This window comes from Candidatus Symbiopectobacterium sp. 'North America', assembly GCF_015762685.1.
Lineage (GTDB): Bacteria > Pseudomonadota > Gammaproteobacteria > Enterobacterales > Enterobacteriaceae > Symbiopectobacterium.
The window spans coordinates 1-49,387 of sequence record NZ_PEHF01000014.1; the positions used below are offsets into that span (position 1 = coordinate 1).

A 49,387-nucleotide genomic window follows, 5' to 3' on the forward strand; every position below is an offset into this window, starting at 1 on the left:
TTAAGCAAGCCCAACATCAATCGAAAATCAGTGTTGCAAAAACGGGGGTGACCATAGATTTTTTATGCCTCACTTCATCCGCTGTACTTGGCAAGGCACATAGCCGATTTGTGAAAGCTAGTTATGGTTATACATATATCATGCTTTTACTCGATTCAATTTCTCTCATGCCGTTGTAAAAATAAAGAAGAATAAATGTGAAGTAGTAAGTGGATGACCTTTAACGGGCATTGGCGTTTACAGCTTCTCACTTTTGCCTATGCAATACGAAGCGTGATGGATATATATTATTTAACAAAGGACTTAACATGACCTTCACCGAACTGTTGCAGGCAATTTCTGCCGATATGCGTGTAGATATTAATAAAGCCGTTGATAGCGGAGGCTGTGCTATTCGCTTTGAGAATAATGTTGAACTGAATATTGAGTATCATAATGACGAGGCCTATCTTTTTTCACCCGTAATGCGTACGGCAGATATTCTCTCCGATGATTTTTTCGCATCACTGTTACAAATCCATTTGTTTAGGGTCGCAACCGAACGTTGCTGGTTTGGTTTTGATGCCAGCGGTAATCAGGTCATTCTGTTTCATCTGCTCACGTTGGATAATATGGATGCCGAGACCGCGATAAAACGTATCGACACACTCATTACACCAGTTCAGTACTGGCAAGAGCATCTGCCCAAGATTGACAATCGGGCTTCACGACCTTCAATTGCGCAAACCAATATCAGCAGAAACAGGTATCAACGCACACGATGAAGATTTCCGATGGCATGAAACTGGCTGCCCGTACGCTAATTTATAAAGCGATGGACAGCAGCAAAGTCGTTAATACGCTGGTTAACCGCATCACTTTTGGCTCGGTCACCCGCGATACATTGGCGAAGAATATCCTGTCCGGTACGGTTAACCTTGCACAGCAATACGCGTGTGAACAAAAATTGCTGAGTGAGCGAAGCGCTGAAATTGTCAGCCTTGGCAGAAGCGTATTGTTTGATAATACGATGGCGCAGGTAAAAGAGGGGGCTGGCCCCTTGGTCTCTTTGCTGATGGAATACAATGGCAATAATTCGTGTTCCACCTTCCTGGCGAGTAAAATTGCCGGGCGTTTCCTGCCTGATATGTTACAAGACCATGCGCTGGAGCGCATATTGTGCGTCTGGTCAAAGCAGGAATCAGGATCACAGGTGATTAAACTGGCAATAGAAAATGCTCTCACCGGTGTTTATGGCGGAAAGATGATTGCCGCGACATTTATGTCGGTATTAAAGCGCACGATCCTGGATAAAGCAGAATATCAAAGTAATACGGCATTGCACAGTATTGCGGCAAAAGAGTTACAGCGGCATTATACGCAAAGCAAAGAAGTCGTCCCGGAAATTTCATTGTGTTCAGTGATTTCATCCGTAACCGCAGAAACCTACAGCCATGTTTCATCCCTGTGCTTGCAATCAGAAGTGATGCGAAATGTTTTGCAATTGCCCGCCAAAATAAAAGAAGTATTCAATGAATTCAGCACATGGCTACCAACAGGGGCAGCCAATGGAGACAAAAAAACAGTCTCCGATCTTATTGAACTTGCCATCCTTGCTCATAAAACACAACAGTCTGAACAGGTTGATGAGATGTTCGAGATGATTGCTGAACTGCCTAAAGAGGTTAGTAGTGAATTCCAAAATAAATATGAGCAACTAAAACCATTATTAGAAAAGATGCCGTGGTCTACCATTTCTATTGGTCAAAACTGGCTTAATGAACTTGAATCCGTCTCCTTCGAACATCATGGTAAATATGCTGTTTCCCCCGAACTGATGGATTTTATGAAAAACGGCTTCTCTTTGCCAGTGAAACACCCTGAGGAAGCTGGGGCTTATTTCACTGGCGGTTCGTTTATCAATGAATTGCAGCAGGGAATGGCTCTCTATGTCGATAATAACCATAAAAGCTATGGTCAAAGAGCTGTTGATGTGAGGGGCAATCTGTTTTCCATTATCAAAGACATGTTCGCGTTACCTGAGGATCTGTCTGAAGGGCAAAAGCGTCAAGTCGGACAGCTTTCTGACATGGTCAATCACCATCCTATGAGCCTGCTGGCGTTGACGCACCATATAGCGCCCAAAAATGTTCTGAATAACTTAGGTAATAAGGTACTTAATGAGCTCAATCACCAGTCTGGCAATGTGATTTTTACCGATAATCGATGGATGAAATTGGGGCCACCTCAGACAAAGGTTACCGTGAGCAAGAGCAACGGCGTTGATGTTGCAACCCAGATAATCTGGCCGGTGGAGCAACTGGGCTCGTCGCGGGATGCCATGCAGCCCTTATCGGGTGGTTCAAGCACGGTTTCCATCACGGTTAACAGTCATCTGATGTTCAATGAGCACGGCTTGAAAAACAAGAACGTGACCATTTCAGACATCAATGTCGATTTGGCTGAAAAATTAACCTTTAGCCAGCCGCTGGAAACCTATACCGCTAGCGCGTCGAAATGGCTGAATAGTGATCCGCAGCGTGGCTGCTTGTTTCCTCTGCTTGGCGGTGCTTCGAGCTGCTAGTTAAAAAAAGGCCCAATAGTGGGCCTTAACAGTGAAATAGTCTCGATATTAAGGGATGGTGAAACGGCGATGAATCTCTTCCAACTCAGCCAGCACTTCGGCATTCAATTGCACCTCCAGGCTGGCAAGATTGGTATCGAGTTGTTCAAGCGTAGTTGCTCCCAGGATGGTACTGGCGACAAACGGCTGCTGACGAACAAACGCTAACGCCATTTGTGTCGGATCCAGCCCGTGACGTTAAGCCAGTGCTACGTACTCGGCAATGGCTTGCTGGGTGTGCGGCGCGCTGTAACGCACAAAGCGGCTGAACAGCGTATTGCGCGCTCCGGCAGGCTGCGCGCCATTCAGATATTTCCCGGTTAACGTACCAAAGGCGAGGGGCGAATAGGCCAACAGCTCCACCCCTTCGTGCTGGCTGATTTCAGCCAAACCCACTTCGAAGCTGCGATTGAGCAGGCTATACGGGTTCTGGATGGAAACGATACGCGGCAAGTTATGTTTTTCGGCCAGTTGCAGATAGCGCATTACGCCCCAGGGGGTTTCATTCGATACCCCGATATAGCGGATTTTTCCGGCGCGCACCTGCTCTTCAAGAGCTTCCAGCGTTTCCAGCAGCGCCACCGTTGCTTTGTCATCGGTGTATTGATAGTTCAATTTGCCAAAGCAGTTGGTCTGTCTCTGCGGCCAGTGCACTTGATAAAGGTCGAGGTAGTCAGTGTTGAGGCGCGTGAGGCTGGCGTCCAGCGCGGCACGGATATTTTTACGATCCAATACCTGTTGTGGACGAATACCAACGTCGCTGCCACGGCTTGGCCCAGCGACTTTACTTGCCAAAATCAATTTTTCTCTGCCGCCACGCGAGGCTAGCCATGAGCCAATATAGAGTTCCGTGAGCCCCTGTGTTTCCGGTCGCGGTGGCACAGGATACATTTCTGAGGTGTCAATAAGGTTAACTCCAGCTGCCACTACGCGATCGAGCTGCGCGTGCGCCTCCGCTTTACTGTTTTGTTCACCAAACGTCATGGTGCCCAGACTGAGCACGCTGACTTCTAAAGCACTATGGGGAATACGGTGATAGAGCATTGCCAGCTTCCTTAATGTCTGAAAATCCCGGCGTCCTCATCTCTTACGTAAAGGGAAAAACCAGCGCCTGTTTCTGACTATAACCAAGCAATGCTATGGGGGGAAGCACCATTAATGGCATCATGGTGTGAAAAAAAAGCAAAAAAGCCAGGCAGGACCTGCCGTTAACGCTGAACAATCTGGGAGACAACTTCATTATTGATCTGTCGCCACTGCCCATCTTCATCAAGATAACTGAGTAGGCCAGTATCTTTATCCAACGCGGGCTTGTTTTTTGTCAGCAACATCTGACCTTCTTTGGTGGCAATCACATAGTTGCTGCTACACCCACTTAGAAGCATGGCAAAAAAGCATAACGCGATGGCTTTGTGTCGAATCGTCATCAGGTAATCCACTCGAATAGTAAAACAACGGACTATGGCTCTCTTTAGAACCTAATCTCTATCAAAAAACATGAATATACAAGATGAGTCTAGCAAAGCGTGAAAAGAAAGGAAGAATGTAGGAATAATGGAAATAATCAGTGACTCACCCGTAAAGGGGAGCGCGGGCAGCCAATGCCCCCCGCTGGGGGACTACTCTGCGTTTGTCGCTTTTTTACTGCGCATCAGATTCAGCGCTTCAACCGACATTGAGAAGAACATAGCGAAATAGATATAGCCTTTGGGAACGTGGACATCGACGCTTTCCAGAATCAGGAAAGAGAGTGCCAGCATTTTCACCGATGGGTGGCGATCGACAAACTCACCGATGGCGCGGACTGAAAACATCATCACCCCTACGGCAATCACCACGGCGGTCATCATGATAAACAGATGGTCGGAAAGGCCGACGGCGGTAATGACCGAGTCGAGGCTGAAGATGATGTACAACAACATGATCTGCACAATCGCCCCGAAAAAGGAATGCACCTGGCTGGCATGTGCCTCTGAACCGCTTTCGATAGTCTCATGAACTTCGCGACTGGATTTCCAGATCAGGAACAAGCCGCCGAAAAACAGGATCAGATCGCGCACGGATATTTCATTATCCATCAGCGTAAACAGCGGGTTGGTCAGGCGAATCACCCAGGCGATAGAGGCGAGCAGGCCAAGGCGCATCAACATGGCACCCAGAAGGCCGATACGGCGCGCTTTGTTTTGCTGGGCTTTGGTTAACTTGGCGACAACCAGAGAAAGGAAGATGATGTTGTCGATACCTAGTACGATCTCCAAAATGGTCAGCGTGCCGAGCGCCAGCCATGCATTCGGATCAACAATCCAATCAAATATTATATCAATCACACCTAAACAAAAATGTAAACGTAGATTATACGCTTCGCTTTCGGCTTTCTGGCAAGAAAAAACGATACGCATTATCTGTACCGTTTAAAAATGGAAGCGACGGGCTAGCAGCGGGCCGGTAAAGGTTTTCTTTAAATAGAAACCGCGAGGTAGCGTCATGATGGGCTGACCAAACTCGCCGATCGCTTGTGTCAGCGCCTTGCTGTTGGCCCCTTTGGGGCGTAATTGTAATACCTCGCCGTGACGCGCGGTGATGCTCTCCACTTTGCCGAGCACAATCAGGTCCATCAGCTCTTCCCAATCCCGACGCAGCAGATCTTCTTCCTCGGGAGAAGGGCTCCAGATAAGCGGCGTGCCAATGTGCCGTTCGCCAAGCGGAATTTCACGCGACCCTTCTACCGGGATCCACAGCACCCGAGCCAACTTATGCCGCACATGGCTGCTTTCCCATGTCACACCGCTGTTGCCGGTCAGCGGAGCCACCGACACGAAGGTGGTTTCAAGCGGCCTGCCCCGGTCATCAATCGGAATGGTTTTTAGCTCCACGCCAATATCCGGAAAATCCTGTTCTGGTTTACTGCCCGCACTGGCACCGAGAAAGTGCTCAAGTAATACACCGATCCACCCTTTGTCGCGTTTAAGGTTGGCTGGCAGCGGTAGATTGGCTTGTACAGCAAGTTCTGCCAGCGTATAGCCGGCAAGCGCTTGTGCGCGCTCAAGTAGCGCATGTTCATCGGCAGGTGGTGTTGTAATCGGGTTGGGCATATTCACCTATGAAACAGATCGTCAGGCTGACTAAAAAAAATACAGCATCCATCAGGTTTTTCAACAGGGCGCTACCGTGCCGAAAGGAAAACAATAATAGCATGATTCATAGCGTGTTTTTTTGTTTATCCCGCCAATGTATCACGTCGGTTTTATCGTTGTTCAGGGATAGACACCGACAATAAACAGGATCTTACACCAGGTTATCCACAGATTTTTGGGATAACCGGGATAAGTCATCACTACTGGTTTGATTTACAGCCTTGACGTCACGAATTTTTGCGATTCTTGCACTGCGTCTGTGGATAAAACCGTCGTGGAACAATCTTTCACCACTCTGCCGGACAGCAATTTTCTGTGTGGTGTATTTGCAGTGAATATGCCGTGGGTTAAATCTGTATTTATTTTGAAAATAAAGGAATAATTTTTAGGTTGCGCGCTGCGGTTTTAACGACAGAGAAAATGTTTTCCGCATGCTTTCATTTGGTTCTGCACAGTGATATCCACAAAAATAGTGAATAAAAGCGCTATGCTTGACGCATTCTGTTTATAACTCTTCCCCTTTCTGTGGGTTAGCCGCAGGTTATTCCTAGAATCAATGCTGCTAAGCAGGTGTTTACCGGGTGACGGGAGTGTGAAACAATCAGGTCATCTTTGCATTGAAAGTTTTCGAGGTAGTCCGGTGATCGATGATGATGGCTACCGCCCTAACGTTGGTATTGTAATCTGCAATCGGCTTGGTGAAGTGCTTTGGGCGCGCCGTTATGGTCAGCACTCCTGGCAGTTCCCGCAAGGGGGCATCAACCCAGGTGAAAGCCCTGAACAGGCCATGTATCGCGAACTGTTTGAAGAAGTGGGACTCAGGAAAAAGGATGTCCGTATTCTGGCTTCAACCCGTAGCTGGTTACGTTACAAATTACCAAAACGTTTGGTGCGTTGGGATACAAAACCGGTTTGTATCGGTCAAAAGCAGAAGTGGTTTCTGCTACAGTTAATGTGCAACGAATCTGATATCAATATGCAAAGCAGCGGCACGCCGGAGTTCGATGGCTGGCGCTGGGTGAGTTACTGGTATCCTGTGCGTCAGGTGGTGTCATTTAAACGCGACGTTTACCGTCGGGTGATGAAGGAATTTATCAGCCCGGTTATACAACTGCAAGAGAACGCCGTGGCGAGGGCGCCTTCGGTGCCTCGGCGCAAAAGAGGATAAGTAGCGCTCATCATGCTCACGCGTTTGCGAGAAATCGTTGAGAAAGTGGCGGCGGCATCGCGCTTAAATGATGCGCTGGATCTGTTGGTCAATGAGACCTGCCAGGCGATGGATACGGAAGTCTGTTCTATCTATCTGGCCGATCACGATCGCCAATGTTACTACCTGATGGCGACACGCGGTTTGAAAAAGCCGCGTGGTCGTCTTATAACGTTGGCCTTTGGTCAAGGTATTGTCGGATTGGTGGGCCAGCGTGCTGAACCCATCAATCTGGCCGATGCGCAAGCCCACCCCAGTTTTAAATTTATCCCTTCCGTTAAAGAACAGCACTTTCGTTCTTTCCTTGGTGTGCCCATCATTCATCGTCGACAGCTGCTCGGCGTGTTGGTGGTACAACAGCGCGAACACCGCCAGTGTGATAAAAATGAAGAGTCTTTCATGGTCACGCTGGCAGCGCAAATTGCTGCCATTCTCTCTCTGACGCAAATCAAGGCGCTGTTTGGTCAGTACCGGCAAACACGGTTCAAAGCGTTGGTGGCATCGAGCTGCGTAGCGATTGCGCCAGGCTGGATGGACAGCAGCCAGCCTTCACTGGAACTGTTTTTCCCTGTTTCAAGCCTGGATAGCGAGGGCGAGCGTTGGCGTCTGACGCAGGCGTTGGAAGAGGCTAATGCCGAATTCCGCCGTTTCAGTAAACGCTTTAGTGCCAGTGCGCAAAAAGAGAGTGCAGCCATATTCGATCTTTATTCCCATTTGCTGAGCGATGCTCGCCTCAAGCGCGAGCTGTTTCAGGAAGTGGATGACGGGAATGTTGCCGAGTGGGCGGTGAAGCTGGTGATCGAGCGTTTTGCCGCGCAGTTTGCCGTGCTTCAGGATGCCTATTTACGTGAACGCGCTGGGGATTTCCGCGCGCTGGGCCAGCGTCTGTTGTTTCATCTTGATGAAAGTGTGACCAGCAGCGATCGCTGGCCGCCACATTTTATTCTGGTGTCCGATGAACTGACGGCAACGCTGCTGGCGGATGTGCCGCAAGACCGACTGGCCGGAGTGGTTGTGCACGATGGGGCCGCTAACTCTCATGCGGCGATCATGGTGCGGGCGATGCGGATCCCCACCCTGATGGGTGCGGATATTCAACCGGAGTTATTGCACCAGCGCACCTTGATCCTTGATGGTTATCGGGGCGAACTGCTGGTGGATCCCGAGCCGACGCTGTTGCAAGAATATCAGCGCCTGTTGAGTGAATATAATGCCCTGACGCGTCTGGCCGAAGACGATATGCAACGGCCTGCGGTGCTGAAAAGCGGAGAGTGCATGCAGGTGATGCTCAATGCTGGGCTCAGTGCCGAACATGAGCAGCGTTTTATCAACCTGGTTGACGGTGTCGGGCTGTACCGCACCGAAGTGCCTTTTATGCTACAGAGCGGCTTTCCCTCTGAAGATGAACAGATGGCGCAGTACCAGGGCATGTTGCAGCTTTATCCCTCACGCCCGGTGGTGTTGCGCACGTTGGATATCGGTGCCGACAAACAGCTTCCCTATTTGCCGATCAGTGAAGAGAACCCCTGTTTGGGGTGGCGAGGTATTCGCGTTACGCTCGATCAGCCGGAAATCTTCTTGATCCAGGTGCGGGCGATGCTGCGCGCCAATGCTGAAACCGGCAATTTGCGCATTTTATTGCCGATGATCAGCAGCCTGGACGAGGTGGACGAAGCGTGCCGGCTTATCGCGCAGGCTGCCGCTGAGGTACGGGAACTAGTGGGGCATGCCTTGCCGGAACCGCGTATCGGCGTGATGATCGAAGTCCCATCTATGCTGTTTTTGCTGCCGCACCTGGCCTCTCGTATCGATTTTGTCTCGGTAGGCACTAACGATCTGACCCAATATTTGCTGGCCGTGGATCGCAATAACCCGCATGTGGCATCACTCTATGACAGCCTGCACCCGTCCATGTTGTAGGCGTTGGCAGGTATCGCTCGCGAATGCCAACGCCTCGATCTTGAAGTCTCCGTCTGTGGCGAAATGGCCGGTGAGGCCATGGGATCGCTGGTATTGACCGGGGTGGGCTATCGCACATTCAGTATGAACGGTCGTAGCGTAGCGCGGGTAAAATACCTGCTGCGTCAATTGGTGCTGGCTGAGGTGCAAGCGCTGACCCAACGTCTTTTGGCGGCGCGTAGTGCCAGCGAAGTGCGCCAGTGGATTGCACTTTTCCTCGAAGAGCGCGGTTTAAGTGCGCTGGCCCGCGGTGGGCGCTAACAAAGTGTGTCAACGGTAACATCCTGTTTACATAACTTTTCCTGAGCTTGCACGCTGCGTAGCGGCTGCTCTGTGCTATCATGCGCAACCGCCGCCAGTGCGCAAGGTGTTAATGCCGAGAGTGCGCTGGCAAACAAGGTTTCCCCTTTTCCGGCTTCCCGTACCGTGGGATAAACAACGTCGTAAGATAAAACAAACAAGCATGTGGTGATCGATGACAACGAGTTACTTGGCGTTTCCTCAATTTGATCCGGTGATTTTTTCCCTTGGACCCGTTTCGCTCCATTGGTATGGGCTGATGTACCTGGTGGGCTTTGTGTTTGCCATGTGGCTGGCTGTGCGCCGGGCGAATAAACCGGGCAGCGGCTGGACTAAAGAAGAAGTGGAAAACTTGCTCTACCTCGGGTTCCTCGGGGTGTTCGTGGGCGGTCGTCTGGGGTATGTCCTGTTCTATGCTTTCCCCTCGTTCATCAGTAACCCACTTTACCTGTTCAAAGTGTGGGATGGCGGTATGTCGTTCCACGGCGGTCTGGTTGGGGTGATTTGCGTCATGCTGTGGTTTGCCCGTCGCACCAAACGCCACTTCTTTCAGGTTGCTGATTTTATCGCTCCGCTGATTCCTTTCGGGCTGGGTGCCGGGCGCTTGGGTAACTTTATCAACGGCGAACTGTGGGGCCGCGTTACTACCGATACGCCGTGGGCGATGTTGTTCCCCGGAGCGCGCAGCGAAGATTTGATGCTGGCGGTAACCAATCCGCAATGGCAGGCGATTTTCAATCAGTACGGCATGTTGCCGCGCCATCCGTCCCAACTTTATCAAATGGCGCTGGAAGGCATTGCGCTGTTTATCCTGTTAAATCTGTTTATTCGTAAACCGCGCCCGATGGGCAGTGTTTCCGGCTTGTTTTTGATTGGCTACGGTGTGTTCCGCATTATCACCGAATTTTTCCGTCAGCCGGACGCTCAGCTTGGCCTGTTCGGTAATTTCATCAGCATGGGGCAGATTCTGTCTCTGCCGATGGTGTTTGCCGGTATCCTGATGATGGTCTTGGCCTATCGTCGTAAGGCGTAAAAACAGCAATTGCTTGCCGTGAGCGGCGTCCTTGCTGACATCAGCGGGAGGCCACACGCTGAATTTTTTAATCGTGTAGTGAGGGGGAAATGAAACAGTATCTGGAATTGATGCAGAAAGTGCTTGATGAGGGAACGCCGAAAGGAGACAGAACTGGCACCGGAACCTTATCGATTTTCGGCCACCAGATGCGTTTCAATCTGCAAGACGGTTTTCCGCTGGTGACCACCAAGCGCTGCCATCTGCGCTCAATTATTCACGAGCTGTTGTGGTTCCTCAACGGTGACACCAACGTTGGCTATCTGCACGACAATAAAGTCAGCATTTGGGATGAATGGGCCGATGAGAATGGCGATCTTGGGCCGGTATACGGTAAGCAGTGGCGCGCTTGGGGCGCGGCGGATGGTCGCCAGATTGACCAACTGCAAACCGTGCTGCAACAGTTAAAGCAGGATCCGAATTCACGCCGTATCATTGTTTCTGCCTGGAACGTGGGTGAATTAGATCAAATGGCGTTGGCACCGTGCCACGCATTTTTCCAGTTCTACGTGGCGGATGGCAAACTTTCTTGCCAGCTTTACCAGCGTTCGTGTGATGTGTTCCTCGGCCTGCCGTTCAACATTGCCAGCTATGCACTGCTGGTGCATATGATGGCGCAGCAGTGCGACCTTGAAGTCGGCGACTTTGTCTGGACCGGTGGTGACACCCATCTGTACAACAACCATATGGAGCAGACGCATTTGCAACTGAGCCGTGAGCCAAAAGCGCTGCCGAAATTGATCATTAAACGCCGTCCTGCCTCGCTGTTTGACTACCAGTTCGACGATTTCAAAATAGAAGGCTACGATCCGCATCCTGCCATCAAGGCACCGGTGGCGATTTAATCGGCGATTCTGCACTTCTGCTATCAAGGCTGCTTCGGCGGCCTTTTTTACCGGTTGTTTTCACCTATCTTTCTTCAACCCGCATTTCCTCAACCTGCATTGTATCTGTGGTGTAACGCCGCGCTACCAGGCCCGTTTTGTTGCGAGCGGGCAGGCATTCCCACTTTTTTTTGCCAGGTAACTGCCCGATTCTGGCTACACTGCCGTCATGGATAAAAGCACCTTTGTTGATGCGGGTTTTACCCTGCCGGAATTGCTGATTGCACTGATGCTTATCGCCTTGTTATCCGCAGGAGGAATACAGGGTTGGGCCGCCTATCAGCAGGCTGTGCGCCTCGAGCAGCAAACGCAGTTGGTGATGTTGTTTCTGCAACGCGTGCAGGCCAATGCCTACTGGTATAACGACACGCGCACGGTGAGTGTAATACAAGTCGATAAGACGTGGTGTTTGCGCGAAGGCAAGGGGCATCGTTGAGCTGCCATGAGAGCACTGGCGGGCGTTTATTGTCCTCCACCCGCGATGTAGGCATTGCTGCAATGGCGCGCCCGACGGTCATCTTTTATGGTCTGCGCAATACGGCGCAGGCAGGACACCTGGTGTTGGATAATGGTGCCGGTCGTCTGCGTATCGTGATATCGATCTGGGGGAAGATACGGTTATGCAGCGATACACAGCCAGTTTTAGGCATTCCACGTTGTTAAGCCGCATAATCGGTGAGTTTAGCCTGATGGAGGTGCTGCTGGCAATGCTGGTTGGCAGCGTGATGGTTATCGGCTCCATGCAGATTTACCCTACGCTGCGCAGGCATAGTCAGAATACGCTACGCCATTTCTGGTTAGAACAGCGTATCCATCAGGCACTGTTTGCGCTGGAAAAAGATCTGCGCCGCGCGGGTTTTTGCACCAGTCGCTGTCACGATAATGTCGTAACCTTAGGGCAATTTCCCGGTGAAGCGGCGAACAGTTGCGCTATTGTCGCCTATGATTTTAACCGACGTGGCGGTGCACCGCAGAGTCGGGAAACGTTTGGATACCGGTTGCGTGAGGGAGCATGGGAAACACAAGTCAGCATTGCCGATTGTGGAGGCGGCGGATGGGAGCGACGGCTTGATCCGCAGGAAGTGACGGTAACGCGTTTTGAAGTGATTGCATGGCGTAATGTGATCGGACTGACGCTTTATGAAGTGCATCTGGCAGGACACTGGTTTCGCCGCCCTGATATCGCACGCCATACGGTGCGCTGGATTGCAGGACATAACGGATGAAACGCTGGTGCCAGCAGGGCAATGGTGCACTCTTGATGGTGATGTTGCTGGCAGCCGCGGGGTTGCTGTTAATGACGGGGATGCAACGGCAGTTGGACAGCACGCTGTCTCTTACCCATGATGAGCGCCGCTATTGGCAAACGCTGTTGTTGGCCGAATCGTCGCTACAATGGGGCATTGGGCAGGTGTGGCTCATGGGCAATCGTTCCGACGAACAATGCTTCGGCTATGCCGCAGAAGGGCTGCGAGTCTGTTTACGCCAGGTGCCCGGTGAACACTATATGTTGCTGCGCGGTGAGGGGCATCTTCCCCGTTCTTCATCGGTCATGGTGCTCTATCAGCGTGTGGTAACGATTGAGCCAGACGGTGAAACCAGTCCGTTGAAGCCAATCGCGGGAGGCTGGCTGGATTTTTGCCCCGAAAGGCAGGAGGCCATTTGTGGCGGATAGCCTGAGAATGCCTTGTGGAAGGTGTCGACAAAGATAACATCAACAAGGGTTTGGGCTGGTGGAAACCGCCATCGCCGCACTGTTTTTTGCCATATCAGTGTTAGGATTACTGCAATATCATCAGCGGTTGCAGCAGGCCTTTGTACATCAATGGCAGCAACGGCAAGCATGGCATCTGGCATATCAGCAGCTTGCCATTTATGCTGCCGGTCGGGGAGGGGAGACATTGACGTTGCTTGAACGCGGCCTCTCTCCAGGATGGCAGTTAGATTTGACGGAGCAGTTCCAGACGGCAGCGTGTCTGCGCGTCTCCTCGACGGTGACAACGCCGCAGCACTATCAGGCGCACTTGTAACGTTGGTTTTGTTTTACTGATACGAATCGGCGAACCGTGCCTGATGGCAATTGACGGTGAGCGGGGTTTGCGGGCACCGAAATGGGAATCATCATGTTCAGGGTTTATCACTCAAATCAATTAGATATTTTGAAAACGCTGATGGTGACGCTGATAGCGCGCCAACCGTTACAGGACCCGTTTCAGCCTGAAACGATCCTGGTTCAAAGCCCTGGAATGGCGCAATGGTTACAGATCGAACTTGCCACTCATTTTGGTATTGCTGCCAATTTGCATTTTCCTTTGCCCGGTGTTTTTTTGTGGGACATGTGTCGGCGTGTGTTACCGGATATCCCAGCGGAAAACACCTTTAGCAAAGAAGCGATGACCTGGAAGTTAATGCATATTCTGCCTCAGCAGCAGGATAACCCGTCATTCTTGCCGTTGAGTCACTACTTGCAAGACGACGCCGATAAACGTAAGCGGCATCAACTGGCAGGGCGGGTTGCGGATCTGTTCGATCAATACCTGATTTATCGGCCTGAGTGGATAAAACAGTGGCAAGCCGGTGCGCTGGTGGACGGATTGGAGGATGCGCAGGTGTGGCAAGCCGAGCTGTGGCGTGCGCTTTTGCAATACAGCGCGCAACTTGAACAGAAAGAGTGGCACCACGCTCGCCTCTATCAGCGCTTTATCGAGACGCTGGAGCAGGCCACTACCTGTCCGCAAGGGCTACCGCCGCGCGTGTTTATCTGCGGTATTTCAGCGCTACCGCCGGTTTATTTGCACGCGCTGCGTGCATTGGCAAAGCACATTGATGTGCATCTGCTGTTTACTAACCCATGCCGGGATTACTGGAGTGATATTCAGGATCGCCATTTTTTAGCGAAGCTGAAAAGTCGTCAGCGTCGCTTGCACAGCAACAGCTCGGAGGAGCAATACCGTCCGCTTTTTCGCGATCCCAGCAATGTCGATGGGTTATTCAACGATGAGGGTGAACAGCGCATTGTGAATCCGTTGCTGGCAAGCTGGGGAAAACTGGGGCGTGACCATCTCTACCAGTTGGTGCAGATCGATGAGGTCGATGATATTGAAGCCTTTGTCGAGCTTGATGGCACAACGCTATTGCAACAAGTGCAGCGCGATATTCTGGAGCTTGAAGACGGCAGCGTGATTGCTGATAGCGCACAAGCGCAGGCTATCAGTGAGCGTAAGCGCCTGCTTACGCCGCAGGATGCTTCTCTCACCTTTCACGTTTGCCACAGTCCGCAGCGTGAGGTTGAAGTATTGCACGACCAACTGCTGGCGATGATGGCGGAGGATGAAACACTCACGCCGCGTGATGTTATTGTTATGATGGCGGACATTGATAGTTATACGCCTTTCATTCAGGCGGTGTTTGGTAATGCCCCGACAGCGCGCTATTTGCCTTTTGCTATCTCTGACCAGCGAGCCCGCCACGCTCATCCGGTTCTGCCGGCGTTTCTCAGCCTGCTGGAATTGCCATACAGTCGTTTTACCGCCGAGCAGGTGCTTTCGCTGCTTGAAGTCCCGGCGCTTTCTGCCCGTTTTGGTATCGATGAAGAAGGGCTGCGCCGTTTGCGGTTGTGGGTGATGGAGTCTGGCGTGCGCTGGGGGCTTGATGATGACAACGTGCGCGATCTTGATTTGCCGGTTACCGGCCAGCACACCTGGCGCTTTGGCCTGACACGCATGCTGTTGGGCTATGCGATGAACAGCAGCACGGGGGCCTGGCAGGGCGTGTTGCCCTACGATGAATCGAGTGGGTTGATTGCCCAACTGGTGGGGCAATTGGCGGAGTTGTTGGCTCAACTCACTCAATGGCGTCAGCGTTTACGGGTAGCGCGCACGCCAGCAGAATGGTTACCGTTATGTCGGCAATTGTTGGACGATCTCTTCATTGCGGATAGCGACAGCGATGCTGCGCTGTCTCTGATTGAGCAGCAGTGGCAGGCGATGCTGGGAGCGGCAGTCGCCAATGCGTTTGAGGAAGCGATCCTGGTAGCACTGCTGCGTGACGACTTGGCCCAGCGCCTGGATCGGGAAAAACTGAGCCAGCGCTTTCTCGCCGGTGCCATTAACTTCTGTACACTGATGCCCATGCGTTCGATTCCCTTCAAGGTGGTATGCCTGCTGGGGATGAACGACGGTGTTTATCCGCGCACGCTGCCTCGATTGGGGTTTGACCTGATGTCGCAGAAGGGGCAGCGCGGTGACCGCAACCGTCGTGATGATGACCGCTATTTGTTTCTGGAAGCGCTGATCTCGGCGCAACAGCGGCTCTATATCAGTTACATCGGTCGTGCCATTCAGGACAATACGCAGCGTTATCCCTCCGTGCTGGTGAGCGAACTGATGGAGTATTTGGCGCAAAGCTACCATTTACCAGGGGATGAAGCGCAGGATCTGGATACAAGCGCGGCACGCGTTTGTGAGCATCTGTGCCGCCAACATACCCGTATGCCGTTTGACAAGGATAACTTCCTTGAACACGCTAAGCCATGCAGCTTCGCCAGCGAATGGCTCGCTGCCGCCGGGCGCACCGGATTGCCGCAGCCTCTGTTTGATGCGCCACTGGAGCCTGTCATTTATCCCGAGATTACGCTGGATGCGTTGAAACGTTTTTATCGTCACCCTGTCAAAACCTTTTTCCAAGCGCGTCTGGGCGTGAACTTTGTTGTGCAGAACGATGAACTGCTTGATGAGGAGCCGTTCGCTTTGGATAACCTCAGTCGCTATCAGTTGAATGCGCAATTACTGAATACTCTGATTACGCAGGGGGATGCTGATGAACTGCTACACCGAGCCCGCGTGGCGGGCGAGCTTCCCTATGGTGCTTTCGGTGAGTTGTATTGGCAAAAACAGCGCCAGGAGATGCAAGCGCTGGCTGACAGCGTCAGCGCGGAGTGTGATGCGGCGGGAATGACCAGCCTGGAATTGGACATGACGCTAGACGGTGTGCGCCTTACTGGCTGGGTGATGCAGGTACAGCGCGATGGGCTGTTGCGCTGGCGACCGGCTCGATTAGGGATGAAAGATGGCGTGGCCCTGCGGTTGGATCATCTGGCGTACTGCCTGGCGGGCGGTTCGGGAGAGAGCCGCATGTATGGCCGTGAAGAGACGGTCTGGCGCTTTGCGGCGGTTTCTGTGGAGGAAGCACAACGCCAGATGGCGCATATGATTGAAGGATATCAACAAGGCATGAACGCTCCACTATTATTACTGCATCAGAGCGGCGGGGCCTGGCTACAAGCGTGCTACGATTCATCAAGCGGCACGCTGAACGATGCACCAGATGTGGTTCAGAAGGCGTTGAACAAGCTGCAACAAAGCTGGGCTGGCAACATGATGTTGCCCGGTGAAAGCGATGATTTCTATTTGCAACGTATCGTGCCGGAACTGAATGAAATCCACATTGAGGCGATTGTTACAGCGGCAAAAACCTGGCTTTTGCCGATCCTGAGCGCCAATCAGGCATAAGCGAACAGATATAATGGCAGTGAATCAAGAACGGCGAGATTGACGTGAGAGAAAGGACGGTAATGAAGAGAGAATGGCGTAAACAGTTTGCCTGTTGTATTGGCATGATGATGTTGCTGCTGAGCGGTGTGTCCGCAGCGTGGGCGCAAACCGCAGGGTGGCGTCCTTTGGAGCAGGTTATTCGCAAGGGAGAAAACGATCCGCGTAATTATCAGGCAATCACGTTGGATAAAGGCATGACGGTATTGCTGGTGTCCGATCCTCAGGCAACTCGTTCGTTAGCATCGCTGGCGCTGCCTGTCGGTTCACTCGACGATCCCAACAGCCAATTGGGATTGGCCCACTATCTGGAACACATGGTACTGATGGGTTCCAAACGTTATCCGCAGGCGGATGCATTAGCTGAATTCCTGAAAAAACACGGTGGTAGCCACAATGCGAGTACTGCACCGTACCGTACTGCCTATTATCTTGAGGTCGAAAATGCGGCATTACAGCCCGCGCTCGATCGGCTGGCGGATGCCATTGCTGAGCCGCTGCTCGACCCGGTTAATGCCGATCGCGAACGCAATGCTGTCAATGCTGAATTAACCATGGCGCGCTCGCGCGATGGGCACCGCATGGTACAGGTGGGAGCAGAAACCTTAAACCCGGCGCATCCGGCATCACGTTTTTCCGGTGGGAATCTGGAAACGCTTAAGGACAAGCCTGGCAGCAAGCTGCATGATGAACTGTTGGCGTTCTATCAGCGTTACTACTCGGCGAACCTGATGAAAGGCGTGATTTACAGCAATCAACCCTTGCCGGAATTGGCGAAAATGGCGGTAGAGACCTTCGGGCGCATCGCCAACCGTCAGGCTAAGGTGCCTGTGATCACTGCGCCGTCAGTGACGGACGATCAGCGCGGTATCATGATTCATTACGTGCCGGCGCAGCCGCGCAAGCAATTGCGTATTGAGTTTCGCGGCTATGTCATGGAACAGACTGACCCTACCAGTCAGGCATTCCGCAGCCAAACCAACACCTATATCAGCTATTTGATTGGCAATCGCAGCCAAAATACGTTGTCGGACTGGCTGCAAAAGCAAGGGTTGATAGAGTCTTTGGGCGCAGGCGCTGACCCTATTCTCGATCGTAACGGTGGCCTTTTTAATATCTCTGTTACCCTGACCGATAAAGCCCTTGAGCAGTATGACGTGGTGGTGGCTGCCATTTTCCATTATCTGCAATTGTTGCAGCAGGAAGGCATCCAGCAGCGCTATTTTGATGAAATCTCTCGCGTGATGGCGCTCGATTTCCGCTATCAGTCCGTTAAGCGTGACATGGGCTATATCGAATGGCTGGTGGATACCATGATGCGCGTGCCGGTGGAACATACGCTGGATGCCGCCTATCTGGCCGATCGCTTTGATCCCGATGCGATTAAGCAACGTTTGGCCAGCATGACGCCGGAGCGTGCGCGTATCTGGCTGATAAGCCCTGATGCGCCTCATAACAAGGAGGCTTATTTTGTTAATGCGCCGTATCAGGTGGACAAAATAGCTCCGGCGCAGTTTACCCGCTGGCAAACGCTGGGCGAAAAAATGGCGCTCTCTTTGCCCACGCCAAATCCGTATATCCCGACGGATTTCTCGCTGATCAATCGCGGCGAAGTGCAGAACTACCCGAAAATGGTGTTACAGCAGCTGGGGCTGCGTGTGCTCTATATGCCGAGTCGCTATTTTGCCGATGAACCGAAAGCTAACGTCACGGTGTTGCTGCGTAACCCGGTGGCGCAGGATACGGCGCGGCATCAGGTGATGTTCCAGCTTAATGACTATCTGGTGGGCTTAGCGCTGGATGAGTTGAACTATCAAGCTTCGATAGGGGGGATCAGTTTCTCTACCCGTGGAAATGATGGGCTAACCATCAATGCTAATGGTTATACGCAGCATTTGCCTAAGCTCATGCTGGCGCTGGTCGAAGGGTACGCAAGCTATACGGCGACGTCTGCACAGTTGGAGCAGGCCAAATCCTGGTATATCCAGCAGTTGGACGTCGCTGAAAATGCCAAAGCGTATGAGCAGGCACTGGAGCCTGTTCAGGCGATCTCTTCGCTGCCTTATACCGAGCGAGAAGAGCGGCGCGCTCTGCTTAAAGATATTTCGCTGGACGATGTCATGGCCTTCCGTGATGCGTTGTTGCGTGATGCCGCACCGGAAATGCTGGCAGTCGGTAACCTCACCGAAGGTCAGGTGACGAAACTGGCGCAGGATATCAAAGCGCGTTTGGCCTGTTCAGGGCAAATCTGGTGGCGTTCCCCGAGTGTGGAAGTCGCGCGTACCCAGCTTGCCAACCTGCAACGTGCGGGGAGCAGCACCGATTCTGCGTTGGCTGCGGTGTATATTCCCACCGGTTACGGTGAAGTGCAGGGCATGGCGTACAGTTCGCTGCTCAATCAGATCATTCAGCCCTGGTTCTATAACCAACTGAGAACGGAAGAGCAGCTTGGCTATGCGGTATTCTCCTTCCCGACCATTGTTGGCCGCCAGTTCGGTATTGGGTTCTTACTGCAAAGCAACAGCCAGCAGCCTGCTTTCCTGTATCAGCGTTATCTGGATTTCTTCCAGAAAGCCAAGCCGCGCCTGCGTGCCATCAAAGCCGATGAGTTTGAGCAGTACAAGCTGGCGTTGATTACCGAACTGAGTCAGCGTCCACAAACGATGAACGAAGAGGTTGGCCGGTTGCGTAACGATATCGATCGCGAAAACTTTGCCTTCAACACCCGTGAAAAACTGATTGAGGCGCTTAAACCGCTGACGGTTGAGCAACTTGCACGTTTCTTCGAACAGGCTCTGGCACCACAGGGGCTGGCGGTGTTGTCGCAAATCTCGGGCAGACACCACGGTAAGGCTGATTACGCTGCTCCTAAAGGCTGGACGCTTTATCCCAATGCTTCAACGCTGCAACAGACGTTGCCAGTCAAACCACGAGTGATTGAAAAACCGCGTAGCGGCGTGTTGTCTGCCGAAAAAGTCTCGGCGGTTGAGAAAAAAACGTGGTTGAGAAGATTGCATCATGAGTCAGGATACGCCGCATACGCTTGATGTGCTGACGCTTCCCCTGATTGGGGAACGGTTGATAGAAGCGTCTGCCGGTACGGGTAAAACCTATACGCTGGCGGGGCTCTATCTGCGCCTGTTATTAGGGCTGCGCGGCGAGGCGGCGTATCCTAAACCTCTGTTGGTGGAAGAGATCCTGGTAGTGACCTTTACGGAGGCAGCCACAGAGGAACTGCGCGATCGTATTCGCGCCAACATTCATGCGTTGCGTCTGGCTTGCCTGTGTGGCAAAAGCGACGATGCGCTTTTTTCGGCGTTGCTGGCGCTACTGCCCGATAAGCCGTCGGCGGCACAACTGTTGCTCGATGCTGAGCGACAAATGGATGAAGCCGCCATCTACACTATCCACGGCTTTTGTCAGCGCATGCTAGGAAGCCATGCTTTTGAGTCCGGCTCGCTGTTTGATCAAGAGCTGATCGAAGATGAACAGCCTCTTACCCGGCAGGCCTGTGCCGATTTCTGGCGGCGTTACTGTTATCCCTTGCCGTTCGATGTGGTCAGCGTCATTGGTCAACTCTGGAGTGGTCCGGATGCGTTACAGCGCGAACTTGCTCCCTATTTACAGGGCGAAGCACCGCAACTGTATAACCCACCCGCACCAGATGAGACGTTGTTACAGCGCCATCAGCAGATTCTGGCGCGCATTGATGATATCAAGCAGCAGTGGCGGCAGGTGGCAGCGCAGGTGGATAAGTGCATTCTCGAATCGGATGTGGACAAGCGCAGCTACAGTAACCGTTATCTACCAGGCTGGTTAGAAAGCGTTAGCTTTTGGGCCGAAGCGCAAACCACCGACTATGCCTTGCCAAAAGCGCTGGAGCGGTTCGCACAATCTACGTTGAACGAGAAAACCAAAAAGGGTGCCTCCCCCGTGCTTCCGGTGTTTTCTGCGATTGAAACGCTGCTTACCACGCCGTTGTCGCTACGCGATATTGTTATCGATCGGGCGTTGCATGATATTCGTGCAACGGTGCGTAGCGAAAAATTGCGCCGCGCGGCCTTGGGATTTGACGACCTGCTGAGCCGTCTGGGTGAGGCGCTGCGCCAGCCGCTGGGTGAGCAACTGGCGGCCGCGATACGTCAGCGCCATCCAGTAGCGATGATCGATGAGTTTCAGGATACCGACCCGCAGCAATATCGTATTTTCCGCGCCATCTACGGTGAACAACCCGACAGCGGCATGTTGCTGATCGGCGATCCGAAACAAGCTATCTACGCGTTTCGCGGTGCGGATATTTTCACTTATATGCGGGCGCGTGCCGATGTTAAGGCACACTACACGTTGAAAACCAACTGGCGTTCTTCCCATGAGATGGTCAGCGGTGTGAACCGCCTGTTTCAATGCGCCGATAATCCATTTATTTTTTCGGCGATCCCTTTTTTGCCGGTTAAGCCTGCACCGAATAAGCAGGGGCTGCGTTTTGAGCTGGACGGCGTGTCGCAGCCCGCACTGCAATTTTCTCTGTCGGGTTCTGTGGTATTGGGGACAGGGGAGTATCAGCAACTGATGGCACAGCAGTGCGCCATGCAAATTCGTGACTGGTTGCAAGCGGGTCAACGCCGTACTGCCTGGCTGGATAATGGTCGCGAGCGCTCTCCTGTGCAGGCATCGGATATTTGTGTTTTGGTACGCAGCCGCCATGAAGCCGCATTGGTACGTGATGCGCTGCGCCGTCTTGCTATTCCTTCCGTCTATCTCTCCAACCGTGACAGCGTATTTACCACCCCAGAGGCACGTGAGGTGCTGTGGTTGTTACAAGCCGTGCTGGCCCCAGAACAGGAACGCACGTTGCGCAGCGCGCTGGCGACCGCATTATTGGGATTCAGCGCCCAGCAGATTGATGCGCTAAACCAGAGTGAGGCGGACTGGGATGCGCAGGTCGATACCTTTGCCGCGTTTCGTGATCTTTGGCAGCGACGGGGCGTGCTCCCGATGCTGCGCTCGCTCATGTCGCATTATCATTTGGCGGAAAATCTACTGGCTAGCCGTGAGGGTGAACGCCGGTTAACCGATTTCTTGCACCTCGGAGAACTGCTGCAACACGCTGGGGCCACGCTCGAAAGCGAGCATGCGCTGGTGCGCTGGTTGTCGCAGCAGATTTTGCAGCCCAATCCACAGTCAGAAAACCAGCAACTGCGGTTAGAGAGCGATCGCCATCTGGTACAAATTGTCACCATCCATAAATCCAAAGGGCTGGAATATCCGCTGGTTTGGTTGCCGTTTATTTGTCACTTTCGCCCTCAGCCTGATGGCATTTACCATGACAGGCGTACCTTTCAGGCTCTTCTCGACGTCAATAGTGGGGAAGAAAGCCAGCAGTTGGCTGAGGAAGAGCGACTGGCGGAAGATTTACGGCTGTTGTACGTGGCGCTGACGCGGTCGATTTACCACTGTAGCGTGGGGGTGGCACCGCTACAGCGCACCCGACGCAAAAGTGAAACGACTGACATGCACCTCAATGCGCTCGGCTATTTGCTGCAACGCGGTAAGGAGGCAGATGCGGATACCCTGGTCGCTGCACTGCATGCGTTGGAAGGCGATGGCGTTGCGGTAAACGCTGTGCGTAAATGGGATGGCATTCCCTGGCAAGACAGCGTAGACAAGCCAGCAGTACTCCGCGCCAGTGAATGTGAGCGCCTGCTTACCAATAATTGGCGAGTGACCAGCTATTCGGGTTTACAACAGCATGGCGCTCAACAGCATCCTCTACAACTGGGGGGGACAATGGCGCAAGAGCTGTTTCCCCGCCTTGACGTTGATGCCGCGTTGGACCCGCGCGACTTTGTGCCTGAAGAGAGTGAGCAAGCGCTCACCCCGCATACCTTCCCCAAAGGTGCAGGGCCCGGAACCTTTTTGCATAGTCTGTTTGATACATTGGATTTTACCCAACCCGTCAGCACTGACTGGCTTGAAGAGCAACTGATAGCACATGGTATGGCAAGTGGGTGGGTACCCACCTTGCAGGTGTGGTTTTCGGCTCTGCTGCATGCGCCGCTGAATGCGGATATTACTGCTTCTGACATCCCATTGACGTTGGCAAGCGTACCCGCACAGCAACGAATTGCCGAGCTAGCTTTTTATTTGCCAATAGATGCCCCGCTACAGGCAACCGCGCTGGATGCTCTGGCAAAACGTTACGATCCGCTGTCAGCGAATTGCCCGCCACTCTCCTTTCAGCAGGTGCAGGGGATGTTGAAAGGCTTTATCGACCTGGTGTTTTGCTGGCAGGGACGTTATTACCTGCTGGATTATAAGTCGAACTGGTTGGGAGAAAGCGCCAGTGCTTACACGCAGCCTGCCATGCACGCGGCAATGATGGGGCACCGCTATGATTTGCAGTATCAGCTTTATACGCTGGCTCTGCATCGCTATCTGCGCCATCGGGTGCCGGATTATGATTACGACCGCCACATTGGTGGCGCTATCTACCTGTTTTTGCGCGGCGTCGATCCGGTTCTTCCCACGAATGGTATTTTCACCCAGCGCCTGCCGCGAGCCTTTGTAGAACAACTTGATCGCTTGTTCAGCGGTGAAGTGGCACTGTCAGGAGAACGCCTATGATGGACTTGCTGGCGACGGCGATGGAGCGCCAACTGCTGCGCCCGCTGGATGTACAGTTTGCGCGTATGCTGGCCGATGGACAGCCCGCACCGGTGCAACTGGCGGCGGCGTTGGTGAGCGCGGCGGCGGGCGCGGGCAATGTCTGTTTGCCGTTAACGGAATTGCACCCTGATTCCCTGTTTGATGGTCGCGATCCTGCACTGGCGCATGCGCTGTGGGAGCTCGCTGGGCTGCCGGATAGTGCGGCGTGGCAGCAACGCCTGCTGGCTTCTCCCGCCGTGAGCGATGGTTGTGAGACAACCCCGCTGGTGTTGCAGCACCAACGGCTTTATTTGCAACGCAATTGGCTGAGTGAAGTGCAGGTAGCGGCCTTTTTTGCCGGAAGTCATGTCGTCGATATTCATCCCGATCCCCTTGCTGTGCGTCGCGTGTTAGACCGCTTGTTCTCACCGCTTGATACCGAGATCGATTGGCAAAAAGTGGCTGCCGCCGTAGCGCTGACGCGTCGGGTCTCGGTGATTTCCGGCGGGCCGGGCACGGGAAAAACCACGACGGTGGCTAAACTGCTGGCGGCCATGCTGTTGCTGCATGAGGGGGATAGACCGTTGCGCATTCAACTGGCGGCTCCGACAGGAAAAGCAGCGGCGCGTTTGACGGAATCGCTGCGCAGTGCGTTAAGCAAACTGCCGCTTGAAGAGGCTCAGCAGCGTCATTTGCCGCGGGAAGCGACCACGTTGCACCGTCTGTTGGGCGCGGTGCCTGACAGTCAACGCTTGCGTTATCACCAGGGCAATCCGCTCCATCTTGATGTGCTGGTGGTGGATGAAGCCTCCATGGTGGATTTACCGATGATGGCAAACCTGGTATTGGCACTGCCTGCGACAGCACAGGTGATTTTCCTGGGCGATCGCGATCAGTTGGCCTCCGTTGAGGCTGGGGCGGTATTAGGCGATATCTGCCGTTTTGCCGCGCGGGGTTATAGCGCTCAACGCGTTGAGGAACTCGAAGAACTGACGGGCTATAGTTTGGCTGCCTCATCCGAAGCCAGCCCTGCGGTGGCAGACAGTTTGTGCCTGCTGCAAAAGAGCTACCGATTCGATCAGCACTCTGGCATTGGCATCTTGGCGCGAGCGGTAAACGGTGGCGATGAACGTCAGGTTCGACAGGTGTTGCAGGATGAACATGACGATCTGCACTGCCTGCCGCTGGCCCAGGAAGAGGATTACCAGCAGATGTTGGCGCAGTGCGTGGCCGGATATAGCGGCTATTTGCAGGCGGTAGCACAGGGGCAGGATGCCGCACAGGTGCTGGCGGCATTTAACCGTTTTCGTTTATTGCGCGCGCTGCGTGACGGCCCGTTTGGCGTTGCCGGTTTGAATGTTCGTATTGAGCAGGCGCTGCAACACGTCGGGTTGATTCATCGCAGCCGTAATCCGACGAATCCCTGGTATTCCGGCCGACCGGTAATGATTGCCCGTAATGATGCATTGCTTGGCGTGTTTAACGGCGACATCGGGATCGCCATGCCGAATGAGGCGGGGGAACTGCGCGTTTACTTCCAACTGCCCGATGGTCAGATGAAACCGGTCAGTCCGAGTCGCTTGCCGCCGCATGAAACCGCCTACGCCATGACGGTGCACAAATCTCAAGGATCGGAGTTCGATCATACCGCACTGGTGTTGCCGAACGGCTTTTTGCCGGTGTTGACACGCGAATTGGTGTATACCGCGGTTACGCGCGCGCGTACGAAACTGTCACTCTACGCGGAGATAAGCATCTTGTGTCGCGCGGTGAGAACGCCAACACGTCGCTTTAGTGGGCTGGAAATGCGTATCCTCGCCGGTGGCTGACCGCTAAAAATCCAGCTCTACCGGAATTGGAGGGCTGTGAAGCATCAGCTTTCCCTGCTTGGTTATGCGAAACGTGGCGGAATAACGCGTTTTGGTGCTGCCAGCGATCAGGTTGTCCGCTTCGCTAAAGGCAAAACGCAGCGAAGCATTGCTGGCCCAAAGTGCTAGCTGGGTTAAGCGGTAGGTGAAATAGACCGCATTCATCCCCTGTGCAACGGGCTCAATCGTGATGATGCGGTCAAGTTCCATGCGCCCAAAGCAGAGATCGTCCGCGGTGCACCACATTGGCTCGGCCTCCGGCTCATAGACAATGTTCTCTCCCTGACGTGTCTCCCGTGCCAATCCGGCATCTACGAGTGCCTGCATGCGCCCGGTGATCCAGGGCGCATCCTGGGCGTTACTGTATACTGGCCATTGCTTTACACCGAGGCAATGCGCAGGCTCTGCGGCAAAATAGTCACGTAATGCCCGCTGATAGTCACTGTTTGTCGGCTGGGCCCAGAGGCTGCTTGGGAACAGTGCAACCCAGGATAATAAAAGGAGCAGCGCGTGTTTAAGGTTCATGCAATGTCCTTACCAGGCGAAAACCGAGATCTGACATCATAAAACCCGGCGTATGTGCATCACACCCGCTGCGCAGGTTTCCTTGTGTCATATAGCTCTCGCCACAGAACAGGTAGAGCGTTTTACCACCTTCAACCGCAATGGTATCGTTAAGCCACTGAGACACATTACCGCTCATGTCATACAGCCCAAGAGCATTAGGTCGTTTTGATGCGACGGGGCGAGTACCGAACGTGGTAGCCTCCTGAGAGGCGAAATGGGCAACGATCTCTGGCGTGTTACTGCCAGCATAATAGAAGCCATAGGTTCCGTTCGCCAAACCGGGAGCGCCGCACCTGGCCGCCACCTCCCATTCATTACGTGATGGCAAACGGTAGCCTGAGGCATGAGGGTCGGTGCGAATGGTCTGTTCTGCGTCTGGCTCAGGCTGCTGTTTAAGCGGTTGCCCATCGCTGGCCAAATAATAGTAGGGCGCTAATCCCTAGCGAATACTCAAGGCATTGAAAAAATAATGACATCCCACCAAGAGACATTGGTGACAGGATGCTTGCCACCGTCTTGTTCGGGCACGAGACAATCTTCGAAGTGTGCGCCGTTGCATCCACCTTCAATCATGTAGCCTTGCTCCGCAGCCCATGCCAGCAGGTCGTGATAGAAGTGATAGGTGACTGCGGTAGTCATGATGTTATAAGCGGCAAGCGAGGTGTTGGCGTGCTCGGCATAGGCATGCTGACCAAAAACCGGACCAACGTAATAGTGGCCTGTTTTGACAGTGATTTCGTAAATGTGCAGCGGCGTGACGCAAGCGGCCTGAAACATCAGCCCCATGCCGAGCAGCATAAAGAGTGCTTTGCTCATGGTATTCCTGTACCGGTGTTGCTGTCCTGTATGGCCGCTGTGGTGGCCGGGCAGTGACGTGCATTACGCGAGCATTCTACGTGCTGAGGCGCGATAAGTCTCTGCACGATTGCTCAGGGTAGGGAGATAATGGCAATGCCGGTATACAGGGTTGCATACCGGCGTGATGCGAGAGGATTACAGGTCGATCACCAGGATTTTGGAACGGCGCTGGTAGTTATACAGTTCCTGCTTGCGTTTGGGCAGCATCTCCACCTCGGCGGGCTGAAAGCCGCGCTCCTGGAACCAATGGATGCTGTGCGTGGTGAGAACGAACAGTTTCTTCAGCCCCTGCTGACGTGCCTGTGCCGCCACGCGTTGCAGCAACATGTCTCCGCGCGAGGAACTGCGATAGTCAGGATGTACCGCGACGCAGGCCATTTCTCCTATGCTCTATTCAGGGAACGGGTACAACGCGGCGCAGGCGATGGTCAGGTTATCGCGGACCACCACGGTAAACTTATCGATCTCCATTTCCAACTGCTCACGTGAGCGGCGCACCAGAATCCCCTGTTGTTCCAGCGAGCGGATCAGCTCGAGAATGCCGCCAATATCATTAATGGTGGCACGGCGCACTTGCTCCGCGTTCTCCATGACGATCTGCGTACCGATACCGTCGCGAGAAAACAGTTCTTGCACCAATACCCCGTCTTCCTGATAGCTGATCAGGTGACTACGGCGCACGCCGCTCCGGCATGCGCGCACGGCACCACGCGGAAAGCGCACGGTTCCCGAGTTATAATCGCCATCGGCTTCACGCTCTTCAATACAGCGCTGGGCATCGTCGGGAAACAGTTCAGAAATGATGGTGCCATCCTGCGTGGTAACCCCTTGAGATGAACAGAAGCCAATCATTTTCTCAGCTTTCAGTTTAATAGCCAACTGGGTAGCCACTTCTTCAGACGTCAGATTGAAACTCTCGCCCGTGACTGATACGGCTACCGGGCCGAGCAGCACAATGGCGCCGCTGTCTAACTGGCGATGTATCGCCGCTTCATCGATACGCCGGATGCGACCGCTATGGCAGTAGTCCACGCCATCATCGACCCCTAACGGTTGGGCGATAATAAAATTACCGCTTACCACGTTGATGTGCGTGGCCCTGTAGCGGCGTGTTATTCAAGCTCATGGAAAGACGCGCGGTGATATCCAGTTGCAACATGCCTGCGGCCTGTTTCACCAGATCTAGCGTGTTGCTGTCGGTGACACGGGTATGTTTATGATAACGCGGCTCGAAATGGTGTGTGGTCAGGCTGGCGTCAATCTGCGGGCGGGCACCATAGACCACCAACAGCTTGATGCCGAGGCTATGCAGCAGACCAATATCGTTGACGATGTTGGCGAAGTTTTCATGTTCAATAGCTTCACCGCCCAGCATGATGACAAAGGTTTTTCCGCGATGCGCGTTGATATAATGAACCGAATGGCGGAAGCCTTGGACCAGTTCTGTACTATGTTCCTTCACTGCGAGCCTCTCTGAGTGAATTTTTATTCGTAATTCGTGTATTTTTATTCTGATTGAACGAAAAGGCAAGGAGTAAGTCTCACAATTCGGGCGTGTTCAGCGTTATTACCCTCTTTCTCTGTGCTGTGCTGATTTCCGTTTTGAATGAATGACTTGCTCTCCGGCCGTTTATACGCCGATACGATGATTTTTACATGACAGAGGTGGGAAAATTCGTTAAAGTTTTTAGATTGTTAATACTGACTTTATCTTTTTCGCGTAATATCGCGGCAAATTACCTGTTGGTCTGTGTTTTTTCTGCCTGATATCACCGTTTGGGCACTCGCGCCAGTGCCTGTTTGCGACAGCATCACAATGACTACAGCACCACAATAACGACAGCATAACGAATTGGAGTGGCATGTCTTATTCGAATCACAATCAGACTCGCCGCCGCCTCTTGCAAGGCGCGGCGGCAACCTGGTTATTGAGCGTCAGCGGCGCCGGATGGGCTGCTGCCGCCCAGGTGATCGCCGTTCGCGTCTGGCCTTCCTCAGCCTATACCCGCGTCACGTTAGAGTCTAACCGCACGCTAAAATACAAGCAGTTTATGCTAACCAATCCCGACAGGCTGGTTGTGGATATCGAAGATATCCAACTCAACAGTGTGTTGAAAACGGTTTCGCAGCAGTTTCAGTCTGACGATCCGCTGATCAAAGAAGCCCGCATTGGGCAGTTTGATCCCAAAACGGTGCGTCTAGTTTTAGAGCTGAAGCAAGCCACCAATCCGAAAGTCTTTACCCTTGACCCTATTGCAGAGTTTAAACACCGCCTGGTGTTGGATCTCTACCCAGCGGTAGGACGCTATGACAGTGCCGACGATCCGCTCCTGGCGCTGTTGGAAGATTACAACAAGGGCGATCTGGAGAGTAAATTACCGCCGGAAGCGCCGTTGGCGGGTAAAGCGGGGCGCGATCGTCCGTTGGTTATCATGCTCGATCCCGGGCATGGCGGTGAAGATCCTGGAGCCATCGGTAAAAACCGCACGCGCGAGAAAGATATTGTGTTGCAGATTGCGCGGCGGTTACGCAGCCTGATTGAGCGTGAACCCAATATGAAGGCGTATATGACGCGCAATGAGGATGTGTTTATCCCTTTGCGCGTGCGGGTGGCGAAAGCACGTAAGCAGCGTGCCGATCTGTTTGTTTCGATTCACGCGGATGCCTTCACTAACCGTGCGGCGCGCGGTTCTTCGGTGTTTGCCCTGTCAAAGAAAGGTGCAACTAGCACCGCAGCGCGTTTTTTGGCGGAAACGCAAAACGAATCCGATCTGATTGGTGGCGTGAGCATGAGTGGCGATCGTTATCTCGACCATACGCTGTTTGATTTGGTGCAGACCGCGACCATCAGCGATAGTTTGAAATTTGGCGGAAAAATCCTTAAGCAGCTTGGCAAAGTGAATAAGTTGCACAAGAACAAAGTCGATCAGGCCGGGTTTGCGGTATTAAAAGCGCCCGATATTCCCTCGATTCTGGTAGAAACGGCGTTTATCAGCAATCTGGAAGAAGAGCGTAAATTGCGCACCAGTCACTTTCAGCAGCAAATTGCGGAATCTATTCTAGCGGGGATCAAGGCGTATTTTGCCAGCGTGGGCAATCGTAAGTGAGGCGCTTTCGGTATTGATTGGCTAAAAACAAAAAAACACCCGTCAGGGTGTTTATTGTTGGCAAGCTTCTTGATTCAAGAAGTTGGTTGCGGGGGCCGGATTTGAACCGACGACCTTCGGGTTATGAGCCCGACGAGCTACCAGGCTGCTCCACCCCGCGTCCGTGGATGCGCACTATACTCTCCATTGCCGGGTATGCAACCCCTATTTGAAAAAAAGTGGCAGTTACCTGCACGTCTGACGGTTTTATCTGCACTTTGATTGATTTTTATTCACCTTCATTCACTTATGAAGATTGGCGCGTTTTCTTATAGATATGCCTTTGTTATTGTGCGGTCACTGATTTGGCTGGCTGTAATGAGAGCGAAAGAGAAAATGAGAGGATGTTGGGGTAAATATGTGCTGACCGGGGTGGTGATCGCCATTCTGGCCGGGTGTCAGTCCAGGCCGACCGACCGTGGGCAGCAGTATAAAGATGGGCGACTTGAGCAGCCGCTTGCGCTCGTTAATGAACCTAACGCTACCGGAAAGCCTATTAATGCAGGCGATTTCGTTAACCAGGTGACAGAGATTAAGAACGCCTCCCCCGCGCTGTACCCCCGTAATCAGGACATCTTTCAGGCCATTCAACGTTGGATGCAGGCCGGTGCCGACACGCGTAACCTGAGCCAGTTCGGGCTTAATGCCTGGCAAATGGAGGGCGTGGATAATTTTGGTAACGTGCAGTTTAACGGGTATTACACGCCGGTCGTGCAGGCGCGTTACACCCGTCAGGGTGAATTCCAACACTCGCTTTATGGTATGCCAGCCCCCAACAAAAAGAGCCGTCGCTTACCCGATCGCTCGGGTATTTATGCCGGTGCGCTGGGCGAACGCAATGTCCTTGCCTGGACCAACTCGCTGATGGACAACTTTTTGATGGAAGTGCAGGGGAGCGGTTATGTGGATTTCGGTGATGGCCGACCGCTGACATTCTTTGCCTATGGCGGCAAGAATGGGAATGCCTATCGCAGTATTGGCAAAGTGTTGATCGACAGAGGCGAAGTGCCTAAAGAAGAGATGTCGATGCAGGCGATCCGCCACTGGGGCGAGACACACTCCGAGTATGCTGTACGTGAACTGCTGGAGCAGAATCCTTCTTTTGTTTTCTTTAAACCGATGTCATCCGCGCCAGTGAAGGGCGCGAGCGCTGTGCCGTTGATTGCCAAAGCCTCTGTAGCGTCCGATCGCTCGCTGATCCCACCGGGCACGGCCTTGCTGGCAGAAGTCCCGTTGCTTAACAACGAAGGGAAATTCACCGGCCGTTACGAGATGCGCATGATGGTGGCGCTTGACGTGGGGGGAGCCATCAAAGGCCAGCATTTTGATATCTATCAGGGGATCGGGCATGAGGCCGGTCATGCCGCCGGGTATTACAACCATTATGGTCGTGTCTGGGTGCTGAAAAATAATGCAGCATCTTCCTTCAGCACTACGCCTTTATTAATGCAAAGCGCCGTGCGTTAACGCATCCTTTATCAATGTCGGGAAAGAATAACTTTGCCGACATTTTTATTGAGCAGCGGTTTATTTTATTATTACTGCTTATGCCATATTCTGGATAAAATGATAAAAATAACGTTGTTTGCGAAAATGAACTTATTGTTACACTCTTCTGGCGCATAAATTTGATACGCCGTCATTTATCGCGGTAGGGATCATCTTCGTCTGCGAAGTTGTTGACGTCATCATAATAGCAGTAATGCGGTTTGACTCTCGGGGAAATACAATGAAATTAAAGTTAGTAACGTTGGCAATCACTTCATTGGTTGCGCTCAATACGTTGGCAGCGACTATCGATTATCGTCACGAATTCAAAGATACCTTAAACAGCGATCATAAAGACCGTTTGCTGTTTTCTCATCGTTTTGAGCAAGGTTTTGGTCTGTCAGTCGAGGCTTGCTGGGGACAGCACGCTAATGATAAAACGCCAAACAAACCGTTTAACGAAAGCGTCAGCAACGGCACGGAAGTGATTGCCAGCTATCTGTATAACTTCAATAAAACCTTCTCGTTAGAGCCGGGTTTTTCTCTGGATTCAACGTCTAGCGTCAACAACTACCGCCCCTATTTACGTGGTAAAGCCAATCTGACTAACGATCTTTCTGTCTCATTGCGTTATCGTCCATATTATAAACGCACGAGCGGTAATATTGGAACGTCGGGTCGTACTTCTGAAAATGGTTATAATCTGACCTCGGTTGTTGCCTACAATTTTCTTAAAGACTACACAATTGAATATGAATTGGATTATCAAAAAGCCAATGCTGCCGGCATAAAATTGGCAGATAACGAAAGTTATTCTTTTGGTCATGATGTGAAGTTGAGCTACAAGTGGGATAAAAACTGGCGTCCCTTCGTGGCGGTGGGAAATGTTCCTGAATCAGGAACCACGGATAATCGTCAAACACATTATCGCGTTGGGGTTCAATACAGTTTCTGATGAGGCATGTGGTGATAAAATAAAAGCCGCCTGATTATTCAGGCGGCTTTTTTATGCAGCGTTAAATCATTAACCTTTAAAACCGTACTTTTTGCTCAGACCCAGTTCGTTGACGATACGAATACCGTTCTGTAATGCATCGCCTTGCAGGTCGCGCAGCGGCCGACGCAGGCTGCCTGCCGGCAAGCCGATGGCTTTCATCAGCGATTTTACCGCCACTGGGTTGATGGCCGAATAGGTGTAGTGCAACAGCGGCAGCAAGTGTTGGTAAGCGGTGCGGAAGCGTGCAGCATCGTCGCCGTTTTTACACGGACGTGAAATGTCTGCCAGTTCTGCCGGCGCAATGTTGCCGGTCATGTTGGCGGTACCGTGTCCACCGAGTGACATGGTTGGAACCACCAGTCCCAAGTTGGGGGAGTCGCAGCACATGACCGAAACGTCCGGGTTGCCAGCCAGTACTTGCGCCACCTGTCCCACGCGAGTGGTGGATTCTTTATGTACCACATAGTTCGGGTGTTTGAAGATGCGCGGCAGATCGGTGGCATCTGCCACTTCAAGGAAATAGCTTTCGATATCGCTTTCCGGTGCGCAGATATAGGCTGGTGCTGCGATGATCGCGCCGTCTGCGCCGTTGTCTTGCGCATAGCGCACATAATCGATGGTGGTGTCAGTGTTGTTGCCGGTGCAACCGAAGAAAATCTTCATGTCACCCTGACGGAATTGCGCTGTACGGAGAATAATGGCCTTACGCTCTTCCGGCGACAACATGGATACTTCACCGGTTGAACCCATGATCAGCACGGCGGAGGTGCCGTTTTCAACCTGAAACTGCAACAGCGTTTCAAATGCGCCGAAATCGACGCTGCCGTCCTCGTTGAACGGGGTAATCAGCGCTACAAAGGAGCCTTCAATTTTGGGTTTACTCATGATTTTCAGCCTGCGTTATTTTCTGACGGTGTGAAGAACGGCACGGACGGCGCGTGTGAAAGCGTCTCCATGCGGTGAATGTGAGAGATATCGTTATGGGAAGGCGCGCAAAAACCGGTGCTGACGAAGGTAAGCAAGTGCGCCAGCACCTGTTCGTCGTCACGGTTATCGCATAGCCCTTGTGACAGTAAAGCCAACCTGCCCGAACGTGGATCGGCATCGGTCAGCACATGCATGGCGGCACCGCGGGCAAATTCATATCGCCAAATCACCGCGGCACACGCCAGATGCGGCAAGGTGCGCGAAAGGGCATCAATAAACCGATGTGCCACATGGTCGAACTGTGCGGAAAGCAAAGACGTGACGCTGTGTTCCGGTGTGGCGCGTAAGTGTTGCAACAGTCGCACCACAATACGTCCGCCATCGGGGGTTTTGGCCGTTTTCACCAGTGGGCGCAACAGCGCATTCAGCAGCACTTCAATCGTAATGAAGCGATCGCCATAGCGGGCCCAACACGGCATCCAGCACCGCGTGCAGCAGGCCATCCTTGGAGCCGAAGTAATAGTTTACCGAGGCCAGATTTACCTGCGTGGCCTGAGTAATTTCACAGATAGTGGTCAGTTCAGAGCCTTTATGAGCAAAACGTGCAATCGCCTCTTGCAGGATGCGCTGACGGATTTCCGGTTGTTTCTGTCTTGTCGCTGTGGTCATGGCAGTATCCTTGATTCAGGCGCTTTTCAGCTCCTGATACACCAGAGCGGCCCAATACTGGACGCCGACAGGAATCAGGTCATCGTTAAAGTCGTAGTGCGGCGTGTGCAGCGCGGCGGTATCGCCGTTACCGACCATCATGAATGCACCAGGGCGCTGTTCCAGCATGTAGGCGAAATCTTCAGCGCCCAGTAGTGGTGTCATATTTGGGTTCACGCTGGTGACCGTATGTGCGGCACGAATCGCACGGTCGGTGGCGTCGGCATCGTTCACCAGCACCGGGTATTGATAGTCATAAGTCACTTCCGCGCCCGCACCGTAACCCTGGGCACAATGTTGTGCCAGCGTCTCAAGGCGGGAAGCCAGCAGTTCACGAATCACGGGCGAATAGCTGCGCCCCGTGCCTTTGATACGCACGCTGTCGGGAATGACGTTCGGAGCATTGGCATCACCCGCCTGAATGTGACCGATACTCAACACGGCAGACTCCATTGCCGGCACGTTACGGCTGACGATGGTTTGCAGTGCGCTGATAAACTGTGCCGCGGGCAAAGTGGGATCGATAGACAGGTGTGCGCCCGATCCACCGTGTCCTCCCGTGCCGCGAAATACCACCTGCCAGGTATCACTGGCGCACAGCATCGGCCCGGCGCGCAGCGCAGCGCAAACGTGCCAAGAGGGACACCCGGTTTGTTGTGCAAACCGTAAAGGGCATCGCAGGGGAAGCGTTCCAACAAGCCGTCGTTAAGCATGGCCGGTGCGCCACCTAACCCTTCTTCTGCCGGTTGAAAAATAAAGTGTACGGTGCCGGCAAAATCGGGGTGCAGTGACAGATAGCGCGCTGCGCCCAGCAGCATGGCCACATGACCATCATGGCCGCAGGCGTGCATCTTGCCCGCGTGCGCAGAGGCATAAGGCAGCCCGGTTTGTTCGTGGATATACAGCGCATCCATATCGGCACGCAAGCCGAGGCATCCTGTGCCGGAATAACGCCCTGTTAGCGTGGCGACGATGCCCGTCCCTCCGATATCGGTGGTAACCTCAATGCCCCATTCGGTTAAGGTGCTCGCAATCAAACGCGCGGTTTGCCACTCTTCGAAACCGATTTCTGGGTGCTGGTGAATCTGGCGGCGCAGTGCCGTCAGTTCGGGCAATAAGGTGTCTACTGTCGCCTTATTGACGCGCGGCGTCTCTGTTGTGGGTACAGATGGCGTCATGATGATTCCTTAAAAAGTGCGGGATAGCTGCCGCCATCAATCAACAGGTTTTGTCCGGTGATAAAACCAGCCTGCTGCGAGCAGAGAAACGGACAGGTGGCACCAAACTCTTCGGGTTGACCATAGCGCTGAGCCGGGTTAGCCGCCGCTCGTTCCTTGTGGATTGCTGAAAAATCACGCCCGGTTTGTTCGCTCAGCGACTGGATGTGGTGCCATTGGCCTTCGGTATCGAAGATGCCAGGCAGAATATTGTTGATCGTCACGTTGCGGTGCACTTGTGTGCGCGCCAACCCGGCGACAAAGCCCGTCAGGCCGGAGCGTGCACTGTTGGACAAGCCCAGTTCCAGTTGTGGGATCTTGACGCTGCGCGAGGTGATGTTGATGATGCGGCCAAAACCACGCTCTGCCATGCCATCAACAGTGAGGCACATTATGGTAATCGGGCCGAGCATCATGCTGTCTAGAGCATCGAGCCAATCCTGTCTCTGCCATTCGCGAAAATCACCCGACGTTGGGCCGCTGGCGTTATTGATCAGAATGTCGGGAGCAGGGCAGGCGTTAATGGCCGCTTGTCGGCCTGCTTCTGTAGTGATATCCGCCACAACGGCATTAGGACGCACGCCGGTTTGCAGCAAAATGCTCTCTTGGGCTTCGTGCAATGCCTGTGCGGTGCGTGACAGTAAGGTGACTTCAACCCCTTCCTGTGCCAGTTGCAGCGCGGCTGCTTTTCCCAGCCCACGGCTGGCTCCCCACACCAATGCTTTTTTTCCTTGAATGCCCAAATTCATGCAGTTTGTCTCTCTGTCAGGTGGACGGTTGGGGTCGTGCTCACAGGGATCTCTTGTGCAGTAAGCGGCGTCGTGCCTGGTACTGCATCGATGAGTTTTCGGGTATACGGGGGTTGCGCTGATGCCAGATGCGGTAACTGTCGCCTTGTTCAACGCAGTTGCCGTTATGCATCACCATCACGTTATCGGCGATATAGCGCACCACGGCCAAATCGTGCGAGATAAACAGTAGCGCCAGCCCCATCTCGTTTTTCAGTTCCACCAGCAGGTTGAGAATTTGTGCCTGAATGGACACATCTAGCGCAGATACCGGCTCATCGCAGATCACCAGCGACGGTTTGATCACCAGTGCGCGAGTTATCCCGATGCGTTGGCGCTGTCCACCAGAAAACTCGTGCGGGTAACGCTCCAGACTGCGTTGTGGCAGCCCGACCTTATCAAGGATGTCGCGCACGGCGCGTTGGCGTTCGGCACGCGAGCCCATGCCGTGTACCACCAGTGGCGTTTCCAGAATGTGCTGAATGCTGTGGCGCGGGTTAAGCGACGCGTAAGGATCCTGAAATATCATCTGCACACTCTGACGCAGTGACGCCAGGCGTGACGCGTTGTGGTGGGTGATATCCTCACCGTCAAAAATGATGCTGCCCTGTGAGGTGGGCAGCAGGCGCAGGATGGTTTTTGACAGGGTCGATTTTCCGCAGCCGGATTCGCCGACCAGCCCCAGGGTTTCTCCCTGATGGATATCCAGCGATACGCCATTCACCGCGCTGACTTTCCCTTGTGCGGTATGATATTCGGTATGGACATCGCGCAGTGACAGCAGCGGCTGTTGATCGGTTTGGCGCGGGCTGTGCACCAACGGCAGCGGTGTAATCAATGTGAAAGCAGAACCTTGCGCGTCAGGCTGGTGATGGATTTCCGGCAGGCGCGAATCCCGGTAATGCATGTCCTGATCCATATGCAGCGAGGTGCCCAGCAGACCGCTCGTGTAGGGGTGTTGCAGTGCGCTGAACAGCTGCGCGGTGGCAGCCTCTTCGACCTTTTGCCCGGCGTACATTACCGTCACTCGATCGGCCCACTGCGATACCAAACCGAGATCGTGCGTGATCAGCAGCAGCCCCATCGACAATTCGCGTCTCAGCCTGTCCAGCAGCGCCAGAATTTGGGCTTGAATGGTGACATCGAGCGCCGTGGTGGGTTCATCGGCAATCAGCAAGCGTGGCTGACAGGCAACCGCCATGGCGATCATCACGCGCTGGCGCTGTCCGCCGGAGAGGTTATGTGGGTAATCATCAACGCGACGGGCCGGCTCGGGGATCCGCACCAGATCCAGCAATTCAATGGCTCGCTTGCGCGCAGCGACTGGGGTTAATTGCTGGTGCACATGCAGCGTTTCCGCAATTTGCTGGCCGATGCTCAACACCGGGTTTAGCGATGTCATCGGTTCCTGAAAGATCATCGAAAGCTGATTGCCGCGTCGTTGGCGCATTTGTGCATCGGACAACGTCAGCAGGTTTTGCCCGTCAAACAGAATTTCCCCCTGCAATCGCGCGCTGTCAGGTAGCAGGCGCATCAGCGACAGGGCGGTGGCGGATTTGCCGCAACCGGATTCACCCACCAGTGCCAGCGTTTCATTGGCATTCAGCGTCAGGTTCAAACCGCGTACTGCGTCATGGCTGGGAAAGGTGACGCGCAGATCGTTGATGGTGAGTAACGAGGTCATGATGCTCTCCTGCGCAAACGGGAGTTCAACGCGTCGTTAAGCGCATCACCGGATAAAACCGTCAGCACCAGTGCGCCGCCGGGCAGGGCAGTGAGGAACCAGGGGGTGCGCAGCGATTCGCGCCCGGCACCGATCATGCTGCCCCAACTGACCCGGTTAGGGTCGCCAAAACCGAGAAACGCCAATGCGGATTCAATCAGAATGGACGACGCCACCATCACCGAGGTGGTCACGATGATCGACGGCAGAGCGTTCGGCAGCATTTCCTGAAAGATAATACGCAGAGACGAAAAGCCCTGACTGCGGGCAGCCAGTACAAAATCACTGGCGCGTAGCGAACGAAACTCCGCGCGTACCAGACGGGCAATGGTCGGCCAGGAGGCAATCCCGATCGCACTAGAGATCAGGCCAATCGAGGGATTGCCAATGGCTACCAGCACGACCACCAGTAAGAACGTGGGAAAGGTTTGAAACAGCTCGGTGATATGCACCAACACATCGTCGATTGTGCCGCCGAAATAGCCTGCCAATGCACCGACGACGGTGCCGATAGCCAGGCTGACCAACACAGCGCTGAAGCCTATTTGCAACGAAACCTGTGAACCGTGCACAATGCCGGCGGCCACGTCGCGACCCAGAGAATCGGTTCCCAGTGGGAACTGGGGGTCTTGTCCGGGCCATAAAAACGGCTGTGCCACCATATCCAGAGGATCGCCGGGGTAGATGAACGGGGCGAGAAACGCCATCGCCACCACCGCCAGTAGCATCAGAAAACCCGCCATGCCCGAAGGATTACGCAAAAAGGCATTCACTTCAGGCGACAGGTGGAATGTGCGGCGCGCTGGGCCTTTTTCATCAACAAGGTTACTCATATCAGGAATTACCTATTTCATTGTATTCTTGTGTTATTTCCGACCAGACTCAGTGCGCTTTAATGCGCGGATCCAACTAGGACTGGAGTAAGTCCACCAGAATATTCGCCACAATCACCAGCAGGGTGGAAAGCAGCAGTACACCCAGCAGCACGTTAAAATCACGTGCCATCAGCGCTTACAGCGCCAGCCGACCGAGGCCAACTGAATACGGTTTCAACCACGGCAGCGCCGCCAAGCAGGTTGCCAAAGTGCATACCTGCAACGGTCGTGATCGGCAGCAACGCGCAGCGCAGAATGTGGCGTACGGTGACAAACCACGGTGTAAGGCCTTTGGCATGGGCGGTGCGTATAAAATCTTGCTGGGCGATTTCCAGCATCGCCACGCGGGTTAAGCGAGCGTAAATCGCAATGAAAAAGCTGCTCAATGCCAGCACCGGAAAAATAGCGTGACGCAGCATATCCGCGACGTAGGCACAGCCAGTGAGCTCGGCACCGATGGTGATGTTGCCGCCGCTCGGCAGCCAATCAAGCTGCACGGAGAACAGAATCAGCGTCATCAACCCGATCCAGAACCCCGGCGTGGAGTAGAGCAGCAGTGCCAGCAGCAACAGCACACGGTCAGGCCATTTCCCTGCCCATACCGCCATCACTGCGCCCAGCGCGATCCCGACCACGATCACGATGCCGAGCGTCGTGGGCAGCGCATGTAATAGCGTGCGTTGCAATCTGTTCATCGTCCTACCTCTATCAAAAAAACACAGTCCCGCCGTCGCGGGACTGTCGTATTACTTACTGTTCAATCCAAACGTCAGCCAGGCTGCCATTAACACCTTGAATGCCGTTGATAAAGCCGTGGACGTGTTTGTTGTAGATAGTCAGTCGGTTGATCTGCAACAGGTTCAGGTCCGGGATCTCGGTAGCTATGATGCGTTGGAACTGTTTGTACAACTCCACACGTTTCGCCGGATCGGTCTCAACGGCAGCCTGCTCCAGCAGACGGTCTACTTCCGGGTTACTGTAGTGCGAGCCATTACCAAACGGAACGCCCGGTGAGTAGGTTTTAGACCAGTAGAGACGCTGCACGCCAACCGCCGGATCGAACAGGTTGGAAATGGAGCCGTTGTTGAAGTCAAAGTCGCGGTCGGTATAGACCCGTTTAACAAAGGTGGCGAAGTCTTGTGAGCGGATGGTGACGTCAATATCCACTTTAGCCAACGCGGATTTCAGGTATTCAGCGACGCGTTTAAAGCTGTCGCCGTAAGGCATAAAATCGTGTACCAGTTGGAAGCAAATACCGTTGGCCTGACGCGGGAAGCCCGCTTCATCCAGCAGTTTGTTTGCCTTGGCGATATCGAAATTGTACGGTGACGGCGTGCTGTCGTGGAACTGCGTCAGTTCCGGCGTAATCCCTGTGGGAGAGTTCGAGGCATAGCCATACCACACCACTTTTTTCAGCACGTCGAGATTGATGCTGTGCGCGATCGCCTGACGAACCTTAAGGTTTTTCAGGTACGGGTTATCCAGGTTGAACTCGATACGGGTTTGCGTCGGACTGTAGCCATAACCGCGGGTTTCAATGCCCAGTTTCGGGTTCTTCTTGATGCGCTCAATTTCACTCATCGGGATAGGCGTATCACTGCCCAGATCCAGCGCGCCAGTTTCCAAGGCAATGGTGCGCGTGGCGGCATCAGGAATGATTTTTACCACTAAACGATCGATATAAGGCTTGGGCTGATCCCAGTAGTTCGGGTTGCGCTCATACAGAATATGGCTGCCGCGTACCCACTCTTTAAACACAAACGGGCCAGTACCGATCGGTGCGGTGTTGTGCGGGTTGGAGAGAATATTGGTGCCTTCATAGAGATGCTTGGGCACCATAGGCGCTTCGTTAGCCGAAAACGCACTCAGCAAGTAGGGCGCAGGCTGTGATAGCTCGATGATAGCGGTATAAGGATCGGGCGTTTTTACCTCAGTGACGTTGGCAAACGTGCCTTTACCCCGGGAGTTATATTGCTTCACGGTGAGAATGGAGAAGGCGACATCCGCGGAGGTGAAGTCTTTGCCATCCGGGCTGACAGACCAGCTAGTCGCCAGTTGCGGCACCGGGTTCATGTTGAAATCGTAATCCAGCAACCCTTCGATCACTTTGGCGTTAACCTTCATCACCGCACCGCTGGTGCTGACCAGACTGGTCAGGACTGGAGGTTCGGGCTCGGCCAGAAAGTTGAGCGTGCCGCCGCGTTGTGGGGTAACACCCGGTTGCGGAGTTGCCGTATCGGCTAACCCCGGCAGACTGAATAATGAGGTTACCATTATCAGCGCAGATAATATCGCTTTATGTTTCATGGTATTTATCCGTATTTTTCAGGGATATTATCCCTGTCGATTATGCGGTTTTTTGTGAGCGTTTTTTTCGCTGATATACCAGCCTGACAGCGTAACAATTCGACGCGCTATTCAGAGGAAAAGTGCGGTAATCACGGCGATCGATAAATCACTATCAGGAAATTAACATCGGGTCATAAATAAAGGGATTGTCAGTGTGCGAGTCATCATGAATTCCTGGTTTTGGTATCTGCTATTCAATAAAAGATAACTAAAATAATTGATTATTTATTATTTCGCGTGGTGGCGAATCAATTACAGTCCGTTGCTGAGGCAAACTTTTCGACTGGGCTTATTGCGGTTAAATCCTATCCTAACGTGCGTTTTAAACAAACGTTTAAATCTGCATAAGCAAAGCTATATTCCGCATAACCCGCGTACTTGAAGTGTCTGGGGTATTTCTTTTATAACTGTGGTATTGTTTTTTACGACACTATTTTTACGCTTTTTTAACGCCATATTTTGGCGTTGTTTCTTACCAGGCCTGCGTTGTCGCGCTATCCAGGGTGACACGAAAAAGTATTGAGGTTGCGAATGGCTATTCAGCGTTATCCACATCTGGCGCATTGGGGCGCTTTTACCGCCGTCGTGGAGGACGGAAAACTGATCCGCTGCGAGCCGTTTGCCAGCGATCCGGCCCCCTCCGCGATGCTTAATTCTATCGTGCCGCTGGTCTATTCCAACAAACGTATCCGCCGCCCGGCTGTGCGTCGTTCCTGGTTACAAAAGAGTGAAAACAGCGATGGTGCGCTGCGCGGCAAAGAAGATTTTGTTGAGGTAAACTGGAATGTCGCGCTCGATCTGGTGGCGCAGGAGAACCGGCGTGTGCGCGAGCGTTACGGGGCGGACGGCTTGTTCGCCGGATCCTACGGTTGGTCTTCTGCGGGGCGCGTTCGCAGGTGCGACGTTTCTATTTCTCCGGCGGTGGTGCCGTTGATCAACAGGGAAATTACAGCTGGGGTGCGGCGCAATTCTTTTTGCCCTACGTTATTGGTACCTTTCAGCCGCTAACCGGCAAGGTAACTGAGTTGCGCAGCGTGTTAGAACACTGCAACATTTTCCTCGCGTTTGGCGGATTGGCGCTGAAAAACGCGCAGGTGGCTTCCGGTGGGGCGGGATATCACAGTCTGGAACCTGCATTGCGCCAACTGGCTGAGAAAAAGATCCCGGTTATCAACATCAGTCCGATGCGCGACGACTGTCCAGCATTTTTCGGTGCTGAGTGGATCCCGATTCGTCCAAATACCGATGTGGCGTTGATGCTGGCACTCGGTTACGAAATTCAGCGACTGGGCGCGGATGACACCGATTTTCTGCGGCGTTATTGCGTGGGCTATGATGCGTTACGCCACTATCTGACCGGTGAACGCGATGGCACACCGAAAACGCCGGAGTGGGCCAGCGCCATCACCGGCATTCCCGCCGAGCGCATTCGTCGTCTGGCGCTACAACTGATTGGCGTGCGCAGTTTTATCACCTGTGCCTATTCGGTGCAGCGTGCCCATCGCGGAGAGCAGCCGTATTGGATGATGATCGCGCTGTCGGCTATGTTGGGCCAGATTGGCCTGCCGGGCAGCGGTTTCTCCTTTGGTCACGGTTCCATGAACGGTGTTGGCAATGAGCGTATCGCATCGCCTGCGCCAGAATCCCCCTCGGTGAAGAACCCAGGGCGTGCCATTCCGGTGGCGCGTATTGCCGATATGCTGCTGAATCCCGGCCAACCCTATACTTTCAAGGGCGAAACCCATCGTTACCCCGAAATCCATCTGATTCACTGGGCCGGTGGCAATCCGTTTCACCATCACCAGCAGCTTAACCGTCTGGTTGAAGGCTGGCGCAAGCCCGAAACGGTTATCGTACAGGATATCGTGTGGACGCCCGCGGCGCAGATGGCCGACATCGTGCTGCCCGTGACCACCACGCTTGAACGTAACGATCTGGGCGGATCGTCGAGCGATCGCCATCTGTTCGCCATGCATCAGGCGCGCAATGACTATGATATTTTCAGGGAGTTGGCGGAACGACTGGGTTATGGCGATGCCTTTACCCAGGGACGTGATGAGCAGGCATGGCTGGAAGCGCTGTATGAGGAGTGCCGTGGGCGTCAGCAGGGCGTGGAATGGCCTGAGTTTGACCAGTTTTGGCAGCGCGGGCATCTGGATGTGCCACAGGGTGAGAAACCGTTTGTGTTCTTTGATGCGTTCCGCAATAGCCCTGAACAGCATCCGCTGCAAACGCCGAGCGGCAAGATTGAACTGTACAGCGATACTATCGCCCGTTACGGCTATGAGGATTTCGCCCCGCACCCAGAATGGCGTCCGCCTGTCGAGTGGCTCGGAGCCGAAACCGCAGAACGCTGGCCGCTGCATTTTATTTCCATTCAGCCATCGGATCGGTTGCATAGCCAACTGGCCGCAACACCGCAGGTGGCGGCGAATAAAACCGCAGGGAAAGAGACGCTCTACATGCACCCGCAAGATGCCAACGCGAGCGGCATTGTTGATGAGCAGCAGGTGGAAGTCTTTAACGCACGTGTTCGCATTTATGCCGGTGTCCGCGTGACCGAAGGGGTGGCTCCTGGCGTAGTGATCATGTCTACCGGTGCCTGGTTCGAGCCGGGTTTCGGTCAAAAAGAGTGGCACGCGGTGGAGCAGTCCGGCAATGCCAACGTGCTGACGCTGGATATTGGCACCTCACCGCTCACGCAGGGACCGAATGCCATGAGCTGCCTGGTGGACGTAGCTGTAGCCTGATTTTCATCACACCAGTAGCGCAACAGGTTCGATCGCTTTATGATCGGGCCTGTTTTTTTACAGCGGTTATCAGAGTTAAGGGTTGGTGGTCATGAGTGGTACGTTATCCGAAGCCTATCTGCAACGCTTCGGCGGCACAGCGCGGTTATACGGTCAGCAGGCGCTGGCGCTGTTCGCACAGGCGCATGTGTGCGTTATCGGCATTGGCGGCGTGGGTTCCTGGGCCGCAGAGGCGCTGGCGCGTACCGGTATTGGTGCGATTACGCTGATTGATATGGATGACGTCTGTGTCAGCAACACCAACCGGCAGATTCACGCGCTGCGCGAACATACCGGGCAGGCCAAAACGGAAGTGATGGCGGAGCGTATCCGTGCCATTAACCCTGAATGTCAGGTCACCTGCGTGGATGATTTTGTCACGGTGGATAACGTGGCGGAGTATCTCAACCGTGGCTTCAGCTATGTGATTGATGCGATTGACAGCGTGCGCCCGAAAGCAGCGCTGCTGGCGTACTGTCGCCGTTATAAAATTCCGGTGGTGACGACTGGCGGGGCAGGCGGGCAAATCGATCCGGCATGCATCAGCGTGGTGGATCTCGCCAAAACCATTCAGGATCCGCTGGCGGCCAAGCTGCGCGAGCGGCTTAAACATGATTTCAACGTGGTCAAGAACAGCAAAGGCCGCTTGGGCATTGACTGCGTATTTTCCGATGAGCCGCTGGTGTACCCGCAGGCCGATGGCTCGGTGTGCACATCGCGCAGCACAGCGGAAGGGGTAAAACGTATGGATTGCGCCTCCGGTTTTGGGGCTGCCACCATGGTGACCGCGACCTTTGGTTTTGTTGCGGTATCCCACGTGTTAAAGAAAATGATGGCGAAGGCGGCGCGCGAAGCACAGCAGGTTGGTTCCTGAGCGGTACGAAAATCGCTGCGTAGGTGCTGAGGAAGCCCCCAAACGTTTAGACCCAGTCTTTTTGTTGGTGCAGTGAGTGTTTCGTGCGCGTTAACCCACGCGGTTATTTGCACCGTACATCGCACGCGCCTGACACGGGGCGCTCAATCGCCCTCGCCCCGTGGCCCCTGGCTTTTCGCGGGAAATAACGCCGCTTACGCGGTGCCTTCGGGGCCCAAGCCCACTAACGGGCCGCCAGCGACGCGTTCCAGACGCGGCGCTGACTTTCGCGGCATCCTGCCGCTCACCCTGTGGTCTCGTTCCCCTCAGCGTTATTTTTTACGCGTTATAACGTCAACTAATTCAAAGAATTAAAAATAATGCCGTTTTACGCTCTTTTTCAGAGGATAATAGGCTAAGCCTGTGCGGCTATGGCTTGAATACGCCGTGCCAGCGCGGACAACCCGCTGGCGCGTGAGGCGCTGAGCTGCGCGCGCAGGCCGAGCTGGTCAAACAGGGACAATGGATCTTGTCCTAGCAAATCGGCAGCCTGTTTGCCTTCTACCGCAGTGAGCAATACAGCCAGCAAACCGCGCACGATTCGCCCGTCGCTGTCACCGTAAAAGTGCAATCGGCCATCCTGCTGTTTCTCATAGCCTAACCACACGCGATTTTCACAGCCGGACAGAGCTATGGTGTCGTTTTTCAACGCCTCCGGCAGGGCTGGAAGCTGTTTAGCCAGCAGGATCAATTGCCGATAACGCTCTTCCCACGAGCGGCAGGCATCGAAGGTGTGCTGTAAGGTCTCTGCCGTGATGGCATGGCCAAAAGGGTGAGCGGTGTGCTCTGTCATGGTGTAGGCCAGTTCCATTGTTCGTCAATCAATCTCGCAGTAAATCCAACGCATTGCCAACCGCCGTCACCAGCGCGGTGACATCATGCTCGTTATTATACGGCGCGAAAGAGGCGCGTACTGCGCCATCGAATCCAAGTGCCGCGAATAACGGTTGAGCGCAATGGTGTCCGGCGCGAACGGCAATCTGCTGCTCTGCAAGAAGCGTTGCCAGATCGTTCGGATGTACATCGGTCAGGGTAAACGACAGGATGGTCGCTTTGGGACTGCGCAGTGAGCGAAAACCGGAGAAACGTGCCAACTGCTGTTCAGCCAACTGGGCCAACCCTAGGCTATATTGCTCCGCAGCCCGCCAGTCATAGCCTTGCATCCATGTCAGCGCAGCCCCTAACCCAAGCACTTCGGCAATAGCGGGGGTGCCCGCTTCAAATCGCTGAGGAATGGCCTGCGGTGTAAACCCATCAAAAGAGACCGCGCTCATCATTTTCCCCCCACCCTGCCAGGGCGGTATGAATTCCAGCAGGTCGGCCTTGCCGTACAACACGCCAATACCGGTCGGGCCAAAAAGTTTGTGGCCGGAGAAGGCGTAAAAATCGATATCCAGCGCATGTACATCTGGTGCGCAGTGCACAATGCCTTGCGCGCCGTCGATCATCACTACGGCACCTGTCTGATGCGCCAACGCGATCGCTTTCGCCAGATCGGGTTGGCCCCCTGTCACATTAGACATCTGGCCCAGTGCCAGCAGGCGCGTGCGTGGGGTGATCAGGTCGGCTAATGCTTCCAGTTTAGGCCGTGCATCCGCGCCAATCGGCAGCTTGACGACGCGCGCACCTGTTTGCTGTGCCACCATCAGCCAGGGAATGAGGTTGGCATGGTGCTCCGCTTCGCTGACGATGATTTCATCACCCGTCTGCAAACGAGGGCGTGCATAGCTTTGTGCCACCAGATTAATGGCTTCTGTCGTTCCGCGAGTCCACACGATGCAACGCGGATCGTCGGCGTTAAGCAGGGCGGCTACCGAGCATCGAACCTGCTCGAATCGCGCTGTCACCTGCTGTGCGTGAGCATGTTGGCTGCGGTGCACGTTGCCGGTCTCGGTGGTGTAATACTGCGAGATTGCATCAATGACCGGCTGGGGTTTGAGCGCCGTCGCCGCGCTGTCCAGATAAACGCCGGATCGTGCGAGTGCAGGGAAATCATTACGAAAGGTTGCGGGATTGAATGCTGTCATGGTGTTCCTCTTCTGGCAGACGATCCTGTCGCATTTTTTACGGGGAAACAAGTTTTAGGACGATCCTTAAACGCATATTGAAATGATTTTGCTAGTCTTAACACTGTTGATAAACCGAACTATCGTTCGGCAATAGCGAAATAAGTAACCTAAAAATTTACTTGGAGTACACTATGAAGAATAAAATAGCAATTATTGCCATTGCGATGGCTACACTCTCTTTGATTACCTGTTCGAGTAATTATGTGCTGCATACCAACGACGGGCGCACCATTGTCGCTGAAGGGAAACCGAAAGTGGATGAGGACACCGGAATGATCAGTTACGTCGATGCCTACGGTCACGAGCAGCAGATCAACAGTGATAACCTGAAGGAAATGGTGGAAGCCAAATAGTTTTCCTCGGGTGTAACCTGTGTCTCGATTCCCGCACTGCCATTTCTTGCTTACCCATTCGGTAAGGCAAGAAATGGCAGCGCGGGAATTGTCATTTCTGGCACACGGAGATTTGCCGCCTGTCAGGCAAAAAAAAGCACCGCTAAAAAGCGGTGCCACATAAAAATCACTATGGACAGACAGGGTAAATGTACAGTAAGTGAAAGGTAGCCTCGGCCACCATGTCTGAAAAGCAGACAATAATAGCAAACACAACATCACAACCACAAACCAAGAGCACTTCAGGAAACGCCTGCCTCACCTTTCGTTCCGGCTCAAGGAAGTGGCGCTAATATAGGTATTTGCTGGTGCATCCTCAACGGATAAATTATAATGTCTCGGATAAAAAAAACTAATGGCTGGAACGGTGCTGCCTCCGTGCACCTCTTAGGAAAAAGAAGAACATTACCCTATGTCAAAGCGACTCCCTCCGCTCAATGCGTTGCGTGTATTTGATTCTGCCGCCCGCCACCTCAGCTTCACCAAAGCGGCGGAGGAACTGTTTGTCACACAGGCTGCTGTCAGTCATCAAATCAAGTCATTAGAAGATTTTTTGGGGCTCAAGCTGTTTCGTCGCCGCAATCGCTCTTTGCTGCTGACGGAAGAGGGGCAAAGCTACTATCTTAATATAAAAGAGATCTTCTCTTCACTCAATGAGGCGACGCGCAAGTTACAGTCACGCAGTGCCAAAGGGGCATTGACGGTCAGCCTGTTGCCCAGCTTCGCTATCCATTGGCTGGTACCGCGATTATCGAGTTTCAATGCGGAGTTTCCGGGGATTGATGTGCGAATTCAGGCGGTAGATCGCCAGGAAGATCGCCTGTCAGATGATGTGGATGTGGCGATTTTTTACGGGCGCGGCAACTGGCATGGATTGCGCGTTGAAAAGCTTTATGCTGAGTATCTGTTGCCTGTCTGTTCTCCGGTATTGCTAACGGGCAAGCATCCGCTTAAAACCCCGCAGGATCTGGTAGGGCATACCCTGTTGCATGATGCGTCTCGTCGCGACTGGTTGGCCTACACCCGGCAGCTTGGTGTGCAGATCAACGTGCAGCAAGGGCCGATTTTCAGTCACAGTGCGATGGTGTTGCAGGCGGCGATCCACGGACAGGGGGTCGCTTTGGCAAATAACGTGATGGCCCAGACCGAGATTGAAGCGGGCCGGTTAGTGTGCCCGTTTAACGACGTATTGGTCAGTAAAAATGCTTTTTATCTGGTTTGTCATGACAGTCAGGCTGAACTGGGTAAAATAGCCGCCTTTCGCCACTGGATTTTGGCGCGCGCGGCAAGCGAGCAAGAGAAGTTTCGTTTCCGCTATGACAACGCCGCACGTTGATATGTGGTGTTCGGGTAGTATTTGATTCGATTTACTGTGGAAAATACGATGAACAGTCGTTTTATGCTGATGTTTTCCGCGATCAGCGGGTTTGTGTTTGTAGCGTTGGGTGCCTTTGGTACGCATTTGCTCAGCAAATCGCTGGGCGCAGCCGAAATGGCCTGGCTAAAAACGGGGCTTGAATATCAGGCGTTTCATACGCTGGCGATTCTGGCGCTGTCGGTATTGATGCGCCAGCGCCGTAATCTGTGGTTTTATTGGAGCAGCATTGTGTTGGCGCTTGGCACCGTGCTGTTTAGCGGCAGTCTTTATTGTCTGGCGCTGTCGCACCTGCGGTTTTGGGCGTTTGTCACGTCGGTTGGCGGTCTCTTCTTCCTGACCGGATGGGTTTTGATGTTGATTGGCGTGCTGCGCCTGACAAGAAAGGCGAAAAGTAATGAATAAGGTAATTTTATATTGCCGCCCCGGTTTCGAAAAAGAGTGTGCGGCAGAGATAACGGAAAAAGCCACCGCACACGAGGTTTTTGGCTTCACCAGGGTTAAAGAAAACTGTGGCTATGTGATATATGAATGCTATCAGCATGAAGATGCCGATCGTTTAATCAAAACATTGCCGTTTGATACGCTGGTTTTTGCCCGTCAATGGTTCGTGTGCGGTGAGCTGTTGCGAGATTTGCCGCCGGAAGATCGCATTACCCCGATCGTCGGCATGCTGACTGGTGCGATTGAACGGGCTGGAGAACTGCGCGTTGAAGTACCGGACACCAATGAAAGCAAAGAATTGCTGAAGTTTTGCCGCAAGTTCACCGTGCCTTTGCGCGCGGCCCTGAAGGAAAATGGCATTCTGCTGCCGTATGAAAAGGCATCTCGTCCGGTTATCCATGTGTTGTTTATTGCCGCGGGGCATTGCTATGTGGGCTATTCCTACAGTAATAACCACTCGCCGTTTTACATGAGTATCCTGTGGGGGAGTGATCATTTCTGCATAGCCTGAAATAGCACGACGCCTTGAATGGCGCGGCTTT

37 protein-coding genes, 1 tRNA gene and 7 pseudogenes are annotated in these 49,387 nt (G+C 53.5%); 24 read left to right on the top strand and 21 right to left on the bottom strand.

Annotated elements, in window-relative coordinates; genetic code table 11:
• Positions 1–308 precede the first annotated feature (308 nt).
• Both CS369_RS02955 and CS369_RS02960 read left to right on the top strand, forming a co-directional pair.
• Entirely contained in the window at positions 309–764 is a 456-nt protein-coding gene (locus CS369_RS02955; protein ID WP_196905919.1) for a type III secretion system chaperone, read from the top strand.
• On the top strand, positions 761–2,563 hold the full coding sequence (locus CS369_RS02960) for a hypothetical protein (RefSeq protein ID WP_196905920.1): 1,803 nt from the start codon (positions 761–763) through the stop codon (positions 2,561–2,563). Before CS369_RS02955 ends, CS369_RS02960 begins: the two co-directional genes overlap by 4 nt.
• Positions 2,564–2,611: 48 nt before the next feature.
• Here CS369_RS02960 and CS369_RS02965 read toward each other — a convergent pair.
• The 4 genes and pseudogenes from CS369_RS02965 to mutH all read right to left on the bottom strand — a co-directional run bounded on the left by CS369_RS02965 (position 2,612) and on the right by mutH (position 5,694).
• Positions 2,612–3,646, bottom strand: a pseudogene (locus tag CS369_RS02965) (NADP(H)-dependent aldo-keto reductase).
• A 164-nt stretch (positions 3,647–3,810) separates the two neighbouring features.
• Positions 3,811–4,029, bottom strand: coding sequence for a YgdI/YgdR family lipoprotein (locus tag CS369_RS02970; protein ID WP_196905921.1), 219 nt, complete (start codon positions 4,027–4,029; stop codon positions 3,811–3,813).
• Between the two features lie 192 nt (positions 4,030–4,221).
• Entirely contained in the window at positions 4,222–4,917 is a 696-nt protein-coding gene (locus CS369_RS02975) for a TerC family protein (protein WP_196905947.1), read from the bottom strand.
• 96 nt (positions 4,918–5,013) lie between these two features.
• A complete protein-coding gene (mutH, locus tag CS369_RS02980; RefSeq protein WP_374191023.1) occupies positions 5,014–5,694 on the bottom strand; it encodes a DNA mismatch repair endonuclease MutH in 681 nt (226 codons plus the stop codon).
• Between the two features lie 682 nt (positions 5,695–6,376).
• On the opposite strand from mutH, the gene rppH reads away from it, so the two are divergent.
• Together rppH and ptsP are read left to right on the top strand one after the other, a co-directional pair.
• Positions 6,377–6,904 (top strand): RNA pyrophosphohydrolase, encoded by a 528-nt coding sequence (gene rppH, locus CS369_RS02985; protein WP_196905923.1) that lies wholly within the window; start codon positions 6,377–6,379, stop codon positions 6,902–6,904.
• A gap of 12 nt (positions 6,905–6,916) precedes the next feature.
• Positions 6,917–9,163: pseudogene (gene ptsP / locus CS369_RS02990) on the top strand (phosphoenolpyruvate--protein phosphotransferase).
• Here ptsP and CS369_RS22585 read toward each other — a convergent pair.
• The gene (locus tag CS369_RS22585) at positions 9,160–9,363 is read right to left on the bottom strand and encodes a hypothetical protein (RefSeq protein WP_210769476.1); all 204 of its coding nucleotides are present in this window, start codon (positions 9,361–9,363) and stop codon (positions 9,160–9,162) included. The pseudogene ptsP and the gene CS369_RS22585 overlap by 4 nt on opposite strands.
• A gap of 14 nt (positions 9,364–9,377) precedes the next feature.
• On the opposite strand from CS369_RS22585, the gene lgt reads away from it, so the two are divergent.
• From lgt to recD, 11 genes are all read left to right on the top strand, one after another.
• A complete protein-coding gene (gene lgt / locus CS369_RS02995) occupies positions 9,378–10,235 on the top strand; it encodes a prolipoprotein diacylglyceryl transferase (RefSeq protein WP_196905924.1) in 858 nt (285 codons plus the stop codon).
• Positions 10,236–10,324: 89 nt separating this feature from the next.
• The gene (gene thyA, locus CS369_RS03000; protein WP_196905925.1) at positions 10,325–11,119 is read left to right on the top strand and encodes a thymidylate synthase; all 795 of its coding nucleotides are present in this window, start codon (positions 10,325–10,327) and stop codon (positions 11,117–11,119) included.
• Between the two features lie 208 nt (positions 11,120–11,327).
• Entirely contained in the window at positions 11,328–11,594 is a 267-nt protein-coding gene (locus CS369_RS03005) for a prepilin-type N-terminal cleavage/methylation domain-containing protein (protein WP_196905926.1), read from the top strand.
• Positions 11,591–11,821 (top strand): hypothetical protein, encoded by a 231-nt coding sequence (locus tag CS369_RS03010; protein WP_196905927.1) that lies wholly within the window; start codon positions 11,591–11,593, stop codon positions 11,819–11,821. The genes CS369_RS03005 and CS369_RS03010 overlap by 4 nt, the downstream gene beginning before the upstream one ends.
• A complete protein-coding gene (locus CS369_RS03015) occupies positions 11,815–12,384 on the top strand; it encodes a prepilin peptidase-dependent protein (protein WP_196905928.1) in 570 nt (189 codons plus the stop codon). The genes CS369_RS03010 and CS369_RS03015 overlap by 7 nt, the downstream gene beginning before the upstream one ends.
• Entirely contained in the window at positions 12,381–12,833 is a 453-nt protein-coding gene (locus tag CS369_RS03020; protein ID WP_196905929.1) for a YgdB family protein, read from the top strand. Before CS369_RS03015 ends, CS369_RS03020 begins: the two co-directional genes overlap by 4 nt.
• A 58-nt stretch (positions 12,834–12,891) precedes the next feature.
• On the top strand, positions 12,892–13,188 hold the full coding sequence (locus CS369_RS03025; RefSeq protein ID WP_307833645.1) for a prepilin-type N-terminal cleavage/methylation domain-containing protein: 297 nt from the start codon (positions 12,892–12,894) through the stop codon (positions 13,186–13,188).
• Positions 13,189–13,281: 93 nt separating this feature from the next.
• Positions 13,282–16,668 carry an exodeoxyribonuclease V subunit gamma gene (gene recC / locus CS369_RS03030; RefSeq protein WP_196905930.1) on the top strand — a complete coding sequence of 1,129 codons (3,387 nt, stop codon included), beginning with the start codon at positions 13,282–13,284 and terminating at the stop codon, positions 16,666–16,668.
• A gap of 62 nt (positions 16,669–16,730) precedes the next feature.
• Positions 16,731–19,754 (top strand): pitrilysin, encoded by a 3,024-nt coding sequence (ptrA, locus tag CS369_RS03035; RefSeq protein WP_196905931.1) that lies wholly within the window; start codon positions 16,731–16,733, stop codon positions 19,752–19,754.
• Positions 19,726–23,331, top strand: coding sequence for an exodeoxyribonuclease V subunit beta (recB, locus tag CS369_RS03040; protein ID WP_196905932.1), 3,606 nt, complete (start codon positions 19,726–19,728; stop codon positions 23,329–23,331). Before ptrA ends, recB begins: the two co-directional genes overlap by 29 nt.
• Positions 23,328–25,181, top strand: a complete 1,854-nt coding sequence (gene recD / locus CS369_RS03045) for an exodeoxyribonuclease V subunit alpha (protein ID WP_196905933.1) — start codon at positions 23,328–23,330, stop codon at positions 25,179–25,181. Before recB ends, recD begins: the two co-directional genes overlap by 4 nt.
• Before the next feature lie 3 nt (positions 25,182–25,184).
• On the opposite strand, the gene CS369_RS03050 is transcribed toward recD, so the two are convergent.
• From CS369_RS03050 to argA, 4 genes and pseudogenes are all read right to left on the bottom strand, one after another.
• Complete coding sequence (locus tag CS369_RS03050; RefSeq protein ID WP_244664744.1) at positions 25,185–25,745, bottom strand: carbapenem biosynthesis protein CpmH; 561 nt, start codon at positions 25,743–25,745, stop codon at positions 25,185–25,187.
• A complete protein-coding gene (locus tag CS369_RS24385; protein WP_280514704.1) occupies positions 25,735–26,205 on the bottom strand; it encodes an SUMF1/EgtB/PvdO family nonheme iron enzyme in 471 nt (156 codons plus the stop codon). Before CS369_RS24385 ends, CS369_RS03050 begins: the two co-directional genes overlap by 11 nt.
• A gap of 32 nt (positions 26,206–26,237) precedes the next feature.
• On the bottom strand, positions 26,238–26,603 hold the full coding sequence (locus tag CS369_RS24390) for an SUMF1/EgtB/PvdO family nonheme iron enzyme (protein WP_280514705.1): 366 nt from the start codon (positions 26,601–26,603) through the stop codon (positions 26,238–26,240).
• Between the two features lie 177 nt (positions 26,604–26,780).
• Positions 26,781–28,107, bottom strand: a pseudogene (gene argA / locus CS369_RS03060) (amino-acid N-acetyltransferase).
• A 400-nt stretch (positions 28,108–28,507) separates the two neighbouring features.
• Here argA and amiC point away from each other — a divergent pair.
• Positions 28,508–29,752: an N-acetylmuramoyl-L-alanine amidase AmiC gene (gene amiC, locus CS369_RS03065; protein ID WP_196905934.1), complete on the top strand. Its 1,245-nt coding sequence runs from the start codon at positions 28,508–28,510 to the stop codon at positions 29,750–29,752.
• Positions 29,753–29,835: 83 nt separating this feature from the next.
• Here the strand turns inward: amiC and CS369_RS03070 are convergent.
• Positions 29,836–29,912: transfer RNA gene (locus tag CS369_RS03070), tRNA-Met, on the bottom strand.
• Between the two features lie 215 nt (positions 29,913–30,127).
• Here CS369_RS03070 and mltA point away from each other — a divergent pair.
• Together mltA and CS369_RS03080 are read left to right on the top strand one after the other, a co-directional pair.
• Entirely contained in the window at positions 30,128–31,258 is a 1,131-nt protein-coding gene (gene mltA / locus CS369_RS03075; RefSeq protein ID WP_196905935.1) for a murein transglycosylase A, read from the top strand.
• A gap of 262 nt (positions 31,259–31,520) precedes the next feature.
• Positions 31,521–32,234 (top strand): oligogalacturonate-specific porin KdgM family protein, encoded by a 714-nt coding sequence (locus CS369_RS03080; protein WP_196905936.1) that lies wholly within the window; start codon positions 31,521–31,523, stop codon positions 32,232–32,234.
• Positions 32,235–32,303: 69 nt separating this feature from the next.
• Here the strand turns inward: CS369_RS03080 and CS369_RS03085 are convergent, their stop codons facing one another.
• From CS369_RS03085 to CS369_RS03120, 9 genes and pseudogenes are all read right to left on the bottom strand, one after another.
• Positions 32,304–33,161, bottom strand: coding sequence for a 4-hydroxy-tetrahydrodipicolinate synthase (locus CS369_RS03085; RefSeq protein ID WP_196905937.1), 858 nt, complete (start codon positions 33,159–33,161; stop codon positions 32,304–32,306).
• Between the two features lie 5 nt (positions 33,162–33,166).
• Complete coding sequence (locus tag CS369_RS03090; protein WP_244664745.1) at positions 33,167–33,682, bottom strand: hypothetical protein; 516 nt, start codon at positions 33,680–33,682, stop codon at positions 33,167–33,169.
• Positions 33,639–33,872 (bottom strand): TetR/AcrR family transcriptional regulator, encoded by a 234-nt coding sequence (locus tag CS369_RS22945; protein WP_244664746.1) that lies wholly within the window; start codon positions 33,870–33,872, stop codon positions 33,639–33,641. Before CS369_RS22945 ends, CS369_RS03090 begins: the two co-directional genes overlap by 44 nt.
• A 15-nt stretch (positions 33,873–33,887) precedes the next feature.
• Positions 33,888–35,089 (bottom strand): annotated as a pseudogene (locus CS369_RS03095) (M20 aminoacylase family protein).
• Positions 35,086–35,877, bottom strand: a complete 792-nt coding sequence (locus CS369_RS03100) for an SDR family oxidoreductase (protein ID WP_196905938.1) — start codon at positions 35,875–35,877, stop codon at positions 35,086–35,088. The pseudogene CS369_RS03095 and the gene CS369_RS03100 overlap by 4 nt, the downstream one beginning before the upstream one ends.
• Positions 35,874–37,600, bottom strand: a pseudogene (locus CS369_RS03105) (ABC transporter ATP-binding protein). The gene CS369_RS03100 and the pseudogene CS369_RS03105 overlap by 4 nt, the downstream one beginning before the upstream one ends.
• Positions 37,597–38,472 (bottom strand): ABC transporter permease, encoded by an 876-nt coding sequence (locus tag CS369_RS03110; RefSeq protein ID WP_196905940.1) that lies wholly within the window; start codon positions 38,470–38,472, stop codon positions 37,597–37,599. The pseudogene CS369_RS03105 and the gene CS369_RS03110 overlap by 4 nt, the downstream one beginning before the upstream one ends.
• Before the next feature lie 161 nt (positions 38,473–38,633).
• Entirely contained in the window at positions 38,634–39,209 is a 576-nt protein-coding gene (locus CS369_RS03115) for an ABC transporter permease (RefSeq protein WP_244664747.1), read from the bottom strand.
• Positions 39,210–39,264: 55 nt separating this feature from the next.
• Positions 39,265–40,821 (bottom strand): ABC transporter substrate-binding protein, encoded by a 1,557-nt coding sequence (locus tag CS369_RS03120; RefSeq protein WP_196905941.1) that lies wholly within the window; start codon positions 40,819–40,821, stop codon positions 39,265–39,267.
• 573 nt (positions 40,822–41,394) lie between these two features.
• Here CS369_RS03120 and CS369_RS03125 point away from each other — a divergent pair.
• Together CS369_RS03125 and tcdA are read left to right on the top strand one after the other, a co-directional pair.
• A pseudogene (locus CS369_RS03125) lies at positions 41,395–43,613 on the top strand (molybdopterin-dependent oxidoreductase).
• 91 nt (positions 43,614–43,704) lie between these two features.
• A complete protein-coding gene (tcdA, locus tag CS369_RS03130; protein ID WP_196905942.1) occupies positions 43,705–44,526 on the top strand; it encodes a tRNA cyclic N6-threonylcarbamoyladenosine(37) synthase TcdA in 822 nt (273 codons plus the stop codon).
• 394 nt (positions 44,527–44,920) lie between these two features.
• On the opposite strand, the gene csdE is transcribed toward tcdA, so the two are convergent.
• Complete coding sequence (gene csdE / locus CS369_RS03135) at positions 44,921–45,376, bottom strand: cysteine desulfurase sulfur acceptor subunit CsdE (protein ID WP_374191024.1); 456 nt, start codon at positions 45,374–45,376, stop codon at positions 44,921–44,923.
• A gap of 10 nt (positions 45,377–45,386) precedes the next feature.
• Positions 45,387–46,592 carry a cysteine desulfurase CsdA gene (gene csdA / locus CS369_RS03140; RefSeq protein WP_196905943.1) on the bottom strand — a complete coding sequence of 402 codons (1,206 nt, stop codon included), beginning with the start codon at positions 46,590–46,592 and terminating at the stop codon, positions 45,387–45,389.
• A gap of 173 nt (positions 46,593–46,765) precedes the next feature.
• Between csdA and CS369_RS03145 the strand changes: the two genes are divergently transcribed.
• The 4 genes and pseudogenes from CS369_RS03145 to rlmM all read left to right on the top strand — a co-directional run.
• Complete coding sequence (locus CS369_RS03145; protein WP_196905944.1) at positions 46,766–46,987, top strand: YgdI/YgdR family lipoprotein; 222 nt, start codon at positions 46,766–46,768, stop codon at positions 46,985–46,987.
• A 451-nt stretch (positions 46,988–47,438) separates the two neighbouring features.
• Positions 47,439–48,362, top strand: a complete 924-nt coding sequence (locus CS369_RS03150; protein ID WP_196905945.1) for a transcriptional regulator GcvA — start codon at positions 47,439–47,441, stop codon at positions 48,360–48,362.
• Positions 48,363–48,410: 48 nt separating this feature from the next.
• Positions 48,411–48,806, top strand: coding sequence for a DUF423 domain-containing protein (locus CS369_RS03155; protein WP_196905946.1), 396 nt, complete (start codon positions 48,411–48,413; stop codon positions 48,804–48,806).
• Positions 48,799–49,323, top strand: a pseudogene (gene rlmM / locus CS369_RS03160) (23S rRNA (cytidine(2498)-2'-O)-methyltransferase RlmM); the annotation flags it as partial. The gene CS369_RS03155 and the pseudogene rlmM, both read left to right, overlap by 8 nt.
• Between the last annotated feature and the right edge of the window lie 64 nt (positions 49,324–49,387).

Coding starts and splice junctions, on each gene's coding strand:
- CS369_RS02955 (WP_196905919.1), top strand. CDS start 309: ATGACCTTCACCGAACTGTTGCAGGCAATTTCTGCCGATATGCGTGTA.
- CS369_RS02960 (WP_196905920.1), top strand. CDS start 761: ATGAAGATTTCCGATGGCATGAAACTGGCTGCCCGTACGCTAATTTAT.
- CS369_RS02970 (WP_196905921.1), bottom strand. CDS start 4,029: ATGACGATTCGACACAAAGCCATCGCGTTATGCTTTTTTGCCATGCTT.
- mutH (WP_374191023.1), bottom strand. CDS start 5,694: ATGCCCAACCCGATTACAACACCACCTGCCGATGAACATGCGCTACTT.
- lgt (WP_196905924.1), top strand. CDS start 9,378: ATGACAACGAGTTACTTGGCGTTTCCTCAATTTGATCCGGTGATTTTT.
- thyA (WP_196905925.1), top strand. CDS start 10,325: ATGAAACAGTATCTGGAATTGATGCAGAAAGTGCTTGATGAGGGAACG.
- CS369_RS03005 (WP_196905926.1), top strand. CDS start 11,328: ATGGATAAAAGCACCTTTGTTGATGCGGGTTTTACCCTGCCGGAATTG.
- CS369_RS03020 (WP_196905929.1), top strand. CDS start 12,381: ATGAAACGCTGGTGCCAGCAGGGCAATGGTGCACTCTTGATGGTGATG.
- recC (WP_196905930.1), top strand. CDS start 13,282: ATGTTCAGGGTTTATCACTCAAATCAATTAGATATTTTGAAAACGCTG.
- ptrA (WP_196905931.1), top strand. CDS start 16,731: ATGAAGAGAGAATGGCGTAAACAGTTTGCCTGTTGTATTGGCATGATG.
- recB (WP_196905932.1), top strand. CDS start 19,726: ATGAGTCAGGATACGCCGCATACGCTTGATGTGCTGACGCTTCCCCTG.
- recD (WP_196905933.1), top strand. CDS start 23,328: ATGATGGACTTGCTGGCGACGGCGATGGAGCGCCAACTGCTGCGCCCG.
- CS369_RS03050 (WP_244664744.1), bottom strand. CDS start 25,745: ATGAACCTTAAACACGCGCTGCTCCTTTTATTATCCTGGGTTGCACTG.
- CS369_RS24390 (WP_280514705.1), bottom strand. CDS start 26,603: ATGAGCAAAGCACTCTTTATGCTGCTCGGCATGGGGCTGATGTTTCAG.
- amiC (WP_196905934.1), top strand. CDS start 28,508: ATGTCTTATTCGAATCACAATCAGACTCGCCGCCGCCTCTTGCAAGGC.
- mltA (WP_196905935.1), top strand. CDS start 30,128: ATGAGAGGATGTTGGGGTAAATATGTGCTGACCGGGGTGGTGATCGCC.
- CS369_RS03080 (WP_196905936.1), top strand. CDS start 31,521: ATGAAATTAAAGTTAGTAACGTTGGCAATCACTTCATTGGTTGCGCTC.
- CS369_RS03085 (WP_196905937.1), bottom strand. CDS start 33,161: ATGAGTAAACCCAAAATTGAAGGCTCCTTTGTAGCGCTGATTACCCCG.
- CS369_RS03090 (WP_244664745.1), bottom strand. CDS start 33,682: ATGCCGTGTTGGGCCCGCTATGGCGATCGCTTCATTACGATTGAAGTG.
- CS369_RS22945 (WP_244664746.1), bottom strand. CDS start 33,872: ATGACCACAGCGACAAGACAGAAACAACCGGAAATCCGTCAGCGCATC.
- CS369_RS03100 (WP_196905938.1), bottom strand. CDS start 35,877: ATGAATTTGGGCATTCAAGGAAAAAAAGCATTGGTGTGGGGAGCCAGC.
- CS369_RS03110 (WP_196905940.1), bottom strand. CDS start 38,472: ATGAGTAACCTTGTTGATGAAAAAGGCCCAGCGCGCCGCACATTCCAC.
- CS369_RS03115 (WP_244664747.1), bottom strand. CDS start 39,209: ATGAACAGATTGCAACGCACGCTATTACATGCGCTGCCCACGACGCTC.
- CS369_RS03120 (WP_196905941.1), bottom strand. CDS start 40,821: ATGAAACATAAAGCGATATTATCTGCGCTGATAATGGTAACCTCATTA.
- tcdA (WP_196905942.1), top strand. CDS start 43,705: ATGAGTGGTACGTTATCCGAAGCCTATCTGCAACGCTTCGGCGGCACA.
- csdE (WP_374191024.1), bottom strand. CDS start 45,376: ATGGAACTGGCCTACACCATGACAGAGCACACCGCTCACCCTTTTGGC.
- csdA (WP_196905943.1), bottom strand. CDS start 46,592: ATGACAGCATTCAATCCCGCAACCTTTCGTAATGATTTCCCTGCACTC.
- CS369_RS03145 (WP_196905944.1), top strand. CDS start 46,766: ATGAAGAATAAAATAGCAATTATTGCCATTGCGATGGCTACACTCTCT.
- CS369_RS03150 (WP_196905945.1), top strand. CDS start 47,439: ATGTCAAAGCGACTCCCTCCGCTCAATGCGTTGCGTGTATTTGATTCT.
- CS369_RS03155 (WP_196905946.1), top strand. CDS start 48,411: ATGAACAGTCGTTTTATGCTGATGTTTTCCGCGATCAGCGGGTTTGTG.